The organism is Paucibacter sp. PLA-PC-4, from assembly GCF_026241155.1.
Classification (GTDB): Bacteria; Pseudomonadota; Gammaproteobacteria; order Burkholderiales; family Burkholderiaceae_C; genus Roseateles_E.
Window position 1 is genome coordinate 108,414 of record NZ_JAPFGP010000010.1, and the last position, 57,279, is coordinate 165,692.

Consider the following 57,279-nt stretch of genomic DNA (forward strand, 5'->3'; position numbering starts at 1 on the left):
AGCCGGTCACGCCCAGCTTCAGTCTGGGGCCGGGGATTCTGATGGCCATCGTGCTGATCGCTGCGCTGAACCAGCTGGACAATATCGGCTGCCTGATCGTGATGGACAAGACCAACAACGCCGATTGGCGCCGCGCCGATATGCAGATGGTGGGCCGGGGCATACGCGCCAATGGCGCCAGCGATCTGATCAGCGGACTGGTCGGCAGTTTCCCCACCGCACCCAGCTCGGCCAATATCGCCCTGGTCCACGCCACCGGCTCCAGTGCCCGCGTGATCGGCCTGGCTGCGGCCGGCCTGCTGCTGCTGATCGCACTCAGCCCAAGGCTGACCATGGCCCTGACCCTGATCCCGCATGCGGTGCTGGGCGCGGTGGAGCTGTATGCGGCGGCCTATCTGATCGTCTCGGGTATCGAGATGATCGCCACCCGCGCGCTCGACAGCCGCGGCATCTTCATGGTGGGCCTGTCTCTTTGCGCCGGCCTGGCGACGCTGCTTATGCCGGGGCTGTCGGCCGGCCTGCCCGAGAGCCTGCGCTTCCTGGCGGGCGATGGCTTTGTCGTGGCCGGGCTGGCCGTGGTGCTGCTGAACCTGCTGTTCCGCCTCGGCACGCGGCGCAGCGCGAGCAGCCCGCTGGAAACGATGGGCGGGCCGCTGAACCACCAGATCACAGACTTCGTCGAGCGCCAGGGCAAGGCCTGGTCGGCCCGCTCCGAGGTCGTGCAACGTGCCGCCCTGGCCGCGCTGGAAGCGGCCGAGGCCCTGGCTGCCGCCGGCCGCGGCCGTCCATGCTCGCTGCGAGGCGACTTCGACGAGTTCAATCTGGACATCGAATTGCTGCACGAGGGCCCCGCGCTGCCGCTGTCGGCCGGCCAGGCACCGGACATCGATGCATGGCTCAACGGCGATGACGACAGCGCGCTGGACGTCGCAATGCAGCGCGTCTCCAGCGTGCTGCTGCGCCATCTGGCCGACCGGGTCGAGAGCCGCGATATCGGCGGCGGGCATGCGGTGCTGCGCTTGCACTTCGATCACTGAGGGTCAAGCGCTGAGAGCGCGGCGGCGGCTTTTCGGGGTTGTTGGCCGGTATGACGGGGGCCGTGGGTTCCTCAGTGCGGGGTGTCACACCATCCAACGCTGATTCAACGCTGAGCATGGAGGATCGAGGCTGCCCTGAGGACCGTGCGTATACGCACGGCCGCCGCCCCCCAATTTCGCACCAGGAATCATCCATGAATCCGACACCGCCCCAAACGGCAGCCGCCCCGCGTACCCGGCACCAACAACTGGCCCGCCCCCTGGCCCTGAGCCTGGCCCTGGCCTTCGCGCTGCCGATGGCGCCCGCCACGGGAGCGACCGTCGTCACGCTGAAGCCCGGTCAGCCACTGACGCTGAACGATGCCCTCGACCGCGACTACGGCCTGCAATGGGGCGACACCGTCTTTGACGGCCAGGGCCAGTTGGTCAAGACCGGCGCCGGTGCGATCCGCTGGGGCAGCGCCAAGCTCAGCTTCGCGATGCTGGCGGGCAGCCTCATTGACATCCAGGCGGGCACCTTCTACGGCGGCGCCTCGGGCAAGGACGATTGGCGGGACAACCGCGCCGATTTGAAGGTCAGCAACACCGGCATTTTTGATGGCGGCAGCGCCAATGTGCGGGTCGGCGCCCTGAGCGGCGACGGCCTGATCCGCACAGGTGCTGCCAGCGGCACGGGCTACCAGACCTTCACCCTTGGTGTGAGTCATCAGGACGGCAGCTTTGCCGGCGTGGTGGCCGACGCGCTCGGCGCGGGCCGCCTCACCAAGGTGGGCAGCGGCACGCAAATTCTGAGCGGCGACAACACATATACCGGTGGCACCCATGTGGCGGCGGGCACCTTGGCCATTGGCAACGGCGGCAGCAGCGGCACCATCTTGGGCCCGGTGCAGGTGGACGCCGGCGCCACCCTCGCCTTCAACCGCTCCGCCGACCTCACCTTCGCCGGCGCAATTTCCGGGGGCGGGCAGTTGCTCAAGCAGGGCTCTAGAGTATTGACGCTCAACACCCCCTTGGACGCTGCACTGAGCGTGCGAGTCGAAGCCGGCTTCCTGGAGGTGGCCACACCCTGGAAAAGCACAGCCGAGGTCAGCATTCTCGAGCGCGGCAACGTGAACCTGACAGGAGGCGTCAGCGAATTGTCGGGACTGCTTCGGGTGGAGTCCGGTGGCTGGCTAACCGTCCGGAACGGCAGCCATTTGCGCCTGAGCGGCGACGTGGAGAACAGCGGCGTCCTCGAATTCACCGGCAGCAGCGGCGAAATCACCGGTAATGCGCAGCTGAGCGTCGTCTTCTTGTATACCGACGACGACGACCGGGGCAGCGCTTTGCAGCTGGGTCGTTCCGACACCCACACCACGGTTAAGTACGGAACCATCTACGTGACCACCGGGAACGAATTGCTGGTGACGGGCCCCAACACCACGGTCAAGTCAGGGCAGCTGGGCGATTTAAGACTAAGCGGTGAGACGCAGGTACGCGTCTTGGATGGCGCACAGCTGAGTACCAATGGGCTGAAGATGGGTGGCTCCGTCGCGAATAGCGCCAGTATCCTGGTTTCTGGCAGCGGCTCACAGTTCCAATTTTTGCAAAAGGAACAAGTCCGGAACAGCCGGTTCACGATAGAACAAGGTGGCCAGCTGTTCGGTGACCTTGCAGCCGCGGCCACCGTTTTGAACGTTCGCGACGCCGGCAGCATCGCCACCGCAAACGTGATGCAACTCCAGGCAGGCTCAGTCGACGTTGCTGCGGGCGGCCGCTTGCAAACCAACACCTTCAGCGGTAGCTTCGGCAATAAAAGCAGCGTCAGCGGACAGGGCAGCGTCTGGAACAACACCGGCAACTTCACGGTGGGCGGCGGGAACAATCTCAGCAGTGTGACGCTGCGTGACGGCGGGCTGCTGCACACCGCCTTCTTGGACGTCCTCCTGGGTGCCAGAGTGCTGCTGGACGGCGGCCAGCTGCGCATCGACAACGTGGGCAGCAGCTTCATGGCCGGCCTGGACTGGCGCAGCGGCCGGCTTAGCCTGGGTGGCGACACGGCGTTGAACCAAGGCCTGTTGGCCGCCTCGCTGTCCTTGGACCCGGGGCGCCAGCTGGTTGTCAACGGTCGGCTGTCGGTGAACGAGGGCCAAAGCCTGCAGCTGGCCCAAGGCGGCAGCCTGCATGTGCAAGGTTTAACACTGGCCGGCGGCAGCTTTGCGGTCGAGGCCCAGGCGGACATCGGCGGCAGCTTCGACTGGCAACGCGGCGCCCTCACCTTGAGCGGCGAGGCCCAGCTGGGCCAAGGTTGGCTGGCGAGAATGCCGGTGTTGACGGCGCAGAGCTCGCTGAACATCCAGGGCTCGCTAAGCAGCAGCGCACAGTTCGCGCCCTTGCAAATCGGCGCCCTGGGGCGGCTGACGGTGCACGGCTCGGCCAATCTGGCCGGCGCCATCCACATGGACGGCAGCGGCGCCCTCGTGCTGGACGGCAATCGTAGCGCGCGCCTGAGCGGAGGCATCACCGGCGGATCGTTGAACCTGTACGCCGGCAATGGCGAGCTCAGCGGCAGCGCCCAGCTGAACAACATCACGCTGCAAGCGGGCGGCAGCGGCGGTAGCGACAGCAGCACGCTGCAGCTGGGCGGCGGCGGCGGCACCACGGGGGTGACGGTCGACGCACTGACGCTGAGCGGCGGCTCGCTCTTGCTGATCACCGGCAACACCACCACGCTGGACGGCACGGCCGGCGCGGGCGACTTGCTTGCCTCCAACAGCCAAGTGGACATCACCAACGGGGCGCGGGTCCGACTGAACAATATCTCGATCAGCAACACGGCCCCACGCGCCCCCGGCGCTGCGCCCGATGTGCGGGTCTCGGGCAGTGGTTCGCAGCTGCTGGGCAGGGGCGGCACTATGCTCACCGGTGCACTGCTGAGCGTCGAGCAAGGCGGCCAGCTACATAGCAGCCTCGATCTGCAAACCAACGCCAGCTTGCGGGTGCAGGACCTGGGCAGTGTGGCGAGCGTGGGGCTGCTGAGCAGCCAAGCCAGCACGATAGACATCGCCAAGGGCGGCCAGCTGCAAACCGGCAGTGCCAGCCTGATGGGCGGCAGCGCCAGCGTGAGCGGCTCGGGCAGCCTGTGGCGCAATGCCGGCGCCTTGTCGCTGGGGCATGGCGGCACGGTCAGCAGCTTGCAGCTGAGCCAGGGCGGCCAGCTGCAAACCGGCAGCCTGGATCTCGGCGCGGGCGCCCGCCTGCTGCTGGACGGCGGCGTGCTGAGCCTCAGCGCCCCCGGCGGCAGCTTTATGGCCGGGCTGGATTGGCACAGCGGCCAGCTGAACCTGGGCGCCGACACCGCGCTGAATCAGGGCTTGCTGGCAGCCTCCCTCACACTTGACCAAGGCCGGCAACTGGCCGTCCAGGGGCAGCTGAGCGTGAACAGCGGGCAGCGCCTACAACTGGGCGCCACGGGTAGCCTGCAGGCACAGCGACTGCTCTTGGCCGGCGGCAGCTTTGAAAGCGCCGCCTCGGCCGACATCGGCGGCAGCCTGGCCTGGCAAAGCGGCACGCTGAGCCTGCACGGCGATGCGCGCAGCTCCCAAGGCCTGCTCGCCGCCGCCACTGCGACCCCGCTGGGCAGCCAGCAGACGCTGCGCGTGCACGGCGCGATGACCTTGGACGGCAGCTCCGCCTGGCAGCACCAGGGCGGCACGCTGGAGGTTAATGCCTTGCATGCCAGCCCGGGTTCCGCCGCCTTGGATTGGCGCAGTGGCAGCGTCGTGATCCATGGTGATGCGGCGCTGGGCGACGGCCTGTCGGCCCAGCTGCTGCTGGACAGCGGCAAGCGATTGACGGTTGATGGCCGCTTGAGCATCGCCAGCGGCCAAAGCCTGAGTCTCCAAGGTGCTGCACTGAACTACGGCACGCTGGCCTTGCAAGGAGGCCGACTCGAGCTGCACGCCAAGCAGGCGCTGGCCGGTCGCTTCGATTGGCAACAAGGCACCCTGGCGCTGCGTGGTGATGCGGCACTGGACAACGCCTGGATCGGCGGCCAACAGGTGTTCGCCGATGGACGCCATCTGGAAGTTGGCGGCACGCTGGCTCTGGGCAACGCTTCGCTGACGATTCAAGACGGCGGGCAAGTGGCCGCCACGGCCATCAAGCTTGGGACCGGCAGCGTGCTGCTGGACGGCGGCCTGCTGCGCACCGACAGCTTCGGGGCTGACCTGGCCGGCCAGCTCCGCTGGAACCGTGGCACCTTGGCCATCAGCGGCGCGGCCGGGGCCAGCCTGGGCCAAGGCGGCCTGAAGAAGCTGACCGTGCTCAGCGAGGGCCAAACCTTGCAAGTTGCCCAAACCCTGAACGTCGGCCGCAACACCCAGCTGCTCTTGGATGGCGGCCAGCTGTCGGCCGGCACCCTGGCCCTGCAAGGCGGCATGGTGAACAGCGGCGATGCGGCGCTGAACCTCAACGGCGTCCAGCAGCTGCGGGGCTTCGGCCAGGTCAACGGCGCCGTCCAAGGCGGCGTGACCACGCGCCTGGTCGCCAGCGGTGGCACCTTGAGCCTGGGCGATGCCAACCAATCGGGCGGCTTCAGCCACGCAGGCATGCTGCAGGTGGCCACAGGCGCCACCGCGCTCTTGCTCTCGGCCGATGCGGCCCGACTGGACGGCCGCACCGAGCTGGCGGCGGGCGCGCGGCTGCTGTCAGTCAACGGCACGCAACTGGGCCAGGGCGCCGAGCTGCACAGCTCGGGCGACGCGAGCGTGGAAGGCAAGTTCATCAACGAAGGCCAGGTGAGCGCGCAAGGCGGCACGCTGAGCTTCCTGGGCGACGTCAGCGGCACGGGCAGCTACGCGGGACAGATCCAGTTCAAGGCCGGCTATGGGCCGGGCCAGGGCCTCGCCGCTGTGGACTTCGGCGGCGGCCAACTCAGCTTTGGCGACAAGTCGGTGCTGACGATGGAATTCGGCAGCGCCTCGTCCAACCTTGGCTTCGACCAATTGCTGCACATCGGCCAGCTGGACTTCCGGGGCATGCTGCACCTGCAGTTCGATGCCAGCTTTAAGGCTCAGGCCGGAGCGGCGTACACCTTGTTCGACTTCCAGTCATTCACCGGCTCCCTCAGTCCCGACCGCATCATCGTCAGCGGGCTGGATGGTCAGCAACTGGACCTGAGCCGCCTGGCACAGACCGGGCAAATCCAGATCAGCCCGGTGCCAGAACCTGCCACCTACGCGCTGTGGCTGCTCGGCCTGATGCTGCTGGCCGGTGCGAGCCGGATCCGCCGGCAGCCCGCTGGGGGCCACGCATGAAAGGATGTTCCGCGCAAGCGCGCGGCGCAGAAGCAAAAAAGCCAGCGACCCGAGGGATCGCTGGCTCTCGAATGCAGCCATGATGCGAGCTGACTTCAGTCAACTCGCCTTCACGGCTCAACAGCCGACCAAGAACTTCACAGCAGCTCCACACCAACGGCAGTCGCCTCGCCGCCGCCGATGCACAGCGCCGCGACGCCGCGCTTGAGGCCGCGGTGGCGCAGCGCGCCCAGCAGCGTGACGATGATGCGGGCACCGGAGGCGCCGATCGGGTGGCCCAGCGCGCATGCGCCGCCGTTGACGTTGACGATTTCGTGCGGCAGCTTGAACTCGGCCATCGCGGCCATCGTGACGGCAGCGAAGGCCTCGTTGACCTCCCACAGATCGACGCTCTTAGCGTCCCAGCCGTTCTTGACCAGCAGCTTCTGGATCGCGCCGACCGGGGCGGTGGTGAACCACTCGGGCGCATTGGCATGCACGGCAGTGCCGACGATGCGGGCCACCGGCTTGACGCCCAGGCGGCTGGCCGTGCTCTCGCGCATCAGCACCAGCGCGGCGGCGCCGTCGGAGATCGAGCTGGACGTGGCGGCGGTGATGGTGCCGTCCTTCTTGAACGCGGGCTTGAGGCCGGCGATCTTGTCGAGCTTGGCCTTGAAGGGCTGCTCGTCGCGGTTGATCACGGTATCGCCACCCCGGCCAGCCACCGTCACCGGCGCGATTTCCCAGGCAAAGCTGCCGTCCTCGTTGGCGCGCTTGGCGCGCTCAGTCGAGGCGATCGCGAAGGCGTCCTGCGCCTCGCGGGTGAAGGCGTATTTGTCGACGCACTGCTCGGCAAACACACCCATGGCCTTCCCGCGCTGGTAGGCGTCTTCCAGGCCGTCCAGTGCCATATGGTCATACATCTGGGCGGCGCCGTACTTGACGCCCTTGCGCGCGAACATCAGGTGCGGCGCGTTGGTCATGCTTTCCATGCCACCGGCGATCAGGATGTCGGCACTCTCGGCCTTGAGCGTGTCGTGGGCGAACATGGTGGCGCGCATGCCGGCGCCGCACATCTTGGACAGCGTGACCGCGCCGACCGACTGCGGCAGCCCGGCCTTCAGCACCGCCTGGCGCGCCGGGGCCTGGCCCTGGCCGGCCATCAGGCAGTTGCCGATGAAGGCCTCGTTGATCGAGTCGCCGGGGACGCCGGCACGCTCGACCGCAGCCTGGATCGCAACGGCCGCCAGTTCCCAGGCCTGCAGTGAGGCGAAATCACCCAGCAGGCCGCCGATGGGCGTGCGGGCGGCGGAAACGATGACGATGGAATCGGACATGGTGGGGCTCCTTTACTGAACGGGAAGATCGTGATGCGCGTCGGCCATCAGCACGGCGCCATCGACGGGGTGAAGCGGGGTGGACGAGGCGGCGCGGGCATAAAAGCGCTTGTGGGCCTCGTAGGGAAAGACGTCGTGCACATGGCCGGCCTGGATGCGGGCCTTGTGCTGCTGCCAGAACTCGGCGTCCAGCAGATCGGCATGGTGGCGCATGAAATGCTCGCGCACACCGGGGTGGCCGAGCAGAAAGGGGCCGAAGGTCTCGGGGAAGACATCGCGCGGGCCGACGGAGTACCAGACCTCGCCGGACATCTCTTCCTCCTCATTGCGCGGCGCCGGCACGCGGCGGAAGTTGCAATCGCTGAGGTACTCGATCTCGTCGTAGTCGTAGAACACGACCTTGCCGTGGCGGGTCACGCCGAAGTTCTTCCACAGCATGTCGCCGGGGAAAATATTGGCGGCCACCAGGTCCTTGATCGCATGGCCGTACTCGATCACCGCATGCTCCAGCTGGGCCGGCGTGGCCTCCTGCAGATAGATGTTCAGCGGCACCATGCGGCGCTCGATATAAACATGGCGCAGCACCAGGTCCTCGCCGCTGTCTTCGATCAGGCTGGGGCAGAAGTGCTTGAGTTCCTTGAGCAGCTCATCGTCGAAGCGCTGGCGCGGGAAGGCGACGTTGGAGTATTCCAAGGTGTCGGCCATGCGCCCGACCCGGTCGTGGGTCTTCACCAGCAGATACTTGTGCTGGATCAGCTCCCGGCTGGTGTTCTCCTTTTGCGGCGGGAAGAAGTCCTTGATCAGCTTGAAGACAAAGGGGTAGCTGGGCAGATCGAACACCAGCATCACCATGCCCTTGATGCCGGGCGCGATGCGGAACTTGTCGCTGGAGTGGCGAAGGTGGTAGAGGAAGTCGCGATAGAAAAGATTCTTGCCGTGCTTTTGCAGGCCCAGCGCGCTGTAGATCTCTGCGCGCGGCTTCCTGGGCATCATCGAGCGCAGGAACTGCACGTAGGCGCTGGGCACCTCCATGTCCACCATGAAATAAGCGCGGGCAAAGCTGAACAGCATGAGCAAATCGTCTTCGCCGAACAGCACGGCGTCGATGTAGAGCAGGCCCGACCGCCCTTCCTTGTGCAGGATGGGCAGCGCGAATGGCGTCTCGGTGAAGCCGTTGATGATCTTGCCCACCAGGTAAGCGCCCTTGTTGCGATAGAACAGGGAGCTCAGCACCTGGATCTGGAAATTGGTGCGCCAGCGGAACTCACCCAACTCGCGCTGCATCGCGCGCAAGACCCAGTCGATGTCGCGGCCCAAGTCCTCGAACTCCAAATCGAGCTGGAAGTTGGTGACTACCCGGCAAAGGGTTTCATGCAGCGTCGGCTTGCTCGGGTAGTAGGCGCGGTAGGTCGGCTTGGCGGCTGGCTCCTCGTTCTCGATGTACTCAGTCGAGACGGCCGGCCGCACGAAGATGAAGTCGTTGTGGAAGTAGGCGTGGTGCAGGATGCGGGTGCAGACCGAGTTGAAGAAGGTCTCGGCCAGCTCCGGCTGGTGATGGTCGGTCAGCAAACCGATGTAATGCAGCTTAACCTGCTGCCAGACCTCCATCGGCAAGGTGCTGGCCTGGAAGCGCTCTTCCAGCAGGACCACCGCCTCGTCGACCCGCTTGTCATAGAACTCAATGCGCTCACGTTGGGCGCGCTGCTGGCCGTGCCAGTCGGCGCGCTCAAAGCGCTGCTTGGCCGATGCGCTGGTGGCGCGGAACAGCCGGTAGTGCCTGTTGAAGCCGCCCAACAAGGCCTGCGCGATCTCGAACGCGCGGGGGTTGGTCAGCTTCTGCGGGAACATCGGGCTGTACCGCCTAGGCTTGGCTGTAGCGCTGCTTGACCGCAGCCAATGCGCGCTTGTAGGCAGGGCCGACATCGTCGTGATGGGCGGCCGTGATCTGCAGGTCCTCCAGCAGCCCGTTGTGCAGGCCATAAACCCAGCCATGGACGACGATCTCTTGCCCGCGGGCCCAGGCATCCTGCACCACCGTGGTCTGGCAGGCATTGCGCGCCTGTGCCAGCACGTTCAGCTCGCACAGCGCGTCGACGCGGCGAGCCTCGGGCAGGCTGTCGATCCACTCCTGGTGGTCGTTTCGCACGTCCTGCACATGGCGAATCCAGTTGGACACCAGGCCCACACGCGCGTCGATCAGCGCGGCCTTGACGCCACCGCAGTTACTGTGGCCCACCACGATGATGTGCTTGACCTTCAGGTGGTCCACCGCGAACTGCATCACCGACAGGCAGTTCAGGTCTGAGTGCACGACGACGTTGGCAACATTGCGATGCACGAACAACTCGCCGGGCAGCAGGTCGACCAGCTCATTGGCAGGCACCCGGCTGTCGGCGCAGCCTATCCACAGGTATTGCGGCGTCTGCTGCTTCAGCAGTCGCGAGAAAAAGCCCGGTTCGCGCTGTTCCGTCTCGGCGGCCCAGCGCTTGTTATTGCCCAGCAGGTCTTGCAGTTCGTTGTTCATGCCGACATTGTCCACGCCTGCAGCTTCTCCAGGCTGACAGCCACGCCGCCGCAGACTTCCACCAGAGGTCTCTTGAAACGGGCAAACAGCTCGGGGTGCACATCCACCGCCGCCAGCGCCGCACCGCAGGCCGGCTCCACCATCACCCGCATCTGCTCGGCCAGCCGCGCCGCCGCGCCACAGGCCTGGGCATCGCTGACCAGCACGCTGTGCGTGGGATGCAGCTGGGCAAGGCGCAGGGCCTCGTCGGCGACGCGGCGCGCGCCCAGCGAGGTGGCGATCGAGGTGATGGCAGGCAGGGTCACGGCCTTGCCGGCCTTCAGGCTCTCGTGCAGGCTGGCCGCGCCCTCGGTTTCCACCGCAATCACCGGGATGTCGTTCAGACCGTGGCGGCGCAGGCCCTGGACGATGCCGGCGAACAGGCCACCGCCGCCCACCGCTGTGACCACCGCGTCGAAATCCAGGCCTTGGTCCAGCACTTCGTCGATCAGGCTTGCATGGCCCTCCCACAGCAGCGGGTGGTCGAAGGGATGGACATAGGTGGCGCCGCGCTCGGCCGCCAGCGCCTGGGCGAACTCATTGCTCTCATCCCAGACCGCGCCATGGCGCAGCACCGTGGCGCCGCGCGCCTCAATCAGGCTCTGCACCGCGGCGCTGCTGGTCTGCGGCAGCACGATGGTGACGGTCAGCCCCAAGGCCTGGCCCGCATAGGCGGCAGCGAAGCCGGCATTGCCGCCCGAGGCGCAGACGATTTCCTTGGCACCGTCCTGCGCCGCCTTGCGCACCAGCCGCCCGACGCCGCGCAGCTTGAAGCTGCCGCTGGGCTGCAGCGCATCCATCTTCAACCAGACATCTGGGTGCGAGAACTGGCCGGGCGCGGCCCGCAGCAGCGGCGTATTCAGGTGCAAAGGCTTCATTTACATCGTCTCCGCGAACAACTCGCGGCCTATCAGCATGCGGCGAATCTCGGAGGTTCCGGCACCGATCTCGTAGAGCTTGGCATCGCGCCACAGCCGGCCCAGCGGGTACTCGTTGATATAGCCGTTGCCGCCGAAGATCTGCACGCCCTCGCCGGCCATCCAGGTGGCCTTCTCGGCGGTCCACAGGATCACCGAGGCGCAGTCCTTGCGGACCTGGCGCACATGCTCGGCGCCCAGGAGGTCGAGGTTCTTGGCCACCGTGTAGGCAAAGCTGCGGCCGGCCTGGAGCACCGTGTACATATCGGCGACCTTGCCCTGGATCAGCTGGAACTCGCCGATGCTCTGGCCGAACTGTTTGCGGTCGTGGATGTAAGGGATCACGTTGTCCATCACGCTTTGCATGATCCCGAGCGGTCCGCCCGTCAGCACCGCGCGCTCATAGTCCAGGCCCGACATCAGCACCTTGGCGCCACCGTTGACCGCGCCCAGCACGTTCTCTGCCGGCACCTCGACGTTCTGGAACACGAGCTCACCGGTGTGCGAGCCGCGCATGCCCAGCTTGTCGAGCTTCTGCGCGATCGAAAAACCGGGCATGCCCTTCTCGATGAGGAAGGCCGTCACGCCGCGCGCGCCGAGCTCGGGTTCGCTCTTGGCATAGACCACCAGCGTGTCGGCATCGGGGCCGTTGGTGATCCACATCTTGTTGCCGTTGAGCAGGTAGTAGCCGCCCTTGTCCTCGGCCTTGAGCTTCATGCTCAGCACGTCGGAGCCAGCGCCCGGCTCGCTCATTGCCAGCGCGCCGACATGCTCGCCGCTGATCAGCTTGGGCAAATACTTGGCCTTCTGCGCGGCGTTGCCGTTGCGCTTGATCTGGTTGACGCATAGATTGCTGTGCGCGCCATATGACAGGCCCACCGAGGCGCTGGCCCGGCTGATCTCTTCCATTGCGATCATGTGGGCCAGATAGCCCATGTTCGCGCCGCCGTACTCCTCGCCGACAGTGATGCCCAGCACGCCCAGATCGCCCATCTTGCGCCAAAGATCCATCGGGAACTGGTCCGAGTGGTCGATCTCGGCGGCACGCGGCGCTATTTCTTGTTGGGCAAAGTCGCGCACCGCGTCGCGCAGGGCGTCGATGTCCTCGCCGAGTTGGAAATTCAGGCCGGGCAGATTCGTCATGGTGGTCTCCTAGTTTTTCAGTGCATCAGGCCATCGCGGCCCAGAACGGTCATCACGGTGGCGCTCATCGTCGCCACCAGCTTTTCTTCGGCGCCGGGCTCGGCGGCGCCCCAGGCACGGCCATCGACTACGCTGATGGTACGGCCGGCCTTGCCGACCTGACCTTCGAAACGGAACCAGGGACCGCGCGCCGGAGACAGCAGATTGATCTTGAATTCGATCGTCAGCACCGCCGCGTCGGGCGGCATCAGACTGAAAGCCGCATAACCGCAGGCCGAGTCCAGCGCCGTGGCGACGATGCCGGCATGCAAAAACCCGTGCTGCTGAGTCAGCTCGGGGCGGTGCGCCATCGTGATCACGACCCGGCCCGGCGCCACCTCGGCCAGGCTGGCGCCCAGGGTGGCCATCACTGCCTGACGTTCGAAGGAGGCTCGCACTCGCTGGGCATCGCTGTCATCGGTGGGCTGCATGCAGGCTCCGGTTGAGTTACGTTTACGTAAACGTCAATTCTAGTGAGAATCGGCAAGCCTTGGTCTGTTGCAGCTCTACCTAAGTAGTTACCCTTGGTACCCTGGTCGCATCAGCGCGATGAATCGCCGCGCTCCCAGACCCAATGGCCGGTCGCGGCGCCAGACCACATCGACCCAAAGCCGCACCTCGTTGCTCATGTTCTCGAACTCGATCTGCAGCAAGGCGCCGGCCTCCAGCAGTGGATCCACCATGCGCTGCGGCAAAAAGGCCCAGCCCAGGCCTGCCTGCACCAGGCTCAGCGTGGCCAGGTGGCTGTCGGTGCGCCAGAGCCGGCGCGAGACCAGCACCCGAGGGTCGTCGGCTGTGCCGGCGTCGCGCCGGGCGACCGCGATCTGGCGCAGCTCGGCCCATTGGTCCTGGCGCAGGCGTTGGCCGGCCAGCGGATGCTGCGGCGCCATCACCGCGACCAGCCGCTCGCTGCCCAGCTCCTGGAAGCTCTCGCGCTCGTCGAAGCCGACCCGCTCGAACACCAGGGCCAAATCGATCTCGCCGGCGTGCAACATGCGCAGCACTGCCGCCTGCGGCGCCGATAGCACGTCCACCTCCAGCGCGGGATATTCGTCGGCCAGCTGGGCCAGAGCCTCACTCCAGGCCGCCGACAGGAGCTCGGGCGCGATCGCCAGGGTTAGGCGTCGCTCCAGCCCCTGGTGCAGGGCCAGCGCATGGGCCTGCAACTGAGCCAGCCGGGCGACCAGCTGACGCGCTTGTGGCTCCAGCGCCCTGGCTTCCTCGGTGGGCCGCAACTCCCGGGTGCTTCGCTCGAACAGACGCAGCTCCAGCTCGGCCTCCATCTGTGCCACCGCCATACTGACCGCAGAAGGCACCCGGCCCAGCGCCCGCGCCGCCGCCGAGAACGAACCCTGGTCCAGCACCGCAAGGAAGAGCAGCAGGTTGTCGCTATGCAGAGCCATGTCCACAATTTGTCAGAAATTCTGACAGCTGTCGACTTTGTCTATCAGAAAAGAATCCGTACGATGGCGAAATTCCCGCTTCAGGACAGGATTTTTCATGCAAGGCATCAGGCGCCGACTGGTCTATGTGTCGCTCTACGAGCTGTTTGCGGTCGGCCTGACCAGCGCCGGCCTGACCCTGCTGGCCGGCAGCGCGCTGGCCCATGCAGGCATCGCCGCCCTCGCCTCATCGGCCATCGCGCTGGCCTGGAATCTGGCCTATACCCACTTGTTCGAGGCCTGGGAGGCCCGCCAAACCCGGCGCGGCCGCAGCCTGGCGCGGCGAATTGCCCACGCCCTGGGCTTTGAGGCCGGCCTGATCGTGATGCTGGTGCCTTTGTTCGCCTGGTGGCTCGACATTTCGCTGTGGCAGGCCCTGCTGCTGGACTTCGGCCTGATCGTCTTCTTCCTGATCTACACGTTCGTCTTCAACCTGGCCTTCGACCGGCTGTTCGGCCTGCCGGCCTCGGCCGTCTGATCAGAGGAATCGCTCCAGCACCCGTCTTGAGGCCCGATCCAGCGCGAAACGATCCGGCACTAGGAACTGGATGCCGTGGCTGCTGGCGATCAGTAGTCGGCCTTCGTCGAGCCGGCGGATGTCTTCTTCGGTCTTCAAGATGAACTGGGTCTGGCCGCGTTCGGTCTGCACCGTCCACTGGCTGGGGGTCGAAAAGGTCGACACCTTGACGATGGCCAGCACCGTCGGCACAAACTCCCGGCCGGCGAATTCAGTCTCCAGCAGCTCGCGCTCGGGCGCCGGCAGCGCAGAAAGCCGGTCAATCCAGGCCAGCTCATGACCATCGATGCCCAGCAGCGAGACGCCTTCATCGGGCGCCGAGATCGGATGCGCACGCACTGGGGTGACGCCGACATGCTCGACGCCCTCGGCATCGAGCATCACCAAGCGGCCGAAGGCATTGCGGAAGAGTTGGCGGTAGCTGCTCATGCTTGCACCGTGTGGGCGTTGGGGTTAGGCAGCAAGGCCGGCTGCTCGTCGTCCGCATCGACGCGGCGCGCCTGGGCCTCGTAGAGACGCCAGTAATAGCCCTGCTTGGCCATCAGCTCCTCATGCGGCCCGACCTCGACCACCTGGCCGCGGTCCATCACGACCAGCCGGTCGGCCTTGCGCAGGGTCGAGAGCCGGTGGGCGATCGCAATCGTCGTGCGGCCCTGCACCAGATTGTCCAGCGCCTTCTGGATCTCCTTCTCGGTCTCGGTATCGACCGAGGAGGTGGCCTCATCGAGAATCAGAATGCGAGGGTTGATCAGCAAGGCGCGGGCAATCGAGATGCGCTGGCGCTCGCCGCCTGACAGGCCCTGGCCGCGCTCGCCAACGAGCGAGTCGTAGCCCTGGGCCAGGCGCAGGATGAACTCGTGCGCATGGGCGGCTCGGGCGGCGGCGACGATCTCCTCGCGCGTCGCATCAGGTTTGCCGTAGGCGATGTTCTCGGCGATCGTGCCAAAGAACAGGAAGGGCTCCTGCAGCACCAGGCCGATATGGCGGCGATAGTCGGCCACGCCGATGCGGCGCAAATCGGTGCCGTCAACCTTGATTGCCCCCTCGGTGACATCGTAGAAGCGGCAGATCAGGTTCACCAAAGTGCTCTTGCCCGAGCCGCTGTGCCCGACCAAACCTATCATCTCGCCCGGCCGGATGTCCAGACTCAGGCCACGGATCACCGCGCGGTTGCCGTAGCGAAAACCGATATCCTCGATCTGGATGCCACCCTTGACCGCACCCAGTGGAAGCGGATTGGTGGGCTCAGGCACATTGGATTGATGGTCGATGATGTCGAAGATGCGCTTGGCACCGGCGGCGGCCTTTTGCGTCACCGAGACGATGCGGCTCATCGAGTCCATGCGGCCATAGAAACGGCCGATATAGGCGATGAAGGCGGTCAGCACACCCACCGTGATGTCGCCGCCAGCCACCAGATAGATACCAAAGCCCCAGACCACCAGCAGGCCGATTTCGGTCAGCAGCGAGACGGTCGGGGTGAACAGGCTCCAGGTCTTGTTGAGCTTGTCATTGACGGCCAGGTTATGGGCATTGGCCTGGTGGAAGCGCTGGGCCTCACGCTTTTCCTGGGCGAAGGCCTTGACGACGCGGATGCCGGGGATGGTGTCGGCCAGCACGCTGGTGACCTCGCCCCAGACCCGGTCGATCTTCTCGAAGCCGGTGCGTAGCCGGTCACGCACCAGATGGATCATCCAGGCGATGAAGGGCAGCGGCAGCAGCGTCGCCAGCGCCAGCCAGGGGTTGATCGAGAACAGGATGGTGGCCGTCATCACCAGCATCAGCACATCGGTGATGAAGTCCAGCGCATGCAGGGACAAGAAGACGCTGAGCCGGTCGGTCTCGCTGCCGATGCGGCTCATCAGGTCACCGGTACGCTTGTTGCCAAAATACTCCAGCGACAGACTCAGCAAATGGTCGAAAGTGGTGGTGCGCAGGTCGGCGGCGATGCGCTCGGATACCAAGGCCAAAATATAGGTCTTGGCCCAGCCCAGCAGCCAGGACACCAGGCCGGCACCCAGCAGGCCACTCAGATAAAGTCCGACCACCCAGGGGTCAATTCGCTGGCCCTGCTGAAAGGGGATCAGTACCTTGTCCATCAAGGGCATGGTCAGATAGGGGGCCACCAGGGTCGCGGCGGTCGAACCCAGCATCAGCGCAAAACCAAGCAAGAGTTGACCCTGGTAGGGCTTGGCAAAACGCCACAGTCGCAGCAGCACCCAGGTGGAAGGCGGCGTGTGCAGCTCGCGCGCGCAGGTCGGGCATTCCTCGCTGCCCTCATCGCTGCGGGGTGGCAGCGGCGCCTTGCAGCTGGGGCAGAAGCTCAGCTCCTCGGCATCCGGCCGGGCCGGCTCGTTGCGGCGCTCAAATGCCTCATGCCAGCGCTGCGCTTGCAGATTCATCTGCAGCGTAAAGCGCCACAACGCCAGCCGTTGGCTGCCGTCCACCAGTTCCAGGCTGCCGATGCCAGCATGGTCGGAGATGCGCATCGCCAGATCCGGTCGCAGCGCCCATTCGCTCCAGGCGCTCGTGGCCGGATCCCAGGCCAGCAGGCGGCAGTCGGTCAGAACCAGCAGGCCCCGGTTGAAGCGCCCGGCGGAGTCCAGGTCAACCTCCAGCACCGTCGCCGCGTTCTCAGCGTCTGAAAGACGCGCCTGCAAGGCGGCCCATTGGGGGTGCTGGGGGGCGTCGGCGGGATGATGATGCTGCATTGTGATGTTTTTCGAGAAGCGCTCTTGAGGCGGCCCGCGCGCTGTATTGAACCCCGAATTCTCGCCGAAAGACAACTGCCGGCATGAAACCCGGTGCTGGCTGCGCGCCACACCGCCCGGCGCGCGCCGGGCGCACAATCTCGCATCGTCATACCCCAGCTATCGCTTTTGGCCGGCCTCGGCCCCGCCCTTATGAGTCCTAAATCCGACATCAAGCTCCTGCGCGTCAACTATCTGCGCGGCCCGAATATGTGGACCTATCGTCCGGTCCTGGAGGTCTGGCTGGACCTGGGCGAGCTGGAGGACTACCCCTCCAACCTGCTGCCCGGCTTTACCGAGCGGCTCACCGAGCGGTTGCCGGCCCTGATCGAACACCACTGCGGCGTCGGCGAGCGCGGCGGCTTTTTGCAGCGCCTGACCGAAGGCACCTGGATGGGCCATGTGCTGGAGCACATCGTCATCGAGCTGCTGAACCTGTCCGGCATGCCTACCGGCTTCGGTCAGACCCGCAGCACCTCGAAAACCGGGGTCTACCGCATGGTGTTCCGTGCCCGCGACGAGCAGGTCGCCCGCGCCGCACTGGCCGAGGGGCATGCCTTGCTGATGGCCACCATCAACGAGCAGCCCTTCGAGGTGCAGGCCGCAGTGGCCAGGGTGCGCGACAAGCTGGACGACTGCTATCTGGGCCCGTCAACCGCGGCCATTGTCGCCGCCGCTACCGACCGTCGCATCCCGCACATCCGTCTGAACGATGGCAATTTGGTGCAGCTGGGCCATGGCGCACGCCAGCGCCGCATCTGGACCGCCGAGACCGATATGACCAGCGCGATCGCCGAAGGCATCGCCGGCGACAAGGACCTGACCAAGACCCTGCTGAAGGCGGTCGGCGTGCCGGTGCCAGAGGGCGCCACCGTCAAGAGCGCCGAGGCTGCGTGGGACGCAGCCCAGGACATCGGTTTCCCGGTCGTCGTCAAACCTTCGGACGGCAACCATGGCCGCGGCGTGACGCTGGACCTGCGCGAGCGCGCCGACATCGAATCGGCCTTCCACGTCGCCGACAAGGAAGGCTCGGAGGTGTTGGTCGAGCCCTATATCCGTGGCATGGAACACCGCCTGCTGGTGGTCGGCGGCCAGGTAGTCGCGGCCGCGCGCGGCGAGGAAGCCTGGATCACCGGCGACGGCCGGCACACGGTGGTCGAACTGATCGATCTGCAGATCAACACCGACCCTCGCCGCGGCCTGACCGAGGACTTCCCGCTCAACCGCATCGACATCAGCGACGACCCCGTCGTGCTGCTGGACTTGCAACGCCAGGGCGTCTCGCCCGAGGCGGTGCCGACGGCCGGCCAGCGAGTGCTGATACAGCGCAACGGCAACGTCGCCATCGACTGCACTGCCGAGGTCCATCCCGAGGTGGCCCATGCCGTCTCGCTGGCGGCCCGCACCATCGGCCTGGACATCGCCGGCGTCGACCTGGTGACCGAGGACATCGCCAAGCCTCTGGCCGAGACCGGCGGCGCCATCGTCGAGGTCAATGCAGGCCCGGGCCTGCTGATGCATCTAAAGCCGGCCTCGGGAAGCCCGCAGCCGGTCGGCCAGGCCATCATCGACCACCTGTTCGCCGCCGACGAGAACGGCCGCATCCCCATCATCGGCGTGGCCGGCTCGCGCGGCGGCGCCCAGATCGCTCGACTGGTGGCCTGGCTGCTGCACCTGAACGGGCGCTCGGTCGGCCTGGCCTGCGGCCAGGGCCTGTTTCTCGGCAATCGTCGCGTCGAGAAGTCCGACTCAGCCCATTGGAGCGCTGCCCACCGCCTGCTGATGAACCGCGGCGTCGACGCAGTTGTTATCGAGAACAATGCCGCCGCCATCCTGCGCGACGGCCTGGCCTATGACCGCTGCCAGATCGGCCTGGTCACCGATATGGGTGGCCTGGGCAGCCTCGACGACTTCGATGTGCGCAGCGAGGACCAGCTCTTCAAGGTGCTGCGCACCCAGGTTGATGTGGTGCTGCCCGACGGTGCCGCGGTGCTCAATGCCGACGAACCCAGGCTGCTTGACATGGCCCGCCTCAGCGACGGCGATGTGCTGTTCTATGCGTTGGACGCCGCCACGCTGGCCGAGCAGCGCGCCGCCGGCAGCCGCACCGTATTCCTGCGCGACGGCGCCGCGATGCTGGCGCAGGGCCTGTCGGAAACCGCCGGCGCCAATGTCGAGGCCTTGCTGGCGCGCTTTGCGGCCGCCGGCCAGCCACTGGACGCGGCCACCGCGCTGGCCGCCGTCGCCACTGCCTGGGCGCTGAACATCTCGCCCGAACTGATCTCAGCAGGCCTGGACACTTTCGTGCCCGAGTCGGTCTAACAGCACTCCAGAAGCAACGAGCCCCCTATGGAAGTCTCACGCATCCGCGCCCTGCGCGGCCCGAATATGTGGAGCCGTCACACGGCCATCGAAGCCGTGGTCAGTTGCGGCGACGCCGAACGACAGGTCGCCGACCAGGCCGGCTTCGAGGCGCGACTGCGCGCCCTGTTCCCCGGCATCGGGGCGCTGCGTTCCCGCGGCGCCCCCGAGCTGCCGCTGCCGCTGGCCAAGCTTCTGGAGCAGGCGGCGCTGGCCCTGCAGGCCCAGGCCGGCTGCCCGGTGACCTTCAGCCACACCCATGCCACCGGCGAGCCCGGCACCTACCAAGTGGTGGTTGAGTACAGCGAGGAGGATGTCGGCCGCATGGCTTTCGACGCGGCCGTCCGGCTGCTGCAGGCCGCACTCGACAACACCGGTTTTGACATCGACGCAACGCTGGCCCAGCTGCGCGAGCTTGACGAGGACGTGCGCCTGGGCCCGTCGACCGGTTCTATCGTCGACGCGGCGATGGCCCGCGGCATCCCCTACCGCCGCCTGACCCAAGGCAGCCTGGTGCAGTTCGGCTGGGGCGCCAAGCAGCGCCGCATCTGGGCCGCCGAGGTCGACGCGACCAGCGCCGTCTCTGAATCGATTGCGCAGGACAAGGACCTCAGCAAGCGCCTGTTGCAGTCGGCCGGCGTACCGGTGCCGATCGGCCGCCCGGTCGACAGCATTGACGATGCCTGGGCTGCCGCGCTGGAGGTCGGGCTGCCGGTGGTGGTCAAGCCTCAGGACGGCAACCAGGGCAAGGGCGTCACGGTCAATGTAGCCAGCCGCGACCATATGGAAATCGCCTACAAGGCCGCCGACGAGATCGGCCAGGTGATGGTCGAGAAATTCCTGCCCGGCAGCGACTACCGCTTGCTCGTGATCGGCGACAAGCTGATCGCTGCCGCGCGTCGCGACCCACCGCATGTGATCGGCGACGGGGTGTTGACAGTCAAGCAGCTGGTCGACAAGGTCAATGCCGACCCGAAACGCGGCGACGGCCATGCCACTTCGCTGACCAAGATCCGCTTCGACGACATCGCCGTCGCGCGTCTGGCGCTGCAAGACCTGACTCCGGCTTCGGTGCCCGACAAGGGACAACGCGTGATCCTGCGCAACAACGCCAATCTGTCGACCGGGGGCACCGCCACCGATGTCACCGATGACGTGCACCCTGATGTCGCAGCCCGTGCGGTGGCGGCTGCGCAGGTGGTCGGCCTTCATGTCTGCGGCGTCGATGTGGTGGCCGAGAGCGTGCTGCAGCCGCTGGAGGAGCAAAGCGGCGGTGTCGTCGAGGTCAACGCCGCACCGGGCCTGCGCATGCATTTGAGCCCGAGCTATGGCAAGGGGCGCCCGGTCGGCGAGGCCATCATCGCCCACCTCTACGGCCATGGCCACAAGAGTGAGGATGGTCGTATCCCGGTGGTCGCCGTCACCGGCACCAATGGCAAAACCACCGTGACGCGGCTGATCGCCCATCTGTTCGCGACCTGCGGCCTGAAGGTCGGCATGACCAATACCGACGGCGTCTATGTCGACGGCCGCCAGATCGATAGCGGCGACTGCTCAGGCCCGAAGAGCGCGCGCAATGTGCTGATGCACCCGGATGTGGAGGCGGCCGTGTTCGAGACCGCGCGCGGCGGCGTGCTGCGCGAGGGTCTGGGCTTTGACCGCTGCCAGGTGGCCGTGGTCACCAACCTCGGCGAGGGCGACCACCTGGGCATGAACTTCCTCAACACCGTTGAGGAACTGGCCCTGGTCAAGCGGGTGATCGTGCAGAACGTCGCGCCGAGCGGCTATGCGGTGCTCAACGCCGCTGACCCGGTGGTGGCTGCGATGGCCCCGGTCTGCCCGGGCCAGATCATCTTCTTCGCGGCCGACCGCCATCACCCGCTGATGGCCACGCACCGCGCCCAAGGCAAGCGCTGCGTCTATCTGGATGGCGACCAACTGGTCGCGGCACAGGGCTCCTGGCGCGAGACCCTGCCGCTGCGCGACATCCCCTTCACCCGCGGCGGCACCATCCCCTTCCAAGTCGAGAACGCGATGGCGGCCGTGGCGGCGGGCTGGGGCGTCGGCCTTGACTGGGACACAATACGGCGCGGCGTCGCCAGCTTCAGCAATGATGCCGACAATGTGCCGGGCCGCTTCAATGTCATGGACTATCGCGGCGCCACCGTCGTGGCCGACTACGGGCACAACGCCGACGCGATGCGCGCGCTGGTGGCAGCCGTCGATGCGCTGCCGGCCAAGACCCGCTCGGTCGTGATCAGCGGCGCCGGTGACCGCCGCGACGAGGACATCCGCGCCCAAACTCAGATCCTTGGCCGGGCCTTCGACGAGGTCTTGCTGTTCCAGGATGCCTGCCAGCGGGGTCGCGAAGACGGCGAGGTGCTTGCCCTGCTGCGCCAAGGTTTGGAGGGCTCGACCCGCACCCGCCATGTGCAGGAGATCCGCGGCGAGTTCGTCGCGATCGACACCGCACTGGCGCGGCTGCAGCCAGGCGACCTGTGCCTGGTGCTGGTCGATCAGGTCGAGGAGGCGCTGGCTCATCTGAGTAAGCGCATCAGCGCCGGCTGAACCAGGGCCCTGGCCCGCGCTCAGGACAAAGGCGCTGCGGCGCCTTTGCTTTTTGCGCCAGCCATAGCAGGTCGCCAGCGGCGCACGGCTGAGGAGCGCAGCCGCGGGCGCGATGCAGGAGATCGTTCAGGCGATGCAGCGCGAGGCCCTCCTGATCGTCGACATCGCCAATGCATCGGCCCAGCAAAGTTGGCAACATCCTCCGCGTCAACGCAACCATCCCAGCGCTCGACCAGGTCACACAGCAAAATGCAGCGCTGGTCGAGGAGTCTGCGGCGGCAGCGGCCAGCTTTCGGGAGGAGGCTGCCCGCCTGACCGAGAACTCGGCCATCTTCAGCCCCGAGGAGTCAATGCCCGGCTGCCCCCCCCATGAGAGGGCCGTCGGGGCGGCATTAATGCTCATTTGTCAGCCGCGCGTCCAAACACCGGCGGCCTAAGATGTAAGCAAAATTGAATCCTCTCGCGCCCCCTCGTCCAAGCCCCCCCCTTCGTGATCTACGCGCTCGCGTTCAACCTCTCGGTCAATCTGATACTCGGTCTCGCGCTGTGGCTGACCTGGGCGCGTGAACGCAGTCAGGGCTTCAACCGGCTGCTGGGTGCGAGCTTTCTGGCCCAGGTGCTCGCCACCCCGGCCTATTTGCTGTGGCGCCAAAGTGAGGGGCTGCTCCACAGCCTCGGCGGCTTCGGCCTCGCGGCTTCCGGCGCGCTGAGCATGCTGATGATGGTGGCCGGTCTGCGCGACCTGGTCGGCCGCCCACTGAGCTGGCGGCAGGCCACGGCGCTGGGCCTGGGCCTGCTGGGCCTGCTCGGTGCACTGCTCGACCAGAGCATCGCGGCGGCTCAGGGCTCCGGCGCCGCGCTGAACACCTTGCTGGGCGTGGCCGCACTGCGCTGGCTCTGGCCACATGGCAAGGCCGAGCGGCTGGCCGGCCTGAGCCTGGTGCTGATAGGCCTGAACCAGTTCACTTTCGCGCTCGGCGGCGAGGCCGCCCTTGGCCTGCAGTCCAGCATCGGTGCGGCGCTGCGCATGTTGCTAGGCATCAGCCTGCTGCATGCGGCGCTTCGGCGCAGCAGCCTGGAGTCCCGCGGCCTGCGCACCCAGCTGCACTACATGACCGAGCATTCGCACCAGGGCGTGCTGGTGGCCCGCGAGGACGAACCGCTTTATGCGAACGCGGCCCTGCTCGAACTCTACGGCGTCGCCAGCCTGGCCGAGTTCAAGCATTACCAGCAGCAGCAGCCGGCGAGCCTGCGCGCGTCGGCATTGCAGCGCCGCCGCGCCATCATCAGCGGCGAGCTGCCCCACGCGCACTGGGAAGGCGAGCGCCGGCGCAGCGACGGCAGCTTGATGCGGCTGATGTTCTCGTCCTGGCGGATCGACTGGGCCGACGGGCCGGCCGAACATCTGGTGATCAGCGACGATACCGAGCGCTACAACGCTACCCAGGCCCTGCTGCACCAGGCCACCCACGACCCGGTCACTGGCCTGCCCAACCGCAGCGCACTGCAGCAGCGCTTGCGTGAGCTGTGCGCGCAGGCCCGCCCCTTTGGTCTGATCTGGCTGGACCTGGACCGTTTCACGCTGCTCAACGAGGCTTATGGCCATGCCACGGGCGATGCGCTGCTGCGCGCTTTCGGCGCGCTGCTGCAGGCCGAGTTCACGCCGCAGGCGCAGACCATGCATCTGGGCGAGGACGAGTTCGCGCTGCTGGTAACGGCAGGCGCTGAGCCGGCCCTGCTGCACGAGCTGACACGGCGCCTGCGCGCGCGGCTGGCGCGGCCCTTCGCCGTAGACGCTCGCGAGATCTATATCGACGCCTCGATCGGAGTGGCCCGCTTCCCGCACACCGCCAGCGACCCCGAGGGCCTGCTGCGCGAAGCCAGTGCCGCGATGCACGAGGCCAAGCAGGAGCCCGGCAGCGCCGAACGCTGGGCCGAGGCCAGCCCCAGGCGCAGCAGCAGCGCGACCATGCTGGCCGAACAGGCGATGCGAGCCGGGCTGAAGAACGCAGAATTCGAGCTGGTTTACCAGCCCAAGATCGCTGCCGCCGGCGGCGCACTGCTGAGCTTCGAAGCCCTGGTGCGCTGGCACCGGCCGAGCCATGGCGTGGTCAACCCCGCTGATTTCATCCCAGCGGCCGAGCGCACCGGCCTGATCGTTCCGCTGGGTGCGATGCTGCTGCAGCAGGCCTGCCGCCAGCTCAGTAACTGGCGCGCCGAAGGTCGACTGGTCCTGCCGGTGGCCGTGAATGTCTCGCCGCTGCAGCTGCACGACCCGAGCTTCCCGGCCTTCGTCGCCCGCACGCTGCAGACTTTCGATCTGCCGGCCGCGCTGCTGACCTTGGAGATCACCGAAACGGCGGCGGTGCGCGACGCCGATCAGGCTTGCGAGCGCATCAGCCGGCTCAACGAGCTCGGCATCAAGGTCGCGCTGGACGACTTCGGCACCGGCTTCTCCTCGCTGAACCTGCTACGCAGCATGCCACTGGACGCAGTCAAGATCGACCGCAGCCTGATCGAGCCGATGCCTCAGCGCACCGCCAGCGCGGTGGTGAGGGCGATCTGCCAGCTGGCCGCCGTGCTGGACCTGAAGGTGGTGGCAGAGGGCATCGAGACCCAGGCCCAGGCCGAGGCGGCGCGCGCCGCCGGCTGCAACGAGCTGCAAGGCTTTTTGTTCAGCAAACCCCTGTCGGCCTCTGCGGCGGGCGACTGGCTGGCGCGCCAGCCGGAGCCGGCGCTCGGCTGATGCAGCTTTAAGCCGGCAGCGCGCTGACCTTGAAGGCTGCGACGATCGCGGCCAGCTTGTTGGCCTGTTCCTTCAGACTCTCGGCCGCTGCGGCGGATTCTTCGACCAAGGAGGCATTCCGCTGCGTCATCTGGTCAAGCTGGGCGACCGCCGTGTTGACCTGCTCGATGCCCTGGCTCTGCTCGCGCGTCGCGCCACTGATCTCGGCCATGATGGATGTGACTTGGCTGACACTAGAGACGATCTCGCCCATCGTGCCGCCGGCCTCGCTAACCAGGCGCGAGCCGGCCTCGACCTGCTCGACGCTGGCACCAATCAGGGTCTTGATCTCGCGCGCGGCGCCGGCAGAGCGCTGGGCCAGCGCTCGCACCTCGCTGGCGACGACCGCGAAGCCGCGGCCCTGCTCGCCGGCTCGCGCCGCCTCGACGGCCGCATTCAGCGCCAGGATATTGGTCTGAAAGGCGATGCCGTCGATGGTGCCGATGATGTCGGCGATGCGGCGGCTGGCGCTGTTGATCTGCTCCATCGTGCTGACCACTTGGCCGACGACTGCTCCGCCGCGCTGGGCTACGCCCGAGGCCGTCGCGGCCAGTTGGTTGGCGCTGGCCGCGGCATCGGCGCTGTGGCGCACGGTGCTCGTCAGCTCTTCCATCGAGCTGGCGGTCTGCTGCAGATTACTGGCGGTCTCCTCGGTGCGCTGACTCAGGTCCTGGTTGCCCGAGGCGATCTGGCGCGCCGCCACCGCCATGTCCTCGCTGGTGGCGCGCACCTCGCGCATGACTGTGTCGATCTTGGCAACAAAGAGATTGAAGGAGCGGGCGATGTCGGCGATCTCGTCCTCGCCGCGGGCGAGTAGACGCTGGGTCAGGTCGCCACTGCCCGAGCCGATCTCGTCCATCGCATCGCGCACGCCGGCCAGGCCCTTGAGCAGCACGCCGATGGCCAGCGCCGACAGCAGCGCAGCCACCACCGCCACCGCGACCAGGGCCACGCCGGCGGTGGCCAGCAAATCGCTCAGCGCGGCGAGCGCCTCGCCGCGCTCGGCCGCGGTCACGAGGGTCCAGTCGGTGCCGGGCACGCGGGTAGCCTTCAGGAAGAAGTCCTGCGCGCCCACTTCGGCCTCAACCAACTCGGCGCCGGCGGCACGGGCCAGCAGGTCCGGGCTCAGCGCGGCCGATAGCTCGGCCACCGGCTTGAGCGTCAGTGCGGCGTCCGGGTGGGCGACGATCTTGCCGCCCGGCTCGACCAAGAAGGCAAAGCCGCTGGGCGTCGGCTTGATCGATTTCAGGGTCGCGATCACATCGTCCAGCGCCACGTCGGTGCCGGCCACCGCACGGGTGCTACCACCGGCCTTGATGGCAACGGCGAAGCTGACCACCAGTTTCTTGCTCGACGAGGCAATATAGGGCGCGGTGATCACCGCAGCCTCACTGGCCTCAGCCAGCTTGTACCAGGGTCGAGCGGTCGGGTCGTACTCGGCCGGGCGCTGGCGATCCGGCACAGAGACCATGCGCTTGTCGGCGCTGCCCAGATAGGCCAGGTCCAGGCGGCCGGACGTCAGCGCTTGCTCCAGCATGGGCTGGGGGCTGTCCAGCGCGGCGGCAGGCGTCAGCGCAGTGACGATGTCTTTCTGCGCTTTGACCCAGGCCCCCATCGTGCCGGTATGAGCGTCGCCCAGATCATTCAGCTGGGCCAGCACCTGGCGCTGGGCATGGCTGCTGACGCTTAGATAACTGGCCAGAGTCGCCACACCGATGGCGGCGATCACGATCAGGATGCAAATCGCGATCAGGCGGCTTTTGATGGTCTTCAGCATGTGGGTCCGGGGGATGGGCGCAAAGCGCACGAGTGTAGGCAGGCCCATACCCGGAACCAAGGGTAAACACCAGTTTGCGCGTGAACTCGGTCACGCGCCCTGCCTTCACACCTTGTGCGTGGACAAGAGGATGCTGGTCTCGGTGTGCGCGATGCCCTCGATCAGGCGCACGCCGCTGAGCACCCGGTCGAACTCCTCCAAGGTGTCCGAGCGCAGCTCGGCGACCAGATCCCAGCGCCCGTTGGTGCTGTGCAGGGCCGCCACATTGGGATGGCCGCGCAGCTCGCGCAGCACTTCGGCCGCACGGTTGCCCTCCACCGCGATGCTCATCAGCGCGCGGATGCGCTGGGCCTCGGCGGCGGGCCGCAGCCGGACGCTGTAGCCGACGATCACACCCTCGCGCTCCAGCCGTGCAATGCGGTTTTGCACCGTCGCCCGCGCCACCCGCAGTTGGCGGACCAGCGCGACAACGGGCAGACGGGCGTTGTCGCGCAGCAAGGCAATCAATTCGCGGTCGGTGTCATCGATATTGGCCATAACGCCAAGTTTAGCCTAGCACTTTGCCAAGCAAACCAGACAAATTGATCGCTTTGCCATCTTTTCGTTAGCTGCACTCCTCTTCAGAATTTGCGCAAAGCGGCCAGCAAGAACGCCAGCCCGCGCCCGGAGACTTTCGATGACACGCTTTGTAGACGTACCCGCCCTGACCCAGCTGCTGCAACGACGCGGCGTCGCCGCGCTGATGACCGAACTCAGCGAGGCCTTGCGCGAAGACTTTCTGCGCTGGGAAGACTTCGACAAATCGGCCCGCGTGGCCAGCCATTCCGCCCAGGGTGTGATCGAGCTGATGCCGGTGGCCGATGCCCATCGCTATGCCTTCAAGTATGTCAACGGCCACCCGGTCAACACCAGTCGCGGCATGTACACGGTGATGGCCTTCGGCGTACTGGCCGATGTCGCGAGCGGCTATCCGCTGCTGCTGTCCGAGCTGACACTGACCACGGCGCTGCGCACCGCCGCCACCTCTGCGATGGCCGCCAAGGCGCTGGCACGGCCCGACTCGCGCCGTATGGCACTGATCGGCAATGGCGCGCAAAGCGAGTTCCAGGCCCTGGCCTTCCACACCCAACTGGGCATCAATGAGGTCGTCGCCTATGACATCGACACGGCCGCCACCGTCAAGCTCGAGCGCAATCTGGCCGCCTTCCCGGCGCTGAAGATCCGCCGTGCGGCCTCGGTGGCAGAGGCGGTTCGCGGCGCCGACATCGTCACGACGGTGACGGCTGACAAGACCCGCGCCACCATCATCACGCCCGAGATGATCGAGCCCGGTATGCACATCAACGGCGTCGGTGGCGACTGCCCCGGCAAGACCGAGCTGCATGCCGACGTGTTGCGTGCCGCCCGCATCTTCGTCGAGTACGAGCCGCAGACCCGCATTGAGGGCGATATCCAGCAGCTGCCGGCCGACCATCCTGTGATTGATCTGTGGCGTGTACTGGCCGGTCAGACCGAAGGACGTCAGAGCCGCGAGCAAGTAACGGTGTTCGACTCGGTGGGCTTCGCGCTGGAAGACTACACGGCGCTGCGTCTGGTCTACCGCCTGGCCCAGGAGCTCGGTATCGGCCAGGAGGTCGAGCTGGTACCGCCGGCCGACGACCCCAAGGACCTGTTCCGCCACACCTTGGGCGGCCGCACCCAACTCAGGCGCGCTGCCTGAACCGGGAGCCGGCTGCGACCGGCGTGTAGTTTGTAGCGCTTTGCCGGCACAGATCCGGCTTTCGTGGGCCTGGGCCGGGGTTACAGTCGGACGCATCCCTGCACAGGACGTGTTCGAGGTCATATTGAGCCGCAAAGCTTCCAGCTCGCTGTTTGTCGCCATTGCGATGGGCGCCAGCATCGGCCTGCTGCTGCCGGCGCTGATCATCGGTGGCATCCTGATCGGTCTGCGCGAACCGCAGCAGGCTGAGCAGATCCAGCAGCGAGAGCTGCAGGCCAAGCTCGATGTGCTGGCCTCCAGCCTGCCCGAGCTGCTTTGGAACCTGGACGCAGTGGCCGCCCGCGAGGTGGTGTCGGCCATCATGAAGTCACCCGAGGTGGTCCGGGTTCGAGTCAGCGATGCCTCGCAAGGTGTGCCCTTCATCGAAATGCGCTTCCCGGAGCGCCAGAAAGGCCAGCTCTACCAGGGCGAGCGCGAGATTTATCGCGGCAGCGCCCGCATCGGCCACATCCAGATCGAGCTGGACGACCATCTGGCGAGCGCCGCGCTGGCGCGCCAGCGCTGGCTGTACGGAGCCACTGTTGGCGGCCAGCTGCTGATCTCGCTGGCGCTGATCCTGGCGCTGCTGAACTCCCGCGTGATGCGGCCGCTGCGCGAGCTCGGCGGCTTCGCCAACGATCTGGCGGCCGGGCGCTTCGCGGCTCGGCTCAAGCGCGAGCGCGATGACGAGATCGGCCGCCTGGGCGGGCATCTGGAACATATGCGCGACGCGCTGCAGCAGCAGTTCGAGTCGCAACGCGACCTGATCAACCGGCTGCGCGGCATGGCCGAGACCGTACCGGGCGTCGTCTATCAGCTGCGCCTGCGCGGCAATGGCGAGTTCGCGTTCGCTTATGTCAGCGAGGCGGTCAAGGACTACTTCCGCCTTAGCGCCAACGAGCTGGCCGAGGATGCCAGCGCCTGGTTCGGTCAGCTGCATGCCGAGGACCGCAAGCCGGTGATGGACTCGCTGCTCGCCTCGGCCCGCCATCTGACGCCCTGGCAGCAGGAGTTCCGCACTCACCACCCCGACGGCAGCGAGCGCTGGCTGTACGGCAATGCGATCGCGCAGCGCGAGGAAGGGCAGGACGGCTCCGGCGTGCTGTGGCACGGATTTCTGACCGACATCTCGCGCCAGCGCCGCGATGCACTGGAGCTAGAGCGCTACCGCCATCATCTGGAAGAGCTGGTGCAGGCGCGCACCGCCGAGCTGGCCGAGGCCACGCAGGCCGCCCAGGCCGCCAGCCTGGCCAAGAGCGCCTTCTTGGCCAATATGAGCCACGAGATCCGCACACCGATGAATGCCATCATCGGCCTGACCTATTTGGTGCGACGTGATGTCGTCGAGCCCGAGCAGCAGGAGCGGCTGCGCAAGGTGGCCGACGCCGCCGAGCATCTGCTCAGCGTCATCAACAATGTGCTGGACTTCTCCAAGATCGAGGCCGGCAAACTGCAGCTGGACCGCGCCGAGTTCACCGTCGGCCAGGTGATGGACGGCATCTCCAGCATGCTGGCGCAGCGCGCGGCTGAGAAGCGGCTGAAGGTCGAACTCGAGCTCGACCCTGCGCTGGCAGCCCGCCCGCTACTGGGCGATGCGCAACGCATTGCCGAGGTGCTACTGAATTTCGCCGGCAATGCGGTCAAGTTCACCGACCATGGTTTTGTGCGACTGAGTGCCAAGGTGGCTCAGGAGTCAGGCAACTCGGTGCAGTTGCGTTTCGAGGTGCGTGACAGCGGCATCGGCATCGCCGAAGATGTGCAGCAGCGCCTGTTTCAGGATTTCGAGCAGGCGGACAGCTCGACCACGCGCCGCTACGGGGGCACCGGCCTGGGCCTGGCGATCTGCCGGCGCCTGGCCCGGCTGATGCATGGCGAGGTCGGGGTCGAGAGCGCAGCTGGGGCCGGCAGCCTGTTCTGGTTCACCGTGCTGGTGGAGAAGTTTGAGGGCCGGGCCCGGCTGCCGCTGCCACTGAGCCGCAACCAGGTGGCGCAGGATCTGCAGAAGTCCTTCGCCGGCACCCGCGTGCTGCTGGCCGAGGATAACGCGGTCAATCAGGAGGTCGCGGTGGCCCTGCTGTCCAGCGCCGGTCTGCAGGTCGATGTGGCCGAGGACGGCCAGCAGGCGGTGGACATGGTGGAGCGGCAGGACTATGCGCTGGTGCTGATGGATGTGCAGATGCCTGTCATGGACGGGCTGGATGCGACCCGCACGATACGCCGCAGCGCCCGCGGCCGCGATCTGCCCATCTTGGCGATGACGGCCAACGCCTTCGCCGAGGAGCGCCAGCGCTGCCTGGACGCCGGCATGAACGACCACGTGGCCAAGCCGGTGGTCGCCGAGCAGCTGTTCGCCACCTTGCGGCTGTGGCTCAGCAAGCAGGCCACACCGACGAACTGAGGGCTAGCGGCTTTGCTTGATGAGCCGGCCCGAGTCCTTCTGCAGCGGGCGGGCATTCATTGGGTAGAGCTTGGCAAAGATCTCGATTTGCTCGCCCGACAGCTGCACCGGCTGGCGCATCACCATCCACAGCACGCCCTCGCTGCAGGGCGGCGTCGTCAGCGAGCCCATATAGGTGTAGTAGGCGCGGTCCTCGGGCAGCAGTTGCAGTAGGTTCAGCGTTCCGGGCCCCGGCTGCGCCTCATGTTTTTCCAGCGGCAGATTGTTCCAGACGGTCTGCACCAGCGGCTGCGCTTGGTGGATGGGGCCTCGCTCCAGCAGCACGGCCAGCACCGCGAGCCGGCCCTCGGCGTCTTTGTGCACCAGATGGGCCACCATATCGAACTGTTGGCCGTTGATACGCTCCTCGCTGGGCCGGTGGAAGTGGAACTGCTGCAGCTCGAAGCGTCGCCCCATCACCTGCAGGAAGTTGCCCGGCGCGATATTGACCTGCACCGTGTGGCCGGTGTCCAGCACGGCGAAGCTGCTGGGCTTGTAGTCGAACTCAATGGGCTCCAGATCGACCCGGATGCCGTCGCGGATGTCGATCGGGCTCTGGCGCGTACCGATGGCGCAGAGGCGGTACTCGGGCTTGAGCCCGCCCCAATGCTCGGGCGCACCCTCCCCGCCGTAGGCCCAGTGGATCTGCGCGGCCATCTTGGCCGGCGCAGGCCTGGTGCCGCGCTCGTCGACGCGGCTGCGCGCTTTGGGCGCTGCGATGGGCTCGGTCTTCGAAGTCAGCCGCTCGGCCAGACGCTGGCGCAGCGTGTCAGCCGACTCGTCGCTGGCCGCCGGGTCGATGACGGCCGCCGCCACCGGCGGCTTCGGCGGTTTACTCGTGCTCATGGCCGCAGGCCGGCCCTGGGCAACGGCGGCTGAGGCGACGAACAGCAGCATCAACAGACAAGCATGGCTGGGCGAAAGCGCCCGTATCGATGACAACATGACTTCTTCCGGCGCCGCCCATGCGGCCCCCCACCCCGTCATCATCGGCCGGCTGGCGTCAGTCTTGAGTCTGCAGGGGGCCTCCGGGTCTCAATACATCTGCGGCTTGACCTTGATCCAGGCCACCAAGCCGATACCCATCATGCACATCGAGGCCAGCGCCAGCGCCACGGTCGAGTGCATCACCAGCGGCACGACGACGCCGGCCACCAGGCCATTGGCCGCGCTGCCAATGCATGCCTGTAACGAGGAAGCCATGCCACGCCGGTCCGGCGCCTGGTCCAGAACCATCAGCGTCACGACCGGCACCATCAGTGCCCAGCCGAAGGCAAAAGCCGCGATCACCGGCAGGGCCCAGAAGGGGCTGGGTTCCAGCAGCAGGTTCAGCGTCACGTTCAGCACCGAGACCAGCAGCATGATCACGAAGCCGTGGCGGATCTGGTGGCGTGGCTTGATCTTGCCGGCCAGCCGGCCGCTCATCCAGGCGCCACCCATGATGCCGCCGATCGAGAAGCAGAAGAACCAGAAGAACTGGGTCGGCGCCAGATGCAGGTGCTCGCCGAGAAAAACCGGGGCCGCCAAAACATAGAGGAACATGCCGTTGAACGGGATGCCACTGGCCAGGGCCAGGAGCAGAAAGCGCCGGTTGGTGCACATCTGCCGGTAGCCGCGCATCAACGAACCGACATGAAAGGGCTGCTTCTGGTCCTGATGCAGGGTCTCGGGCAACAGTCGCCAGTTCGCTACCACCAGGGCTGCGCCAACCAGCACCAAGAACCAGAAGATTGAGTGCCAGTCGGCATGGACGAACAAAAAGCCGCCCACCATCGGCGCGATCGCCGGCGCGATGCCAAAGAAGATCGTGACCTGGGACATCACCCGCTGCGCTTCAGAGGGCGGGAACATATCGCGGATGATGGCCCGCGAGACCACGACGCCGGCGCCGGCGGACATACCCTGCACGGTGCGCCAGAACACCAGTTGGCCTATCGTGCCTGCCAGCGCGCAGCCCAGCGAGGCCAAGGTGAACACCACCATGCCCCACAGCACCACTGGGCGGCGGCCGAAGCTGTCGGACAGCGCGCCATGGAACAGATTCATCACAGCAAAGCCCAGCAGATAGCTGGACAGGGTCTGCTGCATCTCCACCGGCGTCGCATTCAGCGCCTGCGCAATGCCTGAGAAGGCCGGCAGATAGGTGTCGATCGAAAACGGCCCCACCATGCCCAGACAGGCCAGCAGGACGGCAAGAGCCCAGCGCGGTGCGCGCCAAAGGGTGCTGGCATCGGGATTCATCGGGGTTTTGTGCGCTACACGCCCGCTCGGTCGGCAGGTCTGATGGGCAGGGCCGCAGTGTAGCGGCGCCCTCTAAACTCGGCACTCCTGTGGCTATGGCATGACGGAACAATGACGGAACCCTTGAACATCGGCATCATCGGCCTGGGCGTGATGGGCCAGCGCATGCTGGCTCGGCTGTCCAGCCATCAGCGGCTGAAAGCCGCGTGGGTCTGGGATGCCAATCCGGCGGCCATTTCTCAGACCCTGGCCACCTACCCGCAGCTCAAGCCCGCCGCCAGTGCGGAGCAACTGATCTCCACACCCGGCCTGCACAGCCTGTACATCGCGACACCGCCTGCCGCGCACATGAGCCTGTCACATCTAGCGTTCGATGCCGGCCTGGCGGTGTTCTGCGAAAAGCCGCTGACGGTGGACTTCCCCGCCGCAAACGAGGTCATCGCCCGCATCGCCCGCGAAAAGCAGCGTGCTGCGGTGAACTTCTCGCTGGCCTCGGCGCCGGGCCTGGGCGCACTGCAACTGGCCTTTGGCGCGGCCTCCCGGCTACCGCTGGGCCCGCTGAGCTCGATCGACCTCGAAGTGGCTTTCGCCGCCTGGCCGCGCCCTTGGCAGGCCGGCGCCGGTGCCTGGCTGGCCGAACGTGAGGAAGGCGGCTTCACTCGCGAGGTGCTGTCGCACTTCGTCTTCGTGCTGCAGCGCGTGCTGGGCCATGCCGAGGTGCTGGACAGTCAGGTCGACTACCCCGGCGACGGCCGCAGCGCCGAGACCGCACTTAGCGCCTGCCTCAAAGCGGCCGGCGTGCCCATCCGCATCGCCGCCCGGGTGGCCAGCGATGTGTCGGTGCCCGATCACAACCGCATGCTGTGGCGCGCCAGCGAGGGCGAGATCGAGCTGCGCGAGTGGTTCGGAGTCACCCAGCAGCGCCGCAGCGAGGGCTGGCAGCCGCTGGGTTCTTCCGACGCCCTTCGGGCCAGCAGCCAGGCCGACCAGTTGGACCAATGGGTGGCGCTGATCGAGGGCCGCTCGCACAGCCTGCCCGGCTATGCCGAGGCGCTGGCGGTGCAGCAGACCATCGAGGCCTTGCTCAGCGGCAATGAAAAGAGTGAAGCAAGCCGATAGGCCGGATTCTGTGCAAAACCTGACCCTTGCGGGCCGGGTCCTGTGACCGCCATTCCTCTGGGCCGGGCATCACTGCCCGGCTCGGTGCCACCTACCCGCCAGCTCAGCGAGCCGCCTCGATACTGGCCTACTTGGTGTTGCTGCGCGTAGAGATTGCCCGTTTCACCCGATCCCATGGGCTGCGCTCATGGTCCCGCAGGGCATGCACCCCGCACGTTTGATCGACTCGTCTCTGTTGCTCTGATCCTCGGCTCACGCCGGACAGCCGTTAGCTGCTACGCCGCTCTATGCAGTCCGGACCTTCCTCCAGCCCCAGGTTTCCCTGATCGGGCCAGCGGCGGTCTGGCTTGCTTCACGACCGTATTATCGTTCATCGCTTCAGGCTCGCGATGGCGGCTGCCATCATCGCGACTCCCAGCAGTTGGAGCGGGCTCAGCGAGCGCCCATAGACGGCCCAGTCGACCAGCACCGCCGCCGCCGGATATACGAACTGCAGCACCGCGATACGGCCGGCCGGCAGTCGGTTGATGCCGGCATAGAGCAGCACATAGGCGAGACCGGTGTGGATCAGACCCAGACCAGCCAGCCAACCCCAGGCCGCCCCCCAGGCCGGCCAGCCCTGGCTCAGCGGCCAGGCCAGCAAGGCGAGGCTCCCGACCGCGCACTGCCACCAGGCCAGCGCGAAAGAGCTGACCCCGCGTACGGACTTCGCGATCAGGGTCACGGCCGCATAGCTGAGCGAGCCGCCCAGACACATCAGCAGGCCCCAGACATAGGCGCGGTCGAGCGCCTGCAGCTGGTTCGTCAGGCCGGCGGCAAGCGCCAGGCCCAGCAGGGCCAGCAGCGCCGCCACCCCCTGCCGGCGGCTGAAGGGCTCGCGCAGGAACAACACGCCGAAGGCCATCACCAGCAGCGGCTGCACATGGAAGACCACGGTGGCCACAGCGATCGACGTGCGCTCGATCGCCGCGAAGAACAGGCCCCAATTCAGCAGCATCAGCAGGCCGGCCGCCACCGCAGCCAGCAGCCCACGCCGCGCCAGCCACAGCTCGCCCAGGCGAGCGCTGATCAGCCCCCAGGCCAGCAAGGCCAGGCCGCCAAACGCGCAGCGGAACCAGACCGCCGTCAGCGGATCCTGGCCAGCCTCCTCCAGAAACACGCCCAGCGTGCCCAACAGCAGTCCGCCGGCCAGCATCAATGCCTGACCCTGGCGTTGTTCGCGGGAGGCAGTCGATACGGGAGCGAGTGTTGATGCAGTCATGCCGGAATGCTCGGTCAGCACGAAAATCCTGTGAAGCGGATAGTTTTGCTGGCTACCATTCGTTTATCGAATAGCTGGAGCAAGGGATGCGGGATCTGCAACTGGACTGGCTGCGCGCTTTTGTCGCGGTGGTCGACGCCGGCTCGCTATCGGCCGCCGCGCCGCTGCTGCACCGCTCGCAATCGGCCGTCAGCATGCAGCTGCGCAAGCTGGAAGAGGCCGTCGGTCGACCGGTGCTGCTGCGCGGCCCGCGCCATCTGGAGCTGACACCTAGCGGCCAGGAGCTGCTGGTTTTTGCGCGCCGCATGCTGGAGCTGCATGGCGAGGCACTGACCGCGCTGCACGGCCCGCAGCTGGCAGGACGGCTGCGCTTGGGCGTGCCCGACGACTATGCGGCCAGCTATCTGACGCCGCTGCTGCGCAGCTTCGCCAACCGCCATGCCGGGGTCGAGATCGAGCTGGCCTGCGAGCAGTCGACCGCGCTGATCCCGCAGGTGCAGCGCGGTGAGCTCGATCTGGCCCTGGTCTCGCAGGACAAACCCGGCCGTGGCACCCATCTGTTCGACGAGCCCCTGGTCTGGGTCGGAGCCGCCCAGCATGAGGCCTGGCGGCGTGAGCCGCTACCGGTAGCGGTCTACGAGAGCGGCAGCATGGCGCGCCGCGATGCGCTGGCGGCGCTGAACGCCCAGCGGCGCAGCCATCGCATCGCATACAACAGCGCGAGCCTGGCGGGCCAGCTGGCAGCGGTCGAGAGCGGGCTGGCGGTGGCCGTGCTGACGCGCTGCAGCGTGCCGCCGGGCCTGCAGATCCTCGGCGACAAGCAGGGCCTGCCACCGCTGCCCACGATGGCCGTGGCGCTGATGCGCAGCCGGGCCTCACGCACATCGGCCGCAGCCGATGCGATGCAGGAGCTGGCGCTGCGCACGCTGGCCTGAAAGGCTGAGCGCGCTTCAGTCCCCGCCGTCTTCGGCTTGCTCCTCGTCGTCCTTCTTGGCCTGGCGGGCCAGCTCGGCTTCCAGCGGCCGCAGCGAATCGATCAGTGCTTCGGGCGGCTGGGGGGCGACCAGGCGTAGCGCCGGCGGCGGCAGCGCGCTCAGATACGGTGGGCCGAACCAGTGCTGCTGGTCCAGACGCCTGGCCACCAGCAGGGCCTGCGAGCAGACCAGAAAGCCCAGCACGCCGAAGGCCAGCGCACGCCTGCCGCGCGGCCAGACCAGGCTGGCATGCCAGTACACAAGGCCCGCCAGCCCCAGCGGCAGGATCAGCCCTTCCAGCGGCAGCAGCTGGCGCAGCGAGAACGCGTAGGCCAGCAAGGGCAGCAGCGCGCCCGCCATGCTCATCAGCGCCACGCCGACCAGGGCCCGCCACACATGGCTGGCGAAGGGGAAGCGGTGCTGGAACAGCTGGGTCACCAGAGCCCAGAGCGCGGCCCAGCTCAGCAGCAGGCCCAGCGGCATCAGGATGGCGCCGGCGTAGTCAATCCAGGGCGAGCCCGGGTTCAGCGAGCTCCACTGGTCCAGCCACAGCGCGCCCAGCCACAGCAGCAGCAGGCCCGCCAGCCAGCGCAGCGGCGGCGCACCGGCGGCCAGCAGCAGCGGCTGCTCCGGCGTCAGCGCATCGCTGCTGCGGCGCAGGCGCAACTGGGTAGCGCCAAGCTGGAATACCGCGCCGGCCCCCAGGGCCACCGACTCACCGGGCACCAGCCGCCGCCGGCCCAGCTGGCCGCCATTCAGGCTGGGCAGCAGGGCCAGCTGCGGGCCGGATTCGTCCAGGCTCAACCTTGCATGGGTGGCGGCCAGGTGGCTATCGTCCAGCACGATGTCGCAATCCGGCGAGCGGCCGATCGAGACCGGCCAGGCCTGCAGCTTGTGGGTGGCGCGCACCTGGCCGTCGCGGCCCAGCACCTCGATCACTGCTGCTGCGCGCGCGTCCATCCGAAGCCTCCGAGGTAATGGGCGCTCAGCTTGAGCGCGTTGTCAAAGCTGATGCCGCGGGCATCGAAACGGCCAAGAGCCCCCTCGGTCGCGCCGTCCACCGTGGTCACGAGCACGCTCAGATCATGCAGGCCGGCCAGCTTGCGGTAGGCGCTCAGGCAGATCACCGCGCGCAGCGGTGGCCCCTCCTTGACGTCCTTTTGGATGAACTCCTCGCGGCAATGCGGCGCGGTGCGCTGCTTGTTGGAGCGGCCCAGGTTCTCGTTGCGAAAACTCCCCGAATACTGCTTGGCAAAACGCAGGGCGCCGAGCTTGGCGCCGTCATAGGCCTCGTGCGAGATGTCCAGATAGCCGGTCTGCAGCGCGCCATTGATGAAGATCGCATGCTCCATCCGGCACTGCGAGCGCTGGAAGTCCAGGCCCTTGCTGTCGGCCGGGGTGCCGCGCCCCCAGCAGCGCATGAACTGCTCCTGCGGCACCGGTAGACGGTAGCGCACATGGTCGGCGCCGCGCCAGGGCTGGGCGATGAAGCGGGTCACCAGCTCATCCTGATAGGCCATCAGCTGCTCGCGCAGACGCGGCCAGGCCGGGCCAGCCAGCGGCTTGCTCGCGCGGCTGCGCTCGAACAGGCGCAGCGCAAACTCGGCCGGCACCAGAAAGCTCATCTGCTGAGCGAAGAACATCGCCGAAACATTGATGCCGACGACCCGGCCGTCCTCGTCCAGCACCGGGCCGCCGCTCATGCCCGAGTTGATGCTGCCCGAGTAGTAGATCAGCGCATCGAAGCTGCGCTCGACCAGGCCGTTGTACGTCCCCTCGACCACGGCGAAAGCAACGTCATGCGGATTGCCCATCGAGTAGATGCGGTCGCCCTTGGACAGCGGCTCGTCCAGTGGGCGAAAGCTCAGTGCGCCGGCATTCTTGAGCCCAGCCCCGACCACACGCAGCAGCGCCAGATCGCGCCGCACATCGAAGTCCAGCAGCTCCAGCTCGCCCGCCTGGCCCTCGGTGCCGGCGTAGCGCAGCCGGTAGCGCTCGGGCTCCAGCGCGGCCTGGCTGACCACGTGATAGTTGGTAATCACATGGCCAGCCTCGCTGACCAGAAAGCCCGAACCAACCGAGGCCTGACTGTCCTGATTCTTCAGCAGGGTGCGGATTTGAAGCAGCTGGCCACGGGCCCGCTCGTAGATGCGCCGGGCGGTAGCCGAGACCGCAGCCGCCGGCGCGCTGGCGGCTGCTGCCGGGGGGGTGGGTGCCGGCTGCGGCTGAGCCAGCAGCGGCTGGGCCAGGGTCTGCAGCAGCAGGCCGGCCACGATCAAGAGTTTGCGCAAGTCACTTCCCTCCTCGTTGCGTCGCCGGCCATGCTAGCCGGTTTGCAGCCAGGAAGCCGTGCTGTCAGAGTAGTTTCCAGCCCAGCGCCTCGCCGCCGCGCAAGGGTTTGAGTCGCGCCTGGCCGAAGGGCACGCTGTCGGGCAGGGTCCAGTCCTGCTTGCGCAGCGTGACACGCTCGGTATTGCGCGGCAACCCGTAGAAGTCGGCTCCGTTGAAGCTGGCGAATGCCTCCAGCTTGTCGAGCGCGCCCATAGCCTCGAAGGCCTCGGCATAAAGCTCCAGCGCGCACATCGCGGTGAAGCAGCCGGCGCCGCAGACCGAGTTTTCCTTCATCACCGAGGCGTGCGGAGCACTGTCGGTGCCGAGGAAGAATTTCGTGCTGCCCGACGTCGCTGCCCGTATCAGGGCCAGGCGGTGCTCCTCGCGCTTGAGCACAGGCAGACAGTAGTAATGCGGGCGCAGGCCACCGGTGAAGATGGCGTTACGGTTGTAGAGCAGGTGCTGGGGGGTCAGGGTCGCGGCCGTGTAAGCGTCGGCACCGGCCACGTACTGGGCGGCCTCCTTGGTCGTGATGTGCTCGAACACCACCTTCAGCTCGGGCATATCGCGGCGCAGCGGGGTCATCACACGGTCGATGAAGACGGCCTCCCGATCGAACACATCGATGTCCGGGTCGGTCACCTCGCCATGCACCAGCAGCAAGAGACCCTCGCGCTGCATCGCCTCCAGCGTTTTGTAGGTCTTCTTGATGTCGGTGACGCCCGCATCGCTATTGGTCGTGGCGCCGGCCGGGTAGAGCTTGAGCGCGACAACACCGGCGTCCTTGGCGCGCTTGATTTCGTCGACCGGGGTCAGGTCGGTCAGGTACAGCGTCATCAGCGGCTCGAACTTCAGGCCTTGCGGCACGGCCGCGAGAATGCGCTGGCGGTAGGCCTGGGCCTGGGCGGCCGTCGTGATCGGCGGGCGCAGATTTGGCATCACGATGGCGCGGGCGAACTGAAGCGCGGTGTGCGGCACGACGCTTTGCATCGCGGCCTCGTCGCGCAGGTGCACATGCCAGTCGTCGGGGCGGATCAGGCTCAGCTGGGTGGGGGTGGCGGTACTCATGGGCCGGCATTGTCGCACCCGTCACCCGGCGGAAATCCCGCGGGAAGCCCCCGCTATTCCCTGGACAGTGGCGACGGCGCTCACCAACAATCGATGACCCCCACAGCACGGAGAAGCCATGTCCCGTCACGCCCTGTCCCTGATCGCCGCCAGCCTGCTCGCCGCCTGCGCCAGCACTGAAACCGTTGGGCCGCCGGCCAAGGAGATGATCTATGCGGTGACTGCGAGCAACCGGCTGATTCAGTTCAACGCCGGCCAGCCGCAGAAGATCCTCAGCAGCAAGGCACTGAGCGGCCTGGGCGCCGAGGAGCGGCTGCTGGGTATCGATTACCGAGTCGCCAAGGGCCAGCTGTTCGCCATGGGCGACAGCGGCCAGCTCTACCGCATCAACACCGCCGACGGCAGCGCCAGCCGCATTGGCACGCCGGCAGCCCTGCCGCGCGAGGGTGCCGCCGAATGGGGTTTCGACTTCAACCCGACCGTGGACCGCATCCGCGTCGTCAACGACGCCGGCTTCAATCTGCGCCTGCACCCCGACACCGGCGCGGTGGTCGATGGCAATGCGGACCAGGCGGGCCTGCAATTCGACGGCCGGCTGGCCTATGACGCCGCCGACGCCAACGCAGGCAAGGCGGCCGCCCTCGTCGCGGCCGGCTACACCTACAACAAGGACAACGAGAAGATCACGACCAACTACGCGCTGGACGGCAAGCTGGGCACGCTGGTGCACCAGGGCACGAAGGAAGGTGTGCAGCCCATGGTCTCGCCCAATACCGGGCGCCTGTACACCGTGGGCTCGCTGGGTATCGGCGACTTCGCCCGCGCCACACTGGACATCTCGGACCTGTCCAACGTTGCCTATGCCGCGGTGAGCCAGGGCAGCGTTTCGCGCTGGTACCGCATCGATCTGGCAAACGGCAAGGCCACGCTGATAGGCACCATCGCCGCAGGCGAGACCGTGGCGGGTGCGGCCATCGAGCCCTGATCAGGCCGGGCACTCGTTGGCCAGGTGCACGCGGTTGCGGCCGCCGCGCTTGGCCGCATAAAGCGCCGCGTCGGCAGCGCGGTACAGGCCCTGAGGCGTGGCCGCGCCCTCACCCAGGGCCACGCCGGCCGAGAGCGTGACACTGACCTGCCCCCCGCGCCCGTCGGGCACGCGCAGGTCCTGCACCGCCTCGCGCAGCTGCTCGGCCAGGGCCAGAGCCGCCACCGCATCCGCGCCCTGCAGCAGCAGGGCGAATTCCTCGCCGCCGTAGCGGGCCACCGCATCCGAGGCGCGCAGCCGCGCCTTGAGCCGGGCCACGAAGGCCTGCAGCACCGCATCGCCCACGGCATGGCCGTGGCGGTCGTTGACCTGCTTGAAGTGGTCCAGATCAACCAGCACGAAAGCAAGACTGCCGCCCTCGCGGCGCAGGCGCGCCAGCGCATGCTCAAGCTGCAGCTCGGCAGCTCTGCGGTTGAGCGCGCCGGTGAGATCGTCATGGTCAGCCTGGGCGCGCAGCAGGCGCGCGGCGCGTTCCGAGCAGGCCAGCACGAAGCCAAACCCCGCACCCAGCATGCTCAGAGCGCTGACCAGCAGCAGCAGGCCCTGCACGGTATTGCCTAAGGCCAGATCCTGGTAGGCCCCGGGCTCCATCAGCACATGGGCGATGCGGGCCAGCAGCACCAGCAGACTCAGCAGCTGCATCAGAGCCACGCTGCGCAGCGAGGCCTCCAGGCGTGCGCGATCGCACCACCACAGCCACACACACCAGGCGGGCGCGGCCAGCAACAGCACGGACATGGCCAGCACCCGCTGCGGAGGCGTGAGCGGCACCAGCAGCAGCAGGGCCGGAAGGCTGAGCGCCAGAGCGCGCCACAGGCGCGGCGGCAGCGGCCGGGCGCGCACGAAGCGGTGCATGGCGTCGGCGATGAAGAGGCTGGCCAGCAGCACCAGCACGTTGCCCGCGACCACACACAGCGCCTCGGGCAACCACAGGCGCGCGCCCAGCAGGCCCAGACCGGGCACCAGCAGGCCCGCGGCCACGGCCCAGCGGCGCAGGGCCTCGCGCGCCACCAGGCGACGCTCGGCCAGCAGGATCTCCACGGCCAGCAGGCCATGCCCCAGCAGCAGCACCAGCATCAGGGTGGGGGTGTGCAGTAAATTCATGCGCTCAGTGTCCCCAAGAAAGAACCCCGCGCCGATGACGGGGCGGGGGCTTGGGCGCGCTGCGCGCGGTGTGTGCTGGCCAGGCGTGCAATATGCACGCCTGGCCTTCCTCAGTGTTGCAAGATCTTCGCCAGGAAGTCCTTGGCGCGCGGCGAGCGCTCCTCGGGCTTGCCGAAGAAATCGTCCTTGCTGCAATCCTCGACGATCTTGCCGGCGTCCATGAAGATCACGCGGTCGCTGACCTTCTTGGCGAAGCCCATCTCATGGGTCACGCACATCATCGTCATGCCCTCGTTGGCCAGCTGCACCATGACGTCCAGCACCTCGCCGACCATCTCGGGGTCCAGCGCCGAGGTCGGCTCGTCGAACAGCATCACGATCGGGTCCATCGACAGCGCGCGCGCGATCGCGACCCGCTGCTGCTGACCGCCGGACAGCTGGCCGGGGTGCTTGTCTTTTTGGGCGATGAGGCCCACGCGGTCCAGCATCTTCAGGCCGCGGGCCTTGGCGTCATCGAGGCTGCGGCCGAGCACCTTGATCTGGGCAATCGTGAGGTTCTCGGTGATCGAGAGGTGCGGAAACAGCTCGAAATTCTGAAACACCATGCCAACCCGGGCGCGCAGCTTGGGCAGGTTTGTCTTGGGGTCGGAGATCGAGATGCCGTCGACAATGATGTCGCCCTTCTGGATCGGCTCCAGTGCGTTGACGGTCTTGATCAGCGTGGACTTGCCCGAGCCCGAGGGGCCGCAGACGACGACCACATCGCCCTTCTTGATCGTCGTGCTGCAGTCGGTCAGCACCTGGAAGGGGCCGTACCACTTGGAGATGTTCTTGATATCAATCATGGCCAAAGCTCTCTAGCGAATGATGGCGATCTTCTTCTGCAGCCGACGCACCAGCATCGACAGGCTGAAACAGATCACGAAGTAGACGACGGCGGCTACCAGGTAGGTCTCGACCGGCCGGTTAAAGTTCTTGCCGGCGATCTCGAAACCCTTCAGCAGGTCGTAGGCGCCGATCGCATAGACCAGCGAGGTGTCCTGGAACAGGATGATGGTCTGTGTCATCAGCACCGGCAGCATATTGCGGAAGGCCTGGGGCAGCACCACCAGCTGCATGGTCTGGCGATAGCTCATGCCCATCGCGTAGCCGGCGTAGACCTGACCCTTGGGGACACTCTGGATGCCAGCGCGCATGATCTCCGAGAAGTAGGCGGCCTCAAATACCGTGAAGGTAATGATGGCTGACAGCTCGGCGCGGTTGCTGGAGCCCCAGTCGCCGCCGACGGCAGCGTAGAAGGCCGCAGGGATCAGCAGGAAGAACCACAGGATCACCATCACCAGCGGGATGGAGCGCAAGGTGTTGACATAGAAGGCCGCCGGCAGCACCAGCCACTTCTTGCCCGACAAGCGCATCAACGCCAGCAGCGTGCCCAGCACGATTCCGCCAAAGGTGGCAATCAGCGTCAGCTCGACACTGAAGATCAGGCCCTTGATGATGAAGCTGGAGACGACGCTCCAGTCGAGGAAGGAAAAATCGAGATTCATCGGCCACCTCCGAGGATGCCGGGCACCTGGACGCGCTGCTCGATGAATAGCGCGATGCGGTTGATGGCGAAGGCCGAGACGAAATACAGGCCGGTCACGGCCAGATAGACCTCGATGCCGCGCGAGGTTTCTTCCTGGGCCTGCATCGCGAACATCGTCAGCTCGGCGATCGAGACCGCGAACGCCACCGAGGAGTTCTTGACGATATTCATGCTCTCGCTGGTCAACGGCGGGATAACGATGCGAAACGCCATCGGCAGCAGCACATACCGGTAAGTCTGGGGCAGCGTGAAGCCCATCGCCAAGCCAGCATAGCGCTGGCCGGTGGGCAGGCTCTGGATGCCGGCCTTGACCTGTTCGGCGATCCGTGCCGAGGTGAAGAAGCCCAGCGCGAACACCACCAGCACAAAGCTGGGCACCTCACGCAGCGGAGTGAACAGCGAAGGCAGCACGTGGTACCAGAGAAAGACCTGCACCAGCAGTGGGATGTTGCGGAACAGCTCGGTCCAGGTATTGCCCAGGGCCACCAGCGCCTTGCTCGGCGTGGTGCGCAGAATGCCCATCACCGATCCGACGACCAAAGCCACTACCAGGGCCAACACGGCCACGCTGAGCGTCCACCCCCAGGCCGACAACAGCCAGTCCAGGTAGGTGATGCTGCCGCCGCTGCCAAAGCAGCGCGGCACCATCTCCCCATCGATGGTGTCCTTGCAGAACACCTGCCAATCCCATGTAGCCACCGCTACCTCCGTCAAAAAATCGAGGCCGCCCGAACTGCGCCGAGCGGCCCCGTGTTAATGCCCTCAGGCCTTGCGCTTACTTCTTCGCGTAGTCTTCCATCGGCTTGTCATTGGGGTTGGCCCAGGCAGCCTTGGTGTTGTCGTTGGCCGGCATACCGACCTTGGTGTTGGACGGCGGGATCGGCTGCTCGAACCACTTGGTCCACAGCTTGGCCAGCTCGCCAGACTTCATCATCGCCTTGATGCTGTCGTCCACTGCCTTCTTAAAGGCCGGGTCATCCTTGCGGATCATGATCGCGATAGGCTCGACAGACAGCACATCGCCCACCAGCTTGAAGTCCGCCGGGTTCTTGGCCTTGGCGATATTGCCAGCCAGGATGGCGCCGTCCATCACGAAAGCGTCTGCACGGCCCGATTCCAGCAGCAGGAAGCTGTCGGCGTGGTCCTTGCCGAACACTTCCTTGAAGTCCACACCGGTGGCGCGCTCGTTTTTGCGCAGGGTCTGGACCGAGGTCGTGCCGGTAGTAGTCGCGACATTCTTGCCATTGAGCTGGGCGATCGAGCTGATGCCCGAACTGGCCTTGACGGCGATGCGCACTTCCTCGACGAAGGTCGTGACTGCGAAGGCCACGTCCTTTTGGCGCGCCGCGTTATTGGTGGTGGAGCCGCACTCGATGTCGACGGTTCCGTTTTGCACCAGTGGGATGCGGTTTTGCGAGGTCACCGGCTGGTACTTGACGTCCAGCTTGGCCAGGCCCAGGGACTTCTGCACATCGGCCAGCACCTTCTGGCAGATCTCGACGTGGTAGCCGACAAACTTGCCATCGCCCAGGGTGTAGGACAGCGCGCCGGAGGACTCGCGCACGCCCATCGTAACGGCGCCGCTGTCCTTGATCTTCTTCAGCGTATCGGCTTGGGCCGACATGGAAAAACCGGCAACGACGGCCAACACAAGCAATGTCTTTTTCATGGAAGCTCCTCTTTCAGAATCATTACGAGAACGCCAAGCAGATCACGGACCGGCCGAGCGCCGGGTACGGAGTTTCACGCATATCCGACCTCCTGCCGCATCTGCAGCAAGATTTGAGCCACTATTTGCCGAGCACGCTGATGAAGGGCCGGACTCTAACGGTGCGTTCGCTGATCGCCCAATGCCGAATGCACGCACGGTTATGCAGCACAAACATGAGCGTTCAGGGTTTTTCCTAGTTCCTTACTCTTAGCCTCGCTGCGTCAGGTAATCCCACAGCGCCAGCGCCACCGGCTTGCTGCGCCGCGCCGCCTCGGGTCGTTCGCGGTAGATGCGCAGCTCCATGCTCAGCTCATACGAGCCCGCTGCCGTGGCCTGCACCAAGCGTTTGGCTTTGAGTTCCTTCTTGACCGAGCTGGCCGGCAGGAAGGCCAGGCCGTGGCCTTCCAGCGCCATCGCCTTCAAGCCCTCGGCCATATCGGTCTCGTAAATCGAATCAAGGTTCAGTGCCGTCGGCGAGTCCTTGACGACCAGCTCGACCAGCCGGCCCAGATAGGCTCCGGAGGCATAGCTTAGGAACGGAATCTTCTGACCCGGATGCCCGGGCAGAGCGAACAGCGGCCGCCCCTGGGCATCGGCCTTGGCATAGGCGGCCAGGGTCTCGTGCCCCAGCGAGGCCATCTCGTAGCGCTCGGGGTCGAGTTGCAGCGGCTGGCTGGGGTGGTGATAGACGATCAGCAGATCGCAGTTGCCCTCGCTGAGCTGCATCATCGCGTCGTGCACATTCAGCGCATTGAGCCGGCTCTTGACCGCGCCGAAGCGCTGGCGCAAGTCCATCAGCCAGTGTGGAAAGAAGCTGAAGGCCAGCGAGTGCGGCACCGCGAACTCGATCATGTCCTGCCCCACCGCCTGGTGACTGCGCAGCATATTGCGGGTGGCCTGCAGGCTGCCCAGCATCTCGACGGCCTGACCCAGCAAGGTCTCGCCGGCGGCGGTCAGCCGTGTCGGGTAGGAACTGCGGTCCACCAGGTCGACCCCTGCCCAGGCCTCCAGCGCCTGGATGCGGCGCGAGAACGCCGGTTGAGTCACATGCCTGTGCTGAGCCGAGCGCGAAAAGCTGCGGGTCTCGGCCAGGCTGACGAAATCTTCAAGCCATTTGGTTTCCACACTGTTCAGTGTAGCCCTGCGCCGCAGCCCCTCGCTTTGAGGTCCACGCCTGCCCTAGATCAGCAACGCGCCTCCCCGGCGGGTCGTTTTCATTCAAGCCGGCTGCTCGGCAGCGACACCTCCGGACTGCTGCAGGCGCCACATTTGCGCATAGCGCCCGCCGCGCGCCAGCAGATCCTCGTGATGGCCACGCTCGATGATGGCGCCCTGCTCCATCACCAGGATCTCATGCGCATCGACCACGGTGGAGAGTCGGTGCGCGATCACCAGCACAGTCTTGTTCTGCCCCACCGCCTCCAGCTCGGCCTGGATCGCCCGCTCATTGCGAGAGTCCAGCGCCGAGGTCGCCTCATCGAAGATCAGGATCGGCGGGTTCTTCAGCAGGGTGCGGGCGATCGCCACCCGCTGCTTCTCGCCACCGCTAAGCTTGAGCCCGCGCTCACCGACCATGGTCTCGTAGCCCTTGGGCGTGGCCGCGATAAAGTCGTGGATATGGGCGGCGCGGGCCGCGCCCTCGACCTCCTCGCGCGAGGCGCCGGGCCGGCCATAGGCGATGTTGTAGGCCACCGTGTCGTTGAACAGCACCGTGTCTTGAGGCACGATGCCGATCGCGCGGCGCAGCGAGCCCTGACTCACGCCGCGCACATCTTGGCCGTCGATCAGGATGCGGCCTGCGTCGAGGTCGTAGAAGCGGTAGAGCAGGCGCGCCAGCGTGCTCTTGCCCGAGCCGCTGGGGCCGACCACGGCCACTTTCTTGCCGGCCGGAATCTCGAAGCTGAGGTTCTTCAGAATGGGTCGCGCGGCCTCGTAGGCAAAGCTGACATTCTCGAAACGTACCCCCGCACCTTCAATGCGCAGCGCCGGCGCGCCCGGCGCATCCGCCACCTCGCGGTCGCGCTCGAGCAGCGTGAACATCTTGTCCAAATCGGTCAGGCTTTGCTTGATCTCGCGGTAAATCACGCCGAGGAAATTCAAGGGGATGTAGAGCTGGATCATGAAGGCATTGACCATCACCAGATCCCCTAGGGTCATGGTTCCAGTCACCACACCCTGGGTCGCGCGCCACAGCATCGCGACCAGCGCGGTCGCGATGATCAGCTGCTGGCCGGTGTTCAGCAGTGACAGCGTGGACTGCGACTTCAGCTGCGCGCGGCGCAACTTCTCCAGGCTCTCGTCATAGCGGCGCGACTCGAAGTCCTCGTTGTTGAAGTACTTGACCGTCTCGTAGTTCAGCAGTGAGTCAATTGCCTTGCTGTGCGCCACCGAGTCGAGCTCGTTGAGCTGCTTGCGGAACTTGGTGCGCCACTCGGTCACCAGCACGGTGAAGCTGACATAGAGCACCAGGGCAGCGATCGTGATGCCGGCAAACCAGATGTCGTACTTGACGGCCAGCAGGCCCAGCACCAGGGTCACCTCGATCAGGGTCGGCACGATGCTGTAGAGCGAGTACGAGATCAGCGAGTGCACGGCCCGCGTTCCACGCTCGATATCGCGCGTCATGCCGCCGGTCTGGCGCTCGAGGTGAAAGCGCAGGCTCAGATCATGCAAATGACGGAACACCTGCAGCGAGATGCTGCGCGCCGTGCCCTCGGTGGCCTTGGCGAAGATCAGCTCGCGCAACTCGGTGAACAGCGAGGTCATCAGGCGCAGCGCACCGTAGGCCAGCAGCAGGCCCAGCGGCAGCACCAGCAGGGCCTGCGGATCGCCGGGCTTCAGCGACAGACTGTCGACCAGTTGTTTCAGCAGCAGCGGCACGCCGACATTGCTGAGCTTGGCGCCCAGCATGAAGCCCAGCGCCAAACCGACCCGCCAGCGGTAGCGCCACAGATAGGGCAGCAGCTTGGCAATCGTCGCCCAGTCAGAGCGGGGCATGGCCGGTGCGGCGGCGGGCTCAGGGCTGGCGGCCGGGGTCGAGAGGCTTGTGCGCATGTTTTTTGCTGGACATCGGGCGGTCGCCGACAATGAGTCCAATTTTCCCAGGTATGCATCATGAGCCACGCTTCAAGCCCTTCCCCTGAAAACAACGCCACCCCCAGCAGCCAGCCCGGCATGCCGCGCGAGTTGGTGCTGCGAGTGATGCCCATGCCGGCCGATGCCAATGCCAACGGCGATATCTTCGGCGGCTGGATCATGGCCCAGGTCGACCTGGCCGGCTCGGTCTTGCCAAGCCGGGTCTCGCGCGGACGGGTCGCAACGGTCGCGGTCAACGAGTTCATCTTCAAGCAGCCGGTTTCGGTTGGCGACCTGCTGAGCTTTTATGCTCAGGTCAAGCGCATCGGCCGCACCTCGATCACGGTCCATGTCGAGGTGGTGGCCGAGCGCAATCCGGCCAACCCTCAGGTGGTCAAGGTCACCGAGGCAAACCTGACCTATGTGGCGATCGACCGCGACGGCAAGCCCCGGGTGTTTGCCGAACAAGTTTGAAGACCCAGGTCCTGATCCTCGGCGGCGGCGCCATTGGCAGCGCCATCGCCGCCCATCTGGGCGCCGAGCCGGGTTTCGATATCCGCGTGCTGGAGCGCGACCCGAGCTATGCGCAGGCCTCCTCGGCCCTATCGGCCGCGTCGATACGCCAGCAGTTCTCGACCCCGCTGAACATCGCGCTGTCGCAGTATGGCCTGCAAGTGCTGCGCGCAGCGGGCGCCGAAGCCGGACTGGTCGAGCGCGGCTATCTCTATCTGGCCAGCCCGGCTGGCGCCAATGACCTGCGCGAGCTCAATGCGCTGCAGACCGTGCATGGTGCCGACATTGCCCTGCTCTCCCCGGCGCAGCTGAGCGAGCGCTGGCCCTGGCTGGCCACGCAAGACCTGGCACTGGGCTCCTGGGGCCGCAGCGGCGAGGGCTGGTTTGACGGCTGGGGCCTGCTGCAGGCGTTGAAGCGCCGGGCCCAGGCCCTGGGCGTGCAGTACCTCAGCGCTGAGGCACTCGCGCTGCGGCGCGACGCCAGTGGCGCCGTGGTCGGTGTCGAATCCGACAGCGGTCTGCTACAAGCAGACCTATACGTGCTGGCCTGCGGCGCCTGGTCCGGTGCGCTGGCCGGCACCGCGGGCCTGGCCGTGCCGGTCAGCGGCAAGCGCCGCAGCGTCTACGCCTTTCGCACGCCCGAACCGGCCGCCGACTGCCCGCTGGTGATCGATCCCTCTGGGCTGTGGTTCCGGCCCGAGGGAGAAGGGCAGTTCATCTGCGGCGGCCCGCCGCTGGGCGAAGATGCCGACGGCCTGCCGCTGGACCCCGAGCCCGGGCTGTTCGAAGAGCGGCTATGGCCGGCACTGGCAACGCGCGTGCCCGGCTTCGAGAGCCTGCGCCCGCAGCGCGCCTGGGCCGGCTACTACGAGATGAATGCCTTCGACCACAACGGCCTGGTCGGCCCACTCGACGCCTGCCCTAACCTGCTGCTGGCCTGCGGCTTCTCGGGTCACGGCCTTCAGCATGCGCCGGGCGTCGGCCGCGGCCTGGCCGAGTGGATCGCACACGGCGAGTACCGCAGCCTGGACCTGGGCCCGCTGACACCAAAGCGCATCGCGGCAGGTCGCCCCTATTTGGAACTCAATGTGATTTGAGTGGCGTTCAGGCTAACTTGAAGGGCAGCTCGCGCAGCGGCTTGCCGGTCAGGCGCGCGATCGCATTGGCAAAGGCTGGCGCCAGCGGCGGCAGGCCAGGTTCACCCATGCCCGTCGGCGGCTCGGCGCTGGGCACGATGTGCACGGCGATCTGCGGCATATCGGTAATGCGCGGCACCGCGAAATCGCCGAAATTGCTCTGCTCGACGACGCCGTCTTTCAGCGTGATCGCCGCACCGGGCAGGCACATCGACAAGCCCATCAGCGCCGCACCCTGCACCTGGGCTTCGATGCTGCGCGGGTTGATCGCCAGATTGCAGTGCACGCCGGCGGTGACGCGGTTCAGCACCGGCTGCCCGTCCTTCACCGACGCCTCCACCACGTAGGCCACCACGGTGCTGAAGGATTCGTGCACCGCCACGCCCCAGGCGCGGCCGGCCGTGAGTTGTTTCTTGCCATAGCCGCTCTTGTCGACAGCCAATTGCAGCGCAGCACGGTGGCGCGGATGCTTGTCACCAATGAGGCGCAAGCGATAGGCCACCGGATCCTGCTTGGTGGCTCGGGCAATCTCGTCGAGCAGAGTCTCCATGACATACGCGGTGTGCGTCGAGCCCACGCTGCGCCACCACAGCACCGGCACATTTACCTTGGGGTGGTGCACCGTCAGCCGCATCGGCACCGGATAGGGGTCGCGCAGGCCTTCGGTAGCCGTGCCATCAATGCCGTTCTTGACCATGAACTGCCCGAACACAGTGCCCGTGGTAATGGACTGGCCGACCAGCACATGGTCCCAGGCCAGTACATTGCCCCGCTCATCGAAGCCGATGCGGGCGCGGTGCAGATGCATAGGCCGGTAGTAGCCGCCTTTGATATCGTCCTCGCGGCTCCAGAGCGTGCGGATTGGCGCGTCCAGGCCGGCGGCGCGGGCAGCCTTTGCAATGTGGCAGGCCTCGACCACATAGTCGCTGGAGCCGACAAAGCGCCGGCCGAAGCCACCGCCCGCCATCTGCACCTGCATCGTCACCTGTTCGGGCTTCAGCCCCAGCACGCCGGCGGCCGCTGCGGCATCCAGCCCCGGACACTGTGTGCCGACCCACAGCTCGGCGCGATCTTTGCCGAGGCGAACCGTGCAGTTCAAGGGCTCCATCGGCGCATGGGCCAGATAGGGGAAGATGAACTCGGCCTCGATCTGGCGCGGCGCAGTGGCCAGTGGCGCCATGTCGGCATCGAAAGCGCGCGCGCCGGGCTGATTCGCCAGCTCGCGGTACTGGGTCAGCAGCTTCTCACTGTCGACCTTTTCGACGCTGCTCGCATCCCAATCCAGTTTCAACGCCTCACGTCCCTGCCTGGCCGGCCAGTAGCCGTCCGCCACCACGGCCACGCCCTCGCCACCCAGGTCGCCCGGGATGCGCAGCACCGCCTTGACACCCTTGATCGCGCGTGCCGCGCTGTCGTCCAGTGAGCGCAGCCGGGCGCCGAACACCGGCGGATGCGCGACCACGGCGGTCAGCTGGCCGGGCAGGCGAGTGTCGATGCCGAAGTCCTGCCGGCCGCTGCTCTTGGCGCGCGCGTCCAGCCGCGTCGTCGGCCGGCCGATCAGGCGAAAGTCCTTGGGGTCCTTCAGCCTCACCTGTTCGGGCACCGGCAGGGCCATAGCGGCCTCGGCCAGCGCACCATAGCCCAGCTTGCGGCCGTCAGCGGCGATGACCTCGCCGGCCCGGGTGCGCAGCGTGGCTACATCCACGTTCCAGCGCTGCGCAGCGGCGCTCAGCAGCATGGCACGTGCGCGGGCGCCGAGCTCGCGGTACTGCGTGTAGCTGTTCTTGATCGAATTCGAGCCGCCGGTCATGTGCAGGCCGAACAGCGGGTCGAGATAGGCCGGGTCGCTGGATCCGTTGCGGCTGCGCACAAGGCTCCAGTCGGCATCTAGCTCCTCTGCCAGGATCATCGGCAGGCCGGTCTGCACGCCCTGGCCAAACTCCAGCCGGTTGATGGTCACGGTGACATCGCCGTTCGTCGCGATCTGCACAAAGGCCGAAGGTTGCTGCGTCGGCTTCAGTCCGGCCGCAGCGGCCTGTGCACCAGCCGGTGGCGGGAATGCGCCGAGCACCAGGCCTGTGCCGGCTGTCGCGCCGGCCAGTTTCAGGAAGCTGCGGCGCGGCAGTGCAAGAGTGGTGATGGCGGCCTCGCGGTCCAGCAGCTGTTGCAGCGCGTGCGGCATTTCTGGAGTGTGGGTCAACATGGCGGATGCTCCTTCAGGCCAAGGTCTTGGCCGCATCGGCCACTGCGGCGCGGATGCGGGCATAAGTGCCACAGCGGCAGATATTGCCGGCCATCGCGCCGTCGATCTCGGCGGCCGTGGGCTTCTTGCCTTTCGGCAGCGATTTGAGAAAGGCCGTCGCGCTCATGACCTGCCCGCTCTGGCAGTAGCCGCACTGGGCCACGTCATGCTTGACCCAGGCGGCATGCACCGCCGCGCCGACCTTATCGCTGCCATCGGTGGTGGCCTCGATGGTGCGGATCTTCTTGCCCTCGGCCGCCGAGATCGGCGTGACGCAGGAGCGGATCGCCTGGCCATCCAGATGCACGGTGCAAGCGCCACACAGCGCCGCCCCGCAGCCGAACTTCGTGCCGGTCAAGCCCAGCGTGTCGCGCAGGGCCCAGAGGATGGGGGTGCCGGGGTCGGCGTCGACCGCGTGGTCACGGCCGTTGACGTTGAGGGTGCTCATGGTGCTCGGTTCTCCATCTTTGGGGCGGTGCCGGCAAGTGTCCCCCGGCTGGCCCGGCAAGCGCTTGCCCATTTCGACGCATGTCTTGCCTATTCCGATGTTTCGTCAGCGGATCCGCCGGCTGCCTCTCGCGCCAGCGCTACAGTGGCTTTGCCTCTGCCCCGCTGCTGCACAACACCACACCCATGACCATTGCCCGCCTGGCCCAGGAGATCGGAAAGATTGCCCGAAATGACGGCAGCCACCCAACCGCGGTGACCTCACTGAGCGTCCACCGCCTCAGCGCCAGGAGTGATCCCTTGCCTTGCTTCTACGAGCTGGGCCTGGCCGTCATCGCACAGGGTTCGAAGCAAGTGACGCTCGGCGAGCACGTGATGAACCTCGGGCCGGGTCAGTCCTTGCTGACGACAGTAGATCTGCCGGTGCTCGCCCAGATCACCATGGCCGACCAGGCTGAGCCCTTTTTGGGCCTGATGCTCAAGCTCGATGCCCGCAACATCGTGCAACTTGCCGCGCAGATGGCGCTGCCGGCGCTGTCGCGCGACCAAGCCCCCGGCGCCGTCTCGCTGAGCCCACTGGACCGGTCGCTGCTCGACGCGATGGTCCGCCTGCTCCGGTTGCACGACGAGCCTCAGTTGTGCGCCAGTCTGGCCCCACTGATCCAGCAGGAGATCCTGGTGCGCCTGCTCAGCGGCCCGCACGGCCCCTACCTGCGACAGCTGGTGGCTGCAGGCTCGCCCAGCCATCAGATCGCGCAGGCTATGGCCTGGCTGAAACAGAACTTCGTCCAGGATGTGATGATGGACGAGCTGGCCGAGCGCGTGCACATGAGCCCCTCGACCTTCCGGCTGCACTTCCGCCATCTCGCCGGCATGAGCCCGCTGCAGTACCAGAAGCAGCTGCGCCTCCAGGAGGCACGCCTCTTGATGCTGAACCACGCCCTGGACGCCTGCAGCACGGCGGCCCGCGTGGGCTACGAGAGCGCCTCGCAGTTCAGCCGCGACTACAGCCGCTTGTTTGGCGCCCCGCCGCAGCGCGACATCCAGCGCATGCGAGGCCTGCCCGCCAGCAGGGCTTAGGGGCGCTGCCGCTTCCCCCACTCCCTCACCAGCCGCTCCGCCAACGCCTCAGCCCAGGCCGCATAACCAGCCGGATTGGGGTGGAAGCCGTCGCGCGCCATCAAGCGCACAGCGGCCTTGCCATGCAGATGCGCAGGCAGCGCTTGTATGCCGCGCCGGGGCTGGGACAGCAGGTGTCGGCTCAGCGCGCGGTTCATGCGCAGAGCTTGGGCCCCCATCAGCCAGCGCAGCGGCTGCGGCAGCAGCGGAAAGCTGTGCATCGGCGGAACCGCACTGTGCAGCGTGAAATACGGCGCGCCGGCGCGCTGCTGCAACATGGCATCGATCTGGTCGAGCTGGTGCAGCCAGCGCCGGGGCGACAAATGGTCGACCACATCATTGACGCCCAGTGCCGTCACCACCACATCGGCCGGGAATATCTCGCTGACGCGCAGGTGTTCGAGCGCATCAGCGGTCGTATGGCCGCTGCGGGCCAGCACCTGCCACCGCACCATGCCGCCTAGGCGCCGCGACAAGGCCCGGCTCAGGTGGCCGGCCAGCGCCTCGTCCTGGCTTGACGCGCCAACGCCAGCGCCGGACGAATCGCCGACGATCAGCAGGCGCAGTACCAGCAGGCCTTCGCCCGTCACACCGGCCCGCTGGCCTTCGGCCTCGGGCAGGCGCAGGGCCTGGCGCCGCACACGCGCACCCTGCCACAGCAGCAGCGGCGCCAGCGCGATCCGCGCGAGCTGCAACATGCCGAGGGCTTACTCGAACTTGCTGAAATCCGGCTGGCGCTTCTGGAAGAAGGCCTGAAAGGCCTCCATCGCCTCGGGGCTGCGCAGGCGAGCGCCGAAGATCTCGGCCTCGGTCTTGATCGTCGCCAGCACGGTCTGTGCCTGCGGCGCGCGCATCAGGCGCTTGCTCTCGCGCACCGCGCTGGGGGCGAGTTTGTTGAAGCGCTCGGCCACGCGGCGCGCGTGGTTGACGACCTCGCCGGCCGGCAGCACTGCGTTGGCGATGCCGCACTCCACTGCCTGCTCGCCAGTGAAGGGGTCACCCAGCAGCAACTTCTCGGCAGCGCGTCGGTTGCCCATCAACTGCGGCACCAGCAGGCTGGAGGCGAACTCAGGCACCAGGCCCAGGCTGACGAAGGGCATGGCCAGGCGAGCGTCGTCGGCGACAAAAACGAAATCGCAGTGCAGCAGCATGGTGGTGCCGATGCCGATGGCGCCGCCGGTCACGGCCGCGATCACCGGCTTGTCGCAACCCAGCAGCGCGCGCATGAACTGGAAGACCGGAGCGTCCTCGCCCGAGCGCGGGCGGGCCATGAAGTCCTCGAGGTCGTTGCCCGAGGTGAAGATGCCGGGCTGGCCGTAGATCAGCACGGCACGCACCTCGCCGGCAGTGGCGGCCGCGTTGATCGCATCGGCCATCTGCTGGTACATGTCCGAGGTCAGCGCGTTCTTCTTCTCGGGGCGGGCGATTTCGATGCTGGCCACGCCGTTGACGATGGCGGTCTTGATGGTCATGTCGGGGTCTCCTTGGAATGGAAGTGATTGTCGGGGGTCGCAGCGGCTTGGGCCGTGGCCGTCAGCGCCTGCACCTGTGTCCAGTGGTTGGCCAGGTGCATCAAATGGGCGCGCTGGTACTCGGCGCGGTCCAGCTGGCCATACGCGAAATGTGGCTTGAACGGCCCCTTGTGGGCGCTGAATGCCTGCATCGCGTCCAGCAGGCGCTGCACCGCGATCTTCAGGCCTTGCTCGGGATCGAGTGCAGGTGCGCCGGGAATCGGCTCGGCGAGGTCGTGGCTCATCTGGCCGCGGGCATCAAACACTGCAAAGGCGGTCCGGCCCAGCGTCCGCTGGAACAGCACGCTCCTGGCTTCGGGGTAGCCCTGGATCGAGAACTCAGTGCTTTGCGCCAGATGCTGAAGCAACTGCGGCAGGCTCCAGCGTTCATGGGCGAGATGGTGCTGGCGAAACATCAGCTCCAGCACGGATTCGCGGGCCTGCTGCCAGCTGGTGAACCCGGGCGAGAGCTCGCCGGCGCAGCCACCCAGCAGCAGCAGCGGCGAGGCGCAACCCAGCAGCAGATGGCGGCGCTTCATGCCAGCCAGGCCGGCACCTGCGGCCACAGGCTGGCCTCGAAGTGCTTGCGGAAAAAACCGAAATGGCCGATGCGACGCGCGCCGACATCCTTCGGTGCGATGCGGCGAAGCTCGGGACTCGCGCCGGCATAGAAGCCGTGCAGCGATTCGGTATTGCGGCGAGACATGAACTCGTCGTCGGTAAAAGCAAGCGACAACATCGGCGTGCGCAGGGCGGCGTAATGCGCGCGCAGCGCCTCGCCGCCCTCGCCCATCATGTAGCTGGGGTCCAGGCACCAGCGCCGCCACTGTGCCATCACGCCGCGCGGCAGATCGCCCACCTTGCGCAGCTTGCGGCCCGGGAAATAGCCGAACAGAGGCAGGGCGAGCGGCACGACGACGTACCAGAGCCACCAGACATAGCGCCTCAGGCCCGCCGAGTTTTCGCGCCAGTAGCCGCTTCCGCAGCCGACGGTGATGGCGCGGCTGACACGCTCGCGATTGGGCAGCAAGCCGAGGATCTGGCCGCCCAGGCTGTGGCCGAGCCAGTGGACCGGTGTCGCTTCGCTGCCCAGGCGGCGGGACAGCTCATCCAGCGCGGCGGCGGCATCGCGCTCTGCCCAAGTGCGGATGTCCGCGTCCAGGCCCTTCAGCGAGCGCCGCATCTGGGCCGGCCGCGAAGCGCCCATGCCGCGATAGTCGAAGCTCAGCACCAGCCAGCCTTGGGCTGCCATCCAGTGGGCGAAGTCGGCGTAATAGCGCTGCTCGACACCCATGGCCGGCGCGATCAGCAGGCCCGCCTTGGCCGTGGCCGCATCGCCATACAGATGGCCCTTCAGTTCAAAGCCGTCGCCGGCGCGAAAGCTGATCGTCATGCTGCGGAACTCCCAAGCGAAAGCGCGGCCGAGGCCGCGCTTTTCAGGAACGCTTACAAGCGTTCGATGATGCCGGCGGCACCCTGCCCGGCGCCGACGCACATGGTGACCATGCCGTACTTGGCACCTGTGCGGCGCAGGCCGTGGATCACCGAGGCGGCTCGGATCGCACCGGTCGCGCCCAGCGGGTGGCCCAGCGCAATCGCGCCACCGTTCGGGTTGACCTTGGAGCGGTCCAGCACGATGCCCTTGCTGTCCAGATCGTTCAGCACGGCCAGCGACTGGGCGGCAAAGGCCTCATTCAGCTCGATCCAGCCCAGGTCCTGGGCCGAGATGCCGGCAAGCTTGAGCGCAGCCGGGATGGCCTCGATCGGGCCGATGCCCATGATCTCGGGCGGCACGCCGCGCACCGCGAAACTGACGAAACGGGCCAGCGGGGTCAGGCCGAAACGCTTGACCGCGGCTTCAGACGCGACGATCAGCGCACCGGCACCGTCCGATGTCTGCGAGCTGTTGCCAGCGGTGACGCTGCCCTTGGCGGCGAACACCGGCCTGAGCTTGGCCAGGCCCTCGGGCGAGGTGTCCTTGCGCGGGCCTTCGTCGGAGTCGACGATGCGCTTCTTCAGATTGACCGAACCATCGGCCAGATTGGGCGAGCGCTCCAGAATTTCGAAGGGCGTCATCTCGTCCTTG

45 protein-coding genes, 1 other RNA gene and 1 pseudogene (2 of these 47 running past the window's edge) are annotated in these 57,279 nt (G+C 66.7%); 14 read left to right on the plus strand and 33 right to left on the minus strand.

Translation table 11 applies throughout. From position 1 onward, the window contains the following. Both OOZ63_RS16700 and OOZ63_RS16705 read left to right on the plus strand, forming a co-directional pair. Window positions 1-1,037, plus strand: the 3' portion of a protein-coding gene (locus tag OOZ63_RS16700; RefSeq protein ID WP_266006716.1) for a uracil-xanthine permease family protein. 739 nt of this gene lie to the left of the window's left edge; 1,037 of the gene's 1,776 nt are visible here — the last part of the coding sequence; its start codon lies beyond the left edge, outside the window; the stop codon is at window positions 1,035-1,037. 194 nt (window positions 1,038-1,231) lie between these two features. Continuing rightward, window positions 1,232-6,334, plus strand: a complete 5,103-nt coding sequence (locus OOZ63_RS16705; protein ID WP_266006717.1) for a beta strand repeat-containing protein — start codon at window positions 1,232-1,234, stop codon at window positions 6,332-6,334. Window positions 6,335-6,471: 137 nt separating this feature from the next. On the opposite strand, the gene OOZ63_RS16710 is transcribed toward OOZ63_RS16705, so the two are convergent. From OOZ63_RS16710 to OOZ63_RS16740, 7 genes are all read right to left on the minus strand, one after another. Then, complete coding sequence (locus OOZ63_RS16710; RefSeq protein WP_266006718.1) at window positions 6,472-7,650, minus strand: acetyl-CoA C-acyltransferase; 1,179 nt, start codon at window positions 7,648-7,650, stop codon at window positions 6,472-6,474. Window positions 7,651-7,662: 12 nt separating this feature from the next. Next, window positions 7,663-9,498 (minus strand): bifunctional isocitrate dehydrogenase kinase/phosphatase, encoded by a 1,836-nt coding sequence (gene aceK / locus OOZ63_RS16715; protein ID WP_266006719.1) that lies wholly within the window; start codon window positions 9,496-9,498, stop codon window positions 7,663-7,665. A 13-nt stretch (window positions 9,499-9,511) separates the two neighbouring features. Further along, on the minus strand, window positions 9,512-10,174 hold the full coding sequence (gene can / locus OOZ63_RS16720) for a carbonate dehydratase (RefSeq protein WP_266006720.1): 663 nt from the start codon (window positions 10,172-10,174) through the stop codon (window positions 9,512-9,514). Continuing rightward, the gene (locus OOZ63_RS16725; RefSeq protein ID WP_266006721.1) at window positions 10,171-11,091 is read right to left on the minus strand and encodes a pyridoxal-phosphate dependent enzyme; all 921 of its coding nucleotides are present in this window, start codon (window positions 11,089-11,091) and stop codon (window positions 10,171-10,173) included. Before OOZ63_RS16725 ends, can begins: the two co-directional genes overlap by 4 nt. Beyond that, window positions 11,092-12,273 carry an isovaleryl-CoA dehydrogenase gene (locus OOZ63_RS16730; protein WP_266006722.1) on the minus strand — a complete coding sequence of 394 codons (1,182 nt, stop codon included), beginning with the start codon at window positions 12,271-12,273 and terminating at the stop codon, window positions 11,092-11,094. Window positions 12,274-12,290: 17 nt separating this feature from the next. Beyond that, on the minus strand, window positions 12,291-12,743 hold the full coding sequence (locus OOZ63_RS16735) for a PaaI family thioesterase (protein WP_266006723.1): 453 nt from the start codon (window positions 12,741-12,743) through the stop codon (window positions 12,291-12,293). Window positions 12,744-12,830: 87 nt separating this feature from the next. After that, window positions 12,831-13,715 (minus strand): LysR family transcriptional regulator, encoded by an 885-nt coding sequence (locus OOZ63_RS16740; protein ID WP_266006724.1) that lies wholly within the window; start codon window positions 13,713-13,715, stop codon window positions 12,831-12,833. A gap of 97 nt (window positions 13,716-13,812) precedes the next feature. On the opposite strand from OOZ63_RS16740, the gene OOZ63_RS16745 reads away from it, so the two are divergent. Then, window positions 13,813-14,232: a PACE efflux transporter gene (locus tag OOZ63_RS16745; RefSeq protein WP_266006725.1), complete on the plus strand. Its 420-nt coding sequence runs from the start codon at window positions 13,813-13,815 to the stop codon at window positions 14,230-14,232. Here the strand turns inward: OOZ63_RS16745 and OOZ63_RS16750 are convergent, their stop codons facing one another. Both OOZ63_RS16750 and OOZ63_RS16755 read right to left on the minus strand, forming a co-directional pair. Continuing rightward, window positions 14,233-14,700, minus strand: a complete 468-nt coding sequence (locus OOZ63_RS16750) for a DUF1854 domain-containing protein (protein ID WP_266006726.1) — start codon at window positions 14,698-14,700, stop codon at window positions 14,233-14,235. Continuing rightward, window positions 14,697-16,982, minus strand: coding sequence for an ABC transporter ATP-binding protein (locus OOZ63_RS16755; RefSeq protein ID WP_266006727.1), 2,286 nt, complete (start codon window positions 16,980-16,982; stop codon window positions 14,697-14,699). Before OOZ63_RS16755 ends, OOZ63_RS16750 begins: the two co-directional genes overlap by 4 nt. A 192-nt stretch (window positions 16,983-17,174) precedes the next feature. Between OOZ63_RS16755 and cphA (OOZ63_RS16760) the strand changes: the two genes are divergently transcribed. From cphA (OOZ63_RS16760) to OOZ63_RS16770, 3 genes are all read left to right on the plus strand, one after another. After that, window positions 17,175-19,343, plus strand: coding sequence for a cyanophycin synthetase (gene cphA / locus OOZ63_RS16760; RefSeq protein ID WP_266006728.1), 2,169 nt, complete (start codon window positions 17,175-17,177; stop codon window positions 19,341-19,343). 27 nt (window positions 19,344-19,370) lie between these two features. Beyond that, a complete protein-coding gene (gene cphA / locus OOZ63_RS16765) occupies window positions 19,371-21,950 on the plus strand; it encodes a cyanophycin synthetase (protein ID WP_266006729.1) in 2,580 nt (859 codons plus the stop codon). A gap of 490 nt (window positions 21,951-22,440) precedes the next feature. Next, a complete protein-coding gene (locus tag OOZ63_RS16770) occupies window positions 22,441-24,696 on the plus strand; it encodes a putative bifunctional diguanylate cyclase/phosphodiesterase (protein WP_266006730.1) in 2,256 nt (751 codons plus the stop codon). 7 nt (window positions 24,697-24,703) lie between these two features. On the opposite strand, the gene OOZ63_RS16775 is transcribed toward OOZ63_RS16770, so the two are convergent. Together OOZ63_RS16775 and OOZ63_RS16780 are read right to left on the minus strand one after the other, a co-directional pair. Next, complete coding sequence (locus tag OOZ63_RS16775; protein ID WP_266006731.1) at window positions 24,704-26,512, minus strand: methyl-accepting chemotaxis protein; 1,809 nt, start codon at window positions 26,510-26,512, stop codon at window positions 24,704-24,706. 105 nt (window positions 26,513-26,617) lie between these two features. Beyond that, on the minus strand, window positions 26,618-27,049 hold the full coding sequence (locus OOZ63_RS16780) for an Lrp/AsnC family transcriptional regulator (protein ID WP_266006732.1): 432 nt from the start codon (window positions 27,047-27,049) through the stop codon (window positions 26,618-26,620). Between the two features lie 139 nt (window positions 27,050-27,188). Here OOZ63_RS16780 and OOZ63_RS16785 point away from each other — a divergent pair, with 139 nt between their 5' ends. Then, complete coding sequence (locus tag OOZ63_RS16785; protein WP_266006733.1) at window positions 27,189-28,232, plus strand: ornithine cyclodeaminase; 1,044 nt, start codon at window positions 27,189-27,191, stop codon at window positions 28,230-28,232. A gap of 124 nt (window positions 28,233-28,356) precedes the next feature. Beyond that, a complete protein-coding gene (locus OOZ63_RS16790; RefSeq protein ID WP_266006734.1) occupies window positions 28,357-30,669 on the plus strand; it encodes a response regulator in 2,313 nt (770 codons plus the stop codon). 3 nt (window positions 30,670-30,672) lie between these two features. On the opposite strand, the gene OOZ63_RS16795 is transcribed toward OOZ63_RS16790, so the two are convergent. Both OOZ63_RS16795 and OOZ63_RS16800 read right to left on the minus strand, forming a co-directional pair. After that, window positions 30,673-31,554: a carbonic anhydrase gene (locus OOZ63_RS16795; protein WP_266006735.1), complete on the minus strand. Its 882-nt coding sequence runs from the start codon at window positions 31,552-31,554 to the stop codon at window positions 30,673-30,675. Between the two features lie 189 nt (window positions 31,555-31,743). Beyond that, the gene (locus OOZ63_RS16800) at window positions 31,744-32,949 is read right to left on the minus strand and encodes a multidrug effflux MFS transporter (protein ID WP_266006736.1); all 1,206 of its coding nucleotides are present in this window, start codon (window positions 32,947-32,949) and stop codon (window positions 31,744-31,746) included. A gap of 111 nt (window positions 32,950-33,060) precedes the next feature. On the opposite strand from OOZ63_RS16800, the pseudogene OOZ63_RS29225 reads away from it, so the two are divergent. Further along, window positions 33,061-33,420, plus strand: a pseudogene (locus tag OOZ63_RS29225) (Gfo/Idh/MocA family protein); the annotation flags it as partial. 72 nt (window positions 33,421-33,492) lie between these two features. Here the strand turns inward: OOZ63_RS29225 and OOZ63_RS16805 are convergent. From OOZ63_RS16805 to OOZ63_RS16815, 3 genes are all read right to left on the minus strand, one after another. Beyond that, window positions 33,493-33,948, minus strand: a complete 456-nt coding sequence (locus OOZ63_RS16805) for a hypothetical protein (RefSeq protein WP_266006737.1) — start codon at window positions 33,946-33,948, stop codon at window positions 33,493-33,495. Between the two features lie 101 nt (window positions 33,949-34,049). Next, window positions 34,050-34,422: RNase P RNA component class A (rnpB, locus tag OOZ63_RS16810), an RNA gene on the minus strand. A 16-nt stretch (window positions 34,423-34,438) separates the two neighbouring features. Then, a complete protein-coding gene (locus tag OOZ63_RS16815; RefSeq protein WP_266006738.1) occupies window positions 34,439-35,329 on the minus strand; it encodes a DMT family transporter in 891 nt (296 codons plus the stop codon). 86 nt (window positions 35,330-35,415) lie between these two features. Here OOZ63_RS16815 and OOZ63_RS16820 point away from each other — a divergent pair, with 86 nt between their 5' ends. Continuing rightward, on the plus strand, window positions 35,416-36,264 hold the full coding sequence (locus tag OOZ63_RS16820; RefSeq protein WP_266006739.1) for a LysR substrate-binding domain-containing protein: 849 nt from the start codon (window positions 35,416-35,418) through the stop codon (window positions 36,262-36,264). A gap of 15 nt (window positions 36,265-36,279) precedes the next feature. On the opposite strand, the gene OOZ63_RS16825 is transcribed toward OOZ63_RS16820, so the two are convergent. The 3 genes from OOZ63_RS16825 to pyrC form a co-directional block, all read right to left on the minus strand. Then, window positions 36,280-37,263, minus strand: coding sequence for an FHA domain-containing protein (locus OOZ63_RS16825; protein WP_266006740.1), 984 nt, complete (start codon window positions 37,261-37,263; stop codon window positions 36,280-36,282). Next, window positions 37,239-38,594 (minus strand): S1 family peptidase, encoded by a 1,356-nt coding sequence (locus OOZ63_RS16830; RefSeq protein ID WP_266006741.1) that lies wholly within the window; start codon window positions 38,592-38,594, stop codon window positions 37,239-37,241. Before OOZ63_RS16830 ends, OOZ63_RS16825 begins: the two co-directional genes overlap by 25 nt. Before the next feature lie 64 nt (window positions 38,595-38,658). Further along, on the minus strand, window positions 38,659-39,702 hold the full coding sequence (gene pyrC, locus OOZ63_RS16835; protein ID WP_266006742.1) for a dihydroorotase: 1,044 nt from the start codon (window positions 39,700-39,702) through the stop codon (window positions 38,659-38,661). A gap of 118 nt (window positions 39,703-39,820) precedes the next feature. Between pyrC and OOZ63_RS16840 the strand changes: the two genes are divergently transcribed. Further along, the gene (locus OOZ63_RS16840) at window positions 39,821-40,687 is read left to right on the plus strand and encodes a DUF4394 domain-containing protein (protein ID WP_266006743.1); all 867 of its coding nucleotides are present in this window, start codon (window positions 39,821-39,823) and stop codon (window positions 40,685-40,687) included. Here the strand turns inward: OOZ63_RS16840 and OOZ63_RS16845 are convergent, their stop codons facing one another. The 7 genes from OOZ63_RS16845 to OOZ63_RS16875 form a co-directional block, all read right to left on the minus strand. Further along, window positions 40,688-41,851, minus strand: coding sequence for a sensor domain-containing diguanylate cyclase (locus OOZ63_RS16845; protein ID WP_266006744.1), 1,164 nt, complete (start codon window positions 41,849-41,851; stop codon window positions 40,688-40,690). 110 nt (window positions 41,852-41,961) lie between these two features. Further along, window positions 41,962-42,696 (minus strand): amino acid ABC transporter ATP-binding protein, encoded by a 735-nt coding sequence (locus OOZ63_RS16850; protein ID WP_266006745.1) that lies wholly within the window; start codon window positions 42,694-42,696, stop codon window positions 41,962-41,964. Window positions 42,697-42,708: 12 nt separating this feature from the next. Next, window positions 42,709-43,398 (minus strand): amino acid ABC transporter permease, encoded by a 690-nt coding sequence (locus tag OOZ63_RS16855; RefSeq protein ID WP_266006747.1) that lies wholly within the window; start codon window positions 43,396-43,398, stop codon window positions 42,709-42,711. Then, window positions 43,395-44,087, minus strand: a complete 693-nt coding sequence (locus tag OOZ63_RS16860) for an amino acid ABC transporter permease (RefSeq protein WP_266006821.1) — start codon at window positions 44,085-44,087, stop codon at window positions 43,395-43,397. The genes OOZ63_RS16855 and OOZ63_RS16860 overlap by 4 nt, the downstream gene beginning before the upstream one ends. Before the next feature lie 127 nt (window positions 44,088-44,214). After that, window positions 44,215-45,108 carry an amino acid ABC transporter substrate-binding protein gene (locus OOZ63_RS16865; RefSeq protein WP_266006748.1) on the minus strand — a complete coding sequence of 298 codons (894 nt, stop codon included), beginning with the start codon at window positions 45,106-45,108 and terminating at the stop codon, window positions 44,215-44,217. Window positions 45,109-45,357: 249 nt separating this feature from the next. Further along, window positions 45,358-46,275, minus strand: coding sequence for a LysR substrate-binding domain-containing protein (locus OOZ63_RS16870; RefSeq protein WP_266006749.1), 918 nt, complete (start codon window positions 46,273-46,275; stop codon window positions 45,358-45,360). Between the two features lie 93 nt (window positions 46,276-46,368). Beyond that, window positions 46,369-48,204, minus strand: coding sequence for an ABC transporter ATP-binding protein/permease (locus tag OOZ63_RS16875; protein WP_323055757.1), 1,836 nt, complete (start codon window positions 48,202-48,204; stop codon window positions 46,369-46,371). A gap of 120 nt (window positions 48,205-48,324) precedes the next feature. On the opposite strand from OOZ63_RS16875, the gene OOZ63_RS16880 reads away from it, so the two are divergent. Together OOZ63_RS16880 and OOZ63_RS16885 are read left to right on the plus strand one after the other, a co-directional pair. Further along, window positions 48,325-48,699: an acyl-CoA thioesterase gene (locus tag OOZ63_RS16880; RefSeq protein WP_137941296.1), complete on the plus strand. Its 375-nt coding sequence runs from the start codon at window positions 48,325-48,327 to the stop codon at window positions 48,697-48,699. Beyond that, window positions 48,696-49,835, plus strand: coding sequence for an NAD(P)/FAD-dependent oxidoreductase (locus tag OOZ63_RS16885; protein ID WP_266006750.1), 1,140 nt, complete (start codon window positions 48,696-48,698; stop codon window positions 49,833-49,835). The genes OOZ63_RS16880 and OOZ63_RS16885 overlap by 4 nt, the downstream gene beginning before the upstream one ends. A 7-nt stretch (window positions 49,836-49,842) precedes the next feature. Here the strand turns inward: OOZ63_RS16885 and OOZ63_RS16890 are convergent, their stop codons facing one another. Both OOZ63_RS16890 and OOZ63_RS16895 read right to left on the minus strand, forming a co-directional pair. After that, complete coding sequence (locus tag OOZ63_RS16890) at window positions 49,843-52,077, minus strand: xanthine dehydrogenase family protein molybdopterin-binding subunit (protein ID WP_266006751.1); 2,235 nt, start codon at window positions 52,075-52,077, stop codon at window positions 49,843-49,845. Between the two features lie 13 nt (window positions 52,078-52,090). Then, the gene (locus tag OOZ63_RS16895) at window positions 52,091-52,564 is read right to left on the minus strand and encodes a (2Fe-2S)-binding protein (RefSeq protein WP_266006752.1); all 474 of its coding nucleotides are present in this window, start codon (window positions 52,562-52,564) and stop codon (window positions 52,091-52,093) included. Between the two features lie 185 nt (window positions 52,565-52,749). On the opposite strand from OOZ63_RS16895, the gene OOZ63_RS16900 reads away from it, so the two are divergent. Further along, window positions 52,750-53,643 carry an AraC family transcriptional regulator gene (locus OOZ63_RS16900; protein ID WP_266006753.1) on the plus strand — a complete coding sequence of 298 codons (894 nt, stop codon included), beginning with the start codon at window positions 52,750-52,752 and terminating at the stop codon, window positions 53,641-53,643. Here the strand turns inward: OOZ63_RS16900 and OOZ63_RS16905 are convergent. The 5 genes in view from OOZ63_RS16905 to OOZ63_RS16925 are tightly spaced (at most 53 nt apart) and all read right to left on the minus strand, a layout consistent with a single transcriptional unit that may run on beyond the window. Further along, window positions 53,640-54,380: an SGNH/GDSL hydrolase family protein gene (locus tag OOZ63_RS16905; RefSeq protein ID WP_266006754.1), complete on the minus strand. Its 741-nt coding sequence runs from the start codon at window positions 54,378-54,380 to the stop codon at window positions 53,640-53,642. The two genes, OOZ63_RS16900 and OOZ63_RS16905, sit on opposite strands and share 4 nt — an antisense overlap. A 9-nt stretch (window positions 54,381-54,389) precedes the next feature. Beyond that, entirely contained in the window at window positions 54,390-55,154 is a 765-nt protein-coding gene (locus OOZ63_RS16910) for an enoyl-CoA hydratase (RefSeq protein ID WP_266006755.1), read from the minus strand. Beyond that, window positions 55,151-55,759, minus strand: a complete 609-nt coding sequence (locus tag OOZ63_RS16915; RefSeq protein WP_266006756.1) for a DUF1569 domain-containing protein — start codon at window positions 55,757-55,759, stop codon at window positions 55,151-55,153. Before OOZ63_RS16915 ends, OOZ63_RS16910 begins: the two co-directional genes overlap by 4 nt. Continuing rightward, window positions 55,729-56,586 (minus strand): alpha/beta fold hydrolase, encoded by an 858-nt coding sequence (locus OOZ63_RS16920; protein ID WP_266006757.1) that lies wholly within the window; start codon window positions 56,584-56,586, stop codon window positions 55,729-55,731. The genes OOZ63_RS16915 and OOZ63_RS16920 overlap by 31 nt, the downstream gene beginning before the upstream one ends. 53 nt (window positions 56,587-56,639) lie before the next feature. Beyond that, window positions 56,640-57,279: the 3' portion of an acetyl-CoA C-acyltransferase gene (locus OOZ63_RS16925; RefSeq protein ID WP_266006758.1), read on the minus strand. The gene runs 575 nt beyond the window's last position; the window shows 640 of its 1,215 coding nt (coding positions 576-1,215); its start codon lies off the right edge, out of view — the gene reads right to left on this strand; it ends in the stop codon at window positions 56,640-56,642.

Excerpts from the sequence above, each read along its gene's own strand:
- OOZ63_RS16910 (WP_266006755.1), bottom strand. The coding sequence starts at position 55,154 with ATGACCATCAAGACCGCCATCGTCAACGGCGTGGCCAGCATCGAAATC.
- OOZ63_RS16755 (WP_266006727.1), bottom strand. The coding sequence starts at position 16,982 with ATGCAGCATCATCATCCCGCCGACGCCCCCCAGCACCCCCAATGGGCC.
- OOZ63_RS16860 (WP_266006821.1), bottom strand. The coding sequence starts at position 44,087 with ATGGTGCCGCGCTGCTTTGGCAGCGGCGGCAGCATCACCTACCTGGAC.
- OOZ63_RS16820 (WP_266006739.1), top strand. The coding sequence starts at position 35,416 with ATGCGGGATCTGCAACTGGACTGGCTGCGCGCTTTTGTCGCGGTGGTC.
- OOZ63_RS16775 (WP_266006731.1), bottom strand. The coding sequence starts at position 26,512 with ATGCTGAAGACCATCAAAAGCCGCCTGATCGCGATTTGCATCCTGATC.
- OOZ63_RS16890 (WP_266006751.1), bottom strand. The coding sequence starts at position 52,077 with ATGTTGACCCACACTCCAGAAATGCCGCACGCGCTGCAACAGCTGCTG.
- OOZ63_RS16920 (WP_266006757.1), bottom strand. The coding sequence starts at position 56,586 with ATGACGATCAGCTTTCGCGCCGGCGACGGCTTTGAACTGAAGGGCCAT.
- OOZ63_RS16785 (WP_266006733.1), top strand. The coding sequence starts at position 27,189 with ATGACACGCTTTGTAGACGTACCCGCCCTGACCCAGCTGCTGCAACGA.
- OOZ63_RS16905 (WP_266006754.1), bottom strand. The coding sequence starts at position 54,380 with ATGTTGCAGCTCGCGCGGATCGCGCTGGCGCCGCTGCTGCTGTGGCAG.
- can (WP_266006720.1), bottom strand. The coding sequence starts at position 10,174 with ATGAACAACGAACTGCAAGACCTGCTGGGCAATAACAAGCGCTGGGCC.
- OOZ63_RS16895 (WP_266006752.1), bottom strand. The coding sequence starts at position 52,564 with ATGAGCACCCTCAACGTCAACGGCCGTGACCACGCGGTCGACGCCGAC.
- OOZ63_RS16730 (WP_266006722.1), bottom strand. The coding sequence starts at position 12,273 with ATGACGAATCTGCCCGGCCTGAATTTCCAACTCGGCGAGGACATCGAC.
- OOZ63_RS16855 (WP_266006747.1), bottom strand. The coding sequence starts at position 43,398 with ATGAATCTCGATTTTTCCTTCCTCGACTGGAGCGTCGTCTCCAGCTTC.
- OOZ63_RS16825 (WP_266006740.1), bottom strand. The coding sequence starts at position 37,263 with ATGGACGCGCGCGCAGCAGCAGTGATCGAGGTGCTGGGCCGCGACGGC.
- cphA (WP_266006728.1), top strand. The coding sequence starts at position 17,175 with ATGAGTCCTAAATCCGACATCAAGCTCCTGCGCGTCAACTATCTGCGC.
- pyrC (WP_266006742.1), bottom strand. The coding sequence starts at position 39,702 with ATGAGTACCGCCACCCCCACCCAGCTGAGCCTGATCCGCCCCGACGAC.
- OOZ63_RS16735 (WP_266006723.1), bottom strand. The coding sequence starts at position 12,743 with ATGCAGCCCACCGATGACAGCGATGCCCAGCGAGTGCGAGCCTCCTTC.
- OOZ63_RS16840 (WP_266006743.1), top strand. The coding sequence starts at position 39,821 with ATGTCCCGTCACGCCCTGTCCCTGATCGCCGCCAGCCTGCTCGCCGCC.
- OOZ63_RS16750 (WP_266006726.1), bottom strand. The coding sequence starts at position 14,700 with ATGAGCAGCTACCGCCAACTCTTCCGCAATGCCTTCGGCCGCTTGGTG.
- OOZ63_RS16850 (WP_266006745.1), bottom strand. The coding sequence starts at position 42,696 with ATGATTGATATCAAGAACATCTCCAAGTGGTACGGCCCCTTCCAGGTG.
- OOZ63_RS16745 (WP_266006725.1), top strand. The coding sequence starts at position 13,813 with ATGCAAGGCATCAGGCGCCGACTGGTCTATGTGTCGCTCTACGAGCTG.
- OOZ63_RS16725 (WP_266006721.1), bottom strand. The coding sequence starts at position 11,091 with ATGAAGCCTTTGCACCTGAATACGCCGCTGCTGCGGGCCGCGCCCGGC.
- OOZ63_RS16710 (WP_266006718.1), bottom strand. The coding sequence starts at position 7,650 with ATGTCCGATTCCATCGTCATCGTTTCCGCCGCCCGCACGCCCATCGGC.
- OOZ63_RS16900 (WP_266006753.1), top strand. The coding sequence starts at position 52,750 with ATGACCATTGCCCGCCTGGCCCAGGAGATCGGAAAGATTGCCCGAAAT.
- aceK (WP_266006719.1), bottom strand. The coding sequence starts at position 9,498 with ATGTTCCCGCAGAAGCTGACCAACCCCCGCGCGTTCGAGATCGCGCAG.
- OOZ63_RS16780 (WP_266006732.1), bottom strand. The coding sequence starts at position 27,049 with ATGGCCAATATCGATGACACCGACCGCGAATTGATTGCCTTGCTGCGC.
- OOZ63_RS16845 (WP_266006744.1), bottom strand. The coding sequence starts at position 41,851 with ATGAATTTACTGCACACCCCCACCCTGATGCTGGTGCTGCTGCTGGGG.
- OOZ63_RS16865 (WP_266006748.1), bottom strand. The coding sequence starts at position 45,108 with ATGAAAAAGACATTGCTTGTGTTGGCCGTCGTTGCCGGTTTTTCCATG.
- OOZ63_RS16800 (WP_266006736.1), bottom strand. The coding sequence starts at position 32,949 with ATGAATCCCGATGCCAGCACCCTTTGGCGCGCACCGCGCTGGGCTCTT.
- OOZ63_RS16740 (WP_266006724.1), bottom strand. The coding sequence starts at position 13,715 with ATGGCTCTGCATAGCGACAACCTGCTGCTCTTCCTTGCGGTGCTGGAC.
- OOZ63_RS16795 (WP_266006735.1), bottom strand. The coding sequence starts at position 31,554 with ATGAGCACGAGTAAACCGCCGAAGCCGCCGGTGGCGGCGGCCGTCATC.
- OOZ63_RS16875 (WP_323055757.1), bottom strand. The coding sequence starts at position 48,204 with ATGCGCACAAGCCTCTCGACCCCGGCCGCCAGCCCTGAGCCCGCCGCC.
- OOZ63_RS16815 (WP_266006738.1), bottom strand. The coding sequence starts at position 35,329 with ATGACTGCATCAACACTCGCTCCCGTATCGACTGCCTCCCGCGAACAA.
- cphA (WP_266006729.1), top strand. The coding sequence starts at position 19,371 with ATGGAAGTCTCACGCATCCGCGCCCTGCGCGGCCCGAATATGTGGAGC.
- OOZ63_RS16705 (WP_266006717.1), top strand. The coding sequence starts at position 1,232 with ATGAATCCGACACCGCCCCAAACGGCAGCCGCCCCGCGTACCCGGCAC.
- OOZ63_RS16880 (WP_137941296.1), top strand. The coding sequence starts at position 48,325 with ATGCCGCGCGAGTTGGTGCTGCGAGTGATGCCCATGCCGGCCGATGCC.